The sequence below is a fragment of the Pontibacter toksunensis genome, from assembly GCF_042686245.1.
GTDB lineage: Bacteria > Bacteroidota > Bacteroidia > Cytophagales > Hymenobacteraceae > Pontibacter > Pontibacter toksunensis.
Genome location: NZ_JBHUOX010000033.1, coordinates 1 through 40,992, shown reverse-complemented (window position 1 = coordinate 40,992; position 40,992 = coordinate 1). Strand labels below are relative to the sequence as shown.

21 protein-coding genes are annotated in these 40,992 nt (G+C 49.0%); 14 read left to right on the top strand and 7 right to left on the bottom strand.

From position 1 onward, the window contains the following. Positions 1-52 precede the first annotated feature (52 nt). A complete protein-coding gene (locus tag ACFS7Z_RS24755; protein WP_377491239.1) occupies positions 53-481 on the bottom strand; it encodes a hypothetical protein in 429 nt (142 codons plus the stop codon). Between the two features lie 374 nt (positions 482-855). Here ACFS7Z_RS24755 and ACFS7Z_RS24750 point away from each other — a divergent pair, with 374 nt between their 5' ends. From ACFS7Z_RS24750 to ACFS7Z_RS24715, 8 genes are all read left to right on the top strand, one after another. After that, positions 856-2,469, top strand: coding sequence for an arylsulfatase (locus tag ACFS7Z_RS24750; protein ID WP_377491236.1), 1,614 nt, complete (start codon positions 856-858; stop codon positions 2,467-2,469). A gap of 11 nt (positions 2,470-2,480) precedes the next feature. After that, positions 2,481-3,305 (top strand): formylglycine-generating enzyme family protein, encoded by an 825-nt coding sequence (locus ACFS7Z_RS24745; RefSeq protein ID WP_377491233.1) that lies wholly within the window; start codon positions 2,481-2,483, stop codon positions 3,303-3,305. Positions 3,306-3,352: 47 nt separating this feature from the next. Beyond that, positions 3,353-3,664 (top strand): L-rhamnose mutarotase, encoded by a 312-nt coding sequence (gene rhaM / locus ACFS7Z_RS24740; RefSeq protein WP_377491230.1) that lies wholly within the window; start codon positions 3,353-3,355, stop codon positions 3,662-3,664. Positions 3,665-3,891: 227 nt separating this feature from the next. Beyond that, complete coding sequence (locus tag ACFS7Z_RS24735; RefSeq protein WP_377491227.1) at positions 3,892-6,756, top strand: glycosyl hydrolase; 2,865 nt, start codon at positions 3,892-3,894, stop codon at positions 6,754-6,756. An 894-nt stretch (positions 6,757-7,650) separates the two neighbouring features. Then, positions 7,651-10,818, top strand: coding sequence for a SusC/RagA family TonB-linked outer membrane protein (locus ACFS7Z_RS24730; protein WP_377491224.1), 3,168 nt, complete (start codon positions 7,651-7,653; stop codon positions 10,816-10,818). Between the two features lie 10 nt (positions 10,819-10,828). Further along, positions 10,829-12,496 (top strand): RagB/SusD family nutrient uptake outer membrane protein, encoded by a 1,668-nt coding sequence (locus tag ACFS7Z_RS24725; protein WP_377491221.1) that lies wholly within the window; start codon positions 10,829-10,831, stop codon positions 12,494-12,496. A gap of 131 nt (positions 12,497-12,627) precedes the next feature. Further along, positions 12,628-14,826, top strand: a complete 2,199-nt coding sequence (locus ACFS7Z_RS24720) for a hypothetical protein (protein ID WP_377491218.1) — start codon at positions 12,628-12,630, stop codon at positions 14,824-14,826. Between the two features lie 18 nt (positions 14,827-14,844). Continuing rightward, positions 14,845-16,059 (top strand): glycoside hydrolase family 88/105 protein, encoded by a 1,215-nt coding sequence (locus ACFS7Z_RS24715; RefSeq protein WP_377491215.1) that lies wholly within the window; start codon positions 14,845-14,847, stop codon positions 16,057-16,059. 563 nt (positions 16,060-16,622) lie between these two features. Here ACFS7Z_RS24715 and ACFS7Z_RS24710 read toward each other — a convergent pair. Further along, entirely contained in the window at positions 16,623-18,065 is a 1,443-nt protein-coding gene (locus ACFS7Z_RS24710; protein WP_377491212.1) for a glycoside hydrolase family 28 protein, read from the bottom strand. A 415-nt stretch (positions 18,066-18,480) separates the two neighbouring features. On the opposite strand from ACFS7Z_RS24710, the gene ACFS7Z_RS24705 reads away from it, so the two are divergent. Beyond that, positions 18,481-19,707: a TolB family protein gene (locus ACFS7Z_RS24705; protein ID WP_377491209.1), complete on the top strand. Its 1,227-nt coding sequence runs from the start codon at positions 18,481-18,483 to the stop codon at positions 19,705-19,707. 529 nt (positions 19,708-20,236) lie between these two features. On the opposite strand, the gene ACFS7Z_RS24700 is transcribed toward ACFS7Z_RS24705, so the two are convergent. From ACFS7Z_RS24700 to ACFS7Z_RS24685, 4 genes are all read right to left on the bottom strand, one after another. Next, a complete protein-coding gene (locus ACFS7Z_RS24700) occupies positions 20,237-22,117 on the bottom strand; it encodes a rhamnogalacturonan lyase (protein ID WP_377491207.1) in 1,881 nt (626 codons plus the stop codon). A gap of 8 nt (positions 22,118-22,125) precedes the next feature. Next, positions 22,126-23,601 carry a rhamnogalacturonan acetylesterase gene (locus tag ACFS7Z_RS24695; RefSeq protein WP_377491204.1) on the bottom strand — a complete coding sequence of 492 codons (1,476 nt, stop codon included), beginning with the start codon at positions 23,599-23,601 and terminating at the stop codon, positions 22,126-22,128. A 29-nt stretch (positions 23,602-23,630) separates the two neighbouring features. Then, entirely contained in the window at positions 23,631-25,058 is a 1,428-nt protein-coding gene (locus tag ACFS7Z_RS24690; RefSeq protein ID WP_377491201.1) for a glycoside hydrolase family 88/105 protein, read from the bottom strand. Positions 25,059-25,526: 468 nt separating this feature from the next. After that, on the bottom strand, positions 25,527-26,831 hold the full coding sequence (locus tag ACFS7Z_RS24685; RefSeq protein WP_377491198.1) for a DUF4861 domain-containing protein: 1,305 nt from the start codon (positions 26,829-26,831) through the stop codon (positions 25,527-25,529). Positions 26,832-27,265: 434 nt separating this feature from the next. On the opposite strand from ACFS7Z_RS24685, the gene ACFS7Z_RS24680 reads away from it, so the two are divergent. After that, positions 27,266-28,414 carry a glycoside hydrolase family 88/105 protein gene (locus ACFS7Z_RS24680; RefSeq protein ID WP_377491195.1) on the top strand — a complete coding sequence of 383 codons (1,149 nt, stop codon included), beginning with the start codon at positions 27,266-27,268 and terminating at the stop codon, positions 28,412-28,414. Positions 28,415-28,828: 414 nt separating this feature from the next. Here the strand turns inward: ACFS7Z_RS24680 and ACFS7Z_RS24675 are convergent, their stop codons facing one another. Continuing rightward, positions 28,829-29,764, bottom strand: a complete 936-nt coding sequence (locus ACFS7Z_RS24675; protein WP_377491192.1) for a glycoside hydrolase family 43 protein — start codon at positions 29,762-29,764, stop codon at positions 28,829-28,831. A gap of 435 nt (positions 29,765-30,199) precedes the next feature. On the opposite strand from ACFS7Z_RS24675, the gene ACFS7Z_RS24670 reads away from it, so the two are divergent. From ACFS7Z_RS24670 to ACFS7Z_RS24655, 4 genes are all read left to right on the top strand, one after another. Then, the gene (locus tag ACFS7Z_RS24670; protein ID WP_377491189.1) at positions 30,200-32,605 is read left to right on the top strand and encodes an alpha-L-rhamnosidase-related protein; all 2,406 of its coding nucleotides are present in this window, start codon (positions 30,200-30,202) and stop codon (positions 32,603-32,605) included. Positions 32,606-33,537: 932 nt separating this feature from the next. Beyond that, positions 33,538-36,717, top strand: coding sequence for a SusC/RagA family TonB-linked outer membrane protein (locus ACFS7Z_RS24665; RefSeq protein WP_377491186.1), 3,180 nt, complete (start codon positions 33,538-33,540; stop codon positions 36,715-36,717). A 12-nt stretch (positions 36,718-36,729) separates the two neighbouring features. Continuing rightward, on the top strand, positions 36,730-38,589 hold the full coding sequence (locus ACFS7Z_RS24660) for a RagB/SusD family nutrient uptake outer membrane protein (RefSeq protein ID WP_377491183.1): 1,860 nt from the start codon (positions 36,730-36,732) through the stop codon (positions 38,587-38,589). Between the two features lie 92 nt (positions 38,590-38,681). Continuing rightward, a partial coding sequence (locus tag ACFS7Z_RS24655; RefSeq protein WP_377491180.1) for a VCBS repeat-containing protein occupies positions 38,682-40,992 on the top strand: 2,311 nt, incomplete at its 3' end.

Here is a 40,992-nt window from a genome sequence, read left to right as displayed (position 1 = left end):
CTGGTGAGAAAGACATTATCCTTCTCCAGATCATGGGAAAATCACCGATTGGCTATACGTTACTTCCTGTATAACTATAATCTTGAAAGATTGGCAATAAAGCCAGCCTTACTTTAAACACAGTACCGTCTCGACCGATTTTGTCAAAAAGGCAATCTTTTAAATATCTTTCAAATGACTCAAAAGACTGAGCGTAAAGAAGGCAAAGCTGTCTTGAGAATATTTTTCTGGTTTCCGATTCGTAATTGCTTTTTGTCGTTTCTATAGAAACCCCTGAGTGGAAATTTATTTCCCAACCATTATCTGTTGGACCAGTCCAATCGCTGATTATCAGAGCTGAAGCGAAATGTATTTTAGCTTGCTCTGAAGTATAATCCTGTATGTCTTTTTGAAATACTTTATTTATTCGTCCGCTTATATGACGGTAATAAAGAAGTTTCTCAAAAAATTGGTCAAGATATTCCCTATATGTATTTGTCATTTTCTCAGATTACATACAACTAATGTATAGCAGGAATTACCTACTTATGCTATCTGCAATATGTATGGAAATGGTTTCACCTGCTCTATGGTTATTTTGAAGCACTTCCTCTCTAGTGGGAATCACCATTATAATAACCCTTCTACTTAGCCAAGTTAAGAAAGCGTCAGCTATAACTGCTAATTAAATCAACTATATATCCTTCTGCTATATACCCACTCATCAGGATTGTGAGCGCACAGACAAGCAGGACATAGCAGGACAATAATCAGCGTAGAAATTAGTAGCTTGAGCATCAACGTGTAAAATGATAGCATGCAGGCAGATGACACAAACTGCAGCGCATGCACCTCCTCATCAAAAAGCTACTGTTTATGATAAAGAAACGCATCCTGAGTCTGTCGCTGATTTTTGCAACCGGACTTTTGTTAAGCCTGTCTCCACAGGATAGCCGGCCTAATATCATCATCATCCTAGCTGATGACATGGGCTACTCTGATATCGGCTCCTTTGGCTCCGAGATTGAAACTCCGAATCTTAACGCAATGGCAGAGGGAGGCCTGAAGATGACGCAGTTCTACAACTCCTCCCGCTGCTGCCCCACACGCGCTTCACTGCTCACAGGGCTATACCCGCACCAGGCGGGGGTGGGGCATATGGTGAATGAAAGAGAGCAGCCCGGTTACCGGGGCATGCTGAACGAAGAATGCGTGACCATGGCCGAAGCCTTGAAAGAAGGAGGCTACAGCACGTACATGACCGGAAAATGGCACCTGAATGACCGCAAAGAGCACTGGCCGGTGAAGCAGGGCTTTGACCGTTACTTTGGCCTGTTGGACGGTGCCAACAGTTATTTTGGCAATCACCCGTACCGTCCCAATCAAAAGCTGACTTATGCGCTTAACGATGAACCTTACACACCCGGGGAGGGCTTTTATGCCACCGATGCTTATACCGACTATGCCCTCAAATTTATAGAAGAAGGGAAAGACAAGAACAAGCCATTCTTTTTGTACCTGGCCTATACCGCGCCGCACTGGCCCCTGCACGCCCTGGAGGAAGACATTGCCAGATACAGGGGGCGCTACATGAAAGGCTGGGATAAAATGCGGGAAGAGCGTTTCCGGCGCATGCAGGAAACGGGCATTATCTCCCGTGCCACTAAGCTGTCTCCCCGGGATGAGAACGTGCCGGCCTGGGAGTCGCTATCAGAAGATGAAAAGAGAAGGTGGGACGAGAAGATGGCAGTGTATGCCGCCATGGTTGATCGCATGGACCAGAACATTGGCCGGCTCCGGCAGAAACTCGAAGAAACAGGAGAAGACAAGAAAACTATCATCATGTTCCTGTCGGACAACGGCGGCAGCTACGAGGCCATTGAAGGATCGGGCTTTACACCTGAAATCCTGGAGGCAAGTATGAAGCCTGCCAGCGATCCGACTTCTTTTACCGCTTATCAACATGAAGGTGCCAACGTAAGCAACACACCGTTCCGCAAGTTTAAGCGTTGGGAGCACGAGGGGGGCATTTCTACACCGTTCATCGCCTATTACCCGGGAAAAATAAAATCGGGCAGCATCAGTCATCAGCCGGCACACATTATCGACCTGATGGCTACCAGCCTGGAGCTGGCCGGGGTAACTTACCCTAAAACTTACAAAGGAAATACCATCAAACCACTGGAAGGAGTCAGTATGGCTACTCTCTTTAACGGGCAGAAGTGGCAGGGGCATGATGCTATCTTCTTTGAGCACGAAGGCAACCGGGCGGTCAGGCAGGGCGACTGGAAGCTTCTTTCCATTTATCCGGAAAACAAGTGGGCGCTTTATAACATGAAAACAGACCGATCGGAGTTGAATGACCTGAGTGCCCGCCTCCCGAAGAAAGTAAAGGAAATGGAAAAGCTTTATGATGCCTGGGCTGCTCGCGCGAACGTACTGCCTTTTGCACAGCTGGAAGAATATGACAGGCAGCGGAAAAGAAAATGAGAAACTTGGTTATGTTATTTGGTTTAATGATCACGTGCTGGGCCTGTACAGGTCCAACTCAGGAGGAAAATCCACCGGAACATGTGCCGGAAGGGATGCAGTATATTCCGGGTGGTACTTACCTGAAGCCTGTGGAGAGTGGAAAGAAGGCTATCGCCATACAAGGCTTTCTGCTCGATAAACATCCTGTTACCGTAGCAGATTTCAGGGAGTTTACAGCGGCAACAGGGTATAAAACAGATGCAGAGAAGTTTGGTGATGCCGGGGTTTTTGATTCTGAAGTGCAGAACTGGCAACTTATAAAAGGAGCTTATTGGGAGTATCCTTTAGGAAAAGACAAACCTAAAGCAGAAGATAACCACCCGGTAACCCAGGTGAGTTGGAACGATGCCATGGCTTACAGCAAATGGGCGGGCAAACGCCTGCCTACTGAAAATGAATGGGAGTATGCAGCCCGCAGCAATGGCAGGACAAACACGCAGTATAGCTGGGGAAATAAGCTGGTAGAGAACAGCCAGTTCAAGACAAATGTATGGCAGGGGGAGTTTCCCGAAAGCAATACCGCAGAAGACGGCTACTCCTACACATCTCCTGTAGGCCTGTTCGGCAAAACTGGTCACGGCCTTACAGATATGGGCGGGAACGTATGGCAGTGGACCTCCGAAGTGTATGCAGAAGGTGGACAAGCCATAAGCCCGGACATGAAGCTGCTGAAAGGCGGCTCCTTTATGTGCGACTCTACTTTCTGCCATAACTACCGTATTGCCGGCCGGACGTCCTCCTCCCGCGAGACGGCACTTTTTCATACCGGTTTCCGCTGTGCCAAATCAATTTAACTCTAGCACAGGAAACAGGGCAACTTAACGTTTAAGATTAAAAACAGATGCAGCGTATAGCTTTTAAAATGAAGTTGAAGCCCGGATACGAGGCTGAATATAAAAAGCGCCATGATGAAATATGGCCGGAGCTGGCGCAGCTTATAAAAGAGGCCGGAGTGAGCGATTATTCTATTTTCCTGGACGAAGAAACGAACACGCTCTTTGCCGTGCAAAAGCAAAACGGCGCCTCATCGCAGGATTTAGGAAGTACAGCCATTGTGCAGAAGTGGTGGGCCTACATGGCCGACATCATGGAGATCAACCCGGACAATTCCCCGGTAAGCGTTCCTTTAAAAGAGGTGTTTTATCTGGAGTAAAAGGAAGATTGCGCATGAACAAGAAGTATTTCGCAAAAGCTCTACACTGGCCTTAGTCCCAGCGGGACGAACTGTTGAAAGAATAACAGTTCGTCCCGCTGGGACTATTGCTGGATGAGTAGCGGAAGCGCTGCTTTTAACAGTGAAAACCGTACAGGCTTCGGCTATGACCAGTGAACATAAAAATGGCAGAGAGAAGAGCCAAACAAAATGATTTAATGTGTTTTATGATGCATAAACTAAAATTGCTTCCTGCGCTTCTTTTGTGCAGCACCATCTTAACCAACTGCCGCCAGCCACAGGCATCGGATGCTGTAGCAAATACAGCAGCAAGTACCATGCAGGCACAGAATGCCGCGGTGTGGCCGGAAGTGAAAAAAGAGACCCGCCCCTGGACCCGCTGGTGGTGGATGGGCAGCGCTGTAGATGAAAAGAACATCGACAGGCTGCTGGATGAGTATGCGACGGCAGGTTTAGGTGGCGTAGAAATAGCCCCCATCTATGGAGCCATGGGCCACGAAAGCCGGTACATCGATTTTCTTTCTCCGCAGTGGATGAACATCCTCAATTACACAGTGGAGAACGCCGGCGAGGCGGGGATGGCAGTAGACATGACGCAGGGAACAGGCTGGCCATTTGGTGGCCCGCAGGTAAAACCGGAGCATGCTGCTTCCAGGCTCATTGTGCAAACCTATAATTTGAAAGGCGGACAAGCGCTGAAGGAGAAAATAATTGTAAAGGACCCGAAGCAGCAGGAGGTAGGAACCTCGCTACAGGCGGTGATGGCTTACAGCGGCAAAGGCGAAATTCAAAACATAACCGATAAAGTAGGCCCTGACGGGAAACTGAACTGGGCTCCGAAAACCGGTAACTGGACACTATACGCTGCCTTTAACGGGAGGACGCGGCAGATGGTAAAACGGGCGGCTCCCGGAGGTGTGGGCTATACCCTGAACCACCTGTCAGAGGAGGCAGTGGACAGTTACCTGGAGCACTTTACAAAGGCGTTTGGCGATAAGAACTATGGCGTAAGGGCCTTCTACAATGACAGCTATGAAGTATACGGCGCCGATTGGTCAGCGGAGTTTTTTGAGGAGTTCGAGAAGCGCAGAGGGTATGATTTGCGCAGGTACCTGCGGGAACTGGTAAGCGAGGAGCACACAGAGATAGTTGCCCGCCTGAAGTCCGATTACCGCGAAACCATGGGAGAGATGTTGCTTGACAACTTCTACGAGCCCTGGAACAAGTGGGCGCATGAGCGCAACAGCATCACAAAAAACCAGGCGCATGGCTCACCGGGTAACCTGCTCGACCTTTACGCCGCCGTAGACATTCCGGAATGCGAAACCTTCGGCTCCAGCTATTTTCCGATTCCCGGCTTGCGCCGCGACAGTGCCGATGTGCGCAATGTAGATCCGGACCCGATCATGCTCAAGTTTGCCTCTTCGGCTGCGCACCTTACTGGTAAGAACCTTGTTTCGAGCGAAACCTTTACCTGGCTCGGGGAGCATTTCAAAACCTCATATTCCCAGATGAAGCCGGAGGTAGAGCAGGTGTTTCTTTCCGGCGTGAATCATGTGTTCTACCATGGGGTTACCTACTCTCCGGAAGATGTGGCATGGCCGGGCTGGCTGTTTTATGCCTCACTCAACCTGACGCCAGCCAACAGCTTATGGCCGCAGTTCAGCGGGTTTAACAACTACATCACGCGGGTGCAGTCTGTGTTGCAGTCAGGTAAGGCAGACAATGAATTGCTGGTGTACTGGCCTATCTATGATGTCTGGAGCAAGCCGGAAGGCATGGAAATGATGATAAAAGTACATGATATTGACGAGTGGCTTCACCCTACGCAGTTTTATAAACAGTCAAAGCAACTGATGAAAGCAGGTTATTCCCTAGACTTTATATCTGACAAAATGCTGCAGGAAGCCAGCGTAGAGGAGGGAAATATCATGACAGCGGCAGCGGCTCCCGCACATAAAGTACTCATCATTCCGCAGAGCAAACACATGCCGGTGGAGACGTTAGAAAGAGTGATGGAACTGGCCAAAGAAGGCGCTACCGTTATTGTGGAAGAACTGCCTGACGATGTGCCGGGCCTGAACAACCTGGAGGAGAGAAGAGAAAAGCTGAAGCAGTTGAAGGCTTTGCTTACCTTTACGGATGCTGGCAACGGCATCAGGCAAATGAAAACGGGTGAAGGGGAGCTTCTGCTTGCCAGGGATGTCCAAAAGGCACTGGAGTACAAGGGAATTCAGCGGGAGGCTCTAAGCGATACCGGCCTAAAGTTTACCCGGCGCCAGATAAACGATGGCAAATACTACTACCTCGTCAACCATACTCCCAAAGCCATCGACACAACTGTCCCTTTAAATCTGGCAGCTCAATCTGTTGTGCTGATGGACCCGCAAAGCGGCAACACCGGACTGGCGATGGCCACTACGGCAAACAATAAGACGAACGTACGGGTACAGATGAAGCCGGGGGAATCGCTTATCCTGAAAGCGACATCAGGCCCGGCACCAGGGCTTGTAGCCTGGCAGTACCTGGAAAACGCCGGAGCACCAATAGAAGTAAAAGGCGAGTGGGCATTGCGCTTTGCAAAGGGTGGACCTGAGTTGCCTGCCGACCAGAAACTGAACCAGCTGAAGTCCTGGACCGAGCTAGGAGACAAAGAAGCGGAAGCCTTTTCAGGTACTGGTGAATACACCATCACCTTTAACATGCCTGCTAAAAACGCAGAAGCCTATGTGCTGGATTTAGGTAAGGTGAGTGAAAGCGCGCGTGTCTGGCTAAACGGGCAGGAAGTTGGCATCCTCAACAGCATCCCGTTCGAGGCAAGAGTTGGCCAGTATTTGAAGCCAGGAAAGAACACGCTGAAAATAGAGGTGGCAAATTTGATGGCCAACCGCATCCGGGACATGGACCAGAAGAAGATTGAATGGCGGAAATACCACGAGATAAATTTCGTGAACATAGATTACAAACCTTTTGATGCTTCGGTATGGAAGCCCATGCCATCGGGTTTGCTTGGCCCGGTCACGATTACCCCCTACAGCACCTCCGCTGGTAAAGTATCCAGTTCGTTATAACAGTGCTGTGAGAAAAGGGCGCCAGTAGCCGGCAGTTTGAAATCACTGCCGGCTACTGGCGTTATTGCCGCCCGTGATTTCCTGTAGGTAACAGCAACGAAATAAAAATTGATTTACAGAAGTACGAGTTCAGCATGCTTCGTTGGTCTCGAGAGAACAGCCTTGTCAGATGACAATAATGTGCAGCCTGCTAACTAAATCCTGAACTATGCTTATGATACACTGTAATAGGATAAAACTGACAGTAGTACAGTACTAACCAGAAACGCGTTGTCAGTCTGAAGCCTTGAGAAGGTAGCCTTCTGAGGCTCATCGTCTCATCCAAATACACCAGCGAAGGTGCCTTGAAGTTCCTCCTCCTAACCTCAATTGATTTGATGTTGCCAAATCTTGGACAGAAACAGGTAGGCATGCCGAATATTTTCGGAGTGTGAGATGCGTTTCGGAAAGACCAAAACTAAGGTAATCGGTTGCGCAAATAATACAGCTAAAACATTCTTAACACCCTGAATTTATACTTTCTGGAAAAATATTATAAATAACTTTTGGAAGTGATTAAACGCTTTCCTATATTTCTATACATAAAGAAAGTAAAAAACAGGTTCCTTTATATCTATAAAGCGTGTAACGGAGATGTGTGAGCATCTCTTCTCTTTTAAGGAGTTGCGCAATCGATTGCGCTTTTCAAAGGCAGTATCTGCTTAAAGTAGTGAAAAGTAGTTGTGGTAATGCAGAATTGAATTTATAATTATTTGTAGAAATAACTTGTGCAACCGGTGAAGCCGCCTGAATAAATTCCTTGCATGCTTTAGTTGAAAAGAATAAACAAGAGAACATCCTGAAATCCATCATCAACTTGATACGTCAGCTATTTAAAACGCAAAGTTTATGCTTATGAAAAAGAATCTCTATTGTGCGCGCTATTTCTTATGGGTGTGGCCGCTGTTTGGGCTTGGCATTCCTGCTGCCCATGCGGAGGCAAAACCGCCTGTGGCACCACGGCATACCAGCGCAAATCAGAAACAGGTAAGCCCTGTTTTATTCGCATCAGGCGCTGACTTCAAGGACAATGGCTTGAAAAAAAACAGGCAGGCAGATGTTACGGTGCGCGGTAAGGTGACGGGTGAGGACGGAGAAGGTTTACCGGGCGTAACGGTTCAGGTAAAAGGCACTTCCAGAGGAACCAGCACAGATATGGATGGCAGTTTCACCATTGCAGTTCCGGATAATAATGCCGTTTTGCTGTTCTCTTACATAGGATACTCGAACCAAGAAGTTGCCGTAAATAACCAATCCACGATCAATGTATCGCTGAAGCCGGATGCGAAGGCACTGGAAGAGGTAGTGGTAACAGGTTATGGTACGCAGCGGAAAGCCGATGTTGTAGTGGCAGTAGCCAGTGTAGAAGGTGAAGCCGTTGCTGAAAGAGGCACCGTTAGTCCGATACAGGCAGTTCAGGGACAAGTGGCAGGTGTCGATATCGCGGCCAGCTCGGGGCGTGCTGGTGCAGGTTATAACGTGCAGATACGGGGCCAGAACTCCTTAGCCGGCGGACAACCGTTGTATGTGGTAGACGGTGTGATTGTGCCGGATATCAACTTCCTGAACCCACAGGACATTGCAAAACTGGATGTGCTCAAAGATGCGGCTTCTACGGCTATTTATGGTTCAAGAGGCTCTAATGGAGTAGTTATAGTTACCACAAAACAAGGTACGGGTGTAAAAGGTGGTGCCACAATCTCTTATGATGGTTACTATGGTGTGCGCCAGGTAGCCAGAATGCCTGACTTCTTCAGCGGGGCTGAATGGTGGGAGTACAGGTTAAATTCCTACATAACCCCGGAACTGATAGCGGGGAGAGATAATTACGACCAGACCATAGACAGGCTGGTAGGCTTGGAAAATAACCCTACACTAACCCGGCGTGTAGAGAATGGGGAGTACACAGACTGGCGGGACCTCGTTCTACAAACAGGCACGCAGATGAATCACTGGCTTTCTGTGTCTGGCACCAGCAGTAACAATATGCAGTATGTGATAGGAGCCGGTTATCAGAATGAGGAAGGAAACCTTATCAACGAGTCTTTTGACAGGTATAACTTTAAAGCCAGCATAGATCATAAACTAACTGAAAAATGGGCTGCCGGAGCAAGTCTTAACTTCGCATTAAGTGAGACAGAACGTGGTAGTGACCTGGCTGTAACAAATGCTTTCCGGATGGCTCCATTGGTTTCTCCTTATGATGCCGAAGGAAACTTAGCATTTCGCCCTGGTCAGATACCTGGAGAAAACGGAACAGTAACAAGCTTTACAAGCTCAGTTAATCCACTACTGGATAACGCAAATTCAGAGAATAATACACGCCGTGTTTTTGGAGTTGGAAATCTGTACCTCCAGTATTCACCTGTAGACTGGATTGACCTCCGCTCTACATTTTCTCCAAGTGTTAACTTTCAAAGGCAGGGCCGTTACTGGGGCTCACAAACCGAGTCGAGAGGTGGAAGATTGCCTGCCGGCCAGATGGATAGGGATGAGAATTTTAGCTATATCCTGGATAACCTGATAACAGCTAGGAAGACTATCAAAGACCATAATTTTACATTTACAGGACTCCACAGCATCCAGCAGTCACGAAGTGAAGGGAATGGAATTCGTGTCAATGACCTGCCTTTCAATTCTTCCTATTACAACCTGGGATCGTCAACGAACAGGGAAGTTGCTGATAGCTATTTTGAACAGTGGTCATTAACATCGTTTATGGCAAGGGTAAACTACTCCTTCAAAGACAAGTATCTCGTTACCGTTGCAAATCGTTGGGATGGGGCTTCCAGGTTATCTGAAGGACATAAATGGTCATCTTTCCCATCTATAGCACTGGGTTGGAGAGTTTCTGAAGAAAACTTCATGCGAAACATACCTTTTATATACGACCTGAAAGCAAGGATAAGTGCCGGTGTTGCTGGTAACAACAGTAATATTGACCCCTATGGAACACAGGCTATCTTAAGTGACCCTTATTTCTATGACTTTGGCGGTGCACTTGCCTTAGGTTATGCTCCTAATAGGTTAGCAAACAGAACATTAACCTGGGAAAGGGCCAGGGAATATAACTTCGGGATAGATTATGCCTTATTCCAGGGCCGTGTTTCTGGTTCAATAGATGTTTATGACAAACTCTCTGAAGGTGTCATCATGGAAAGAGATCTTCCTTTAGAAACAGGCTGGGAAAACATTGTGGATAACGTAGGCTCAGTAAGTAACAAAGGAGTGGAGTTGTCTTTAAGAACTGTCAATGTTGCTACAGGAGACTTTACCTGGACGACAACTTTCAACTTTGCGAGAAATAAGAATGCCATTGAAGAGCTTCTGGATAAAAGAGAAGACCTGCCGGGGAATGCATGGTTTATAGGTGAACCAATCAATGTGAATTACACCTATATTTTTGATGGAATCTGGCAGGAAAATCAGCGAGACGAGGCACTTCTGTATAAACAATCTCCTGGTCAGGCCAGAGTAAGGGACCTGAACAATGATGGAGTGATCAGCGCAGGAGAAGACAGAGCAATCATTGGGCAGAGAGATCCGAAATGGACAGGTGGTTTCTCGACTCAGTTCACTTACAAGGCATTTGACTTTTCAACTTCGCTTTTCACCAGACAAGGCATGCAGGTAAACAGTCCTTTTCATCGTGAGTTTATCTTAAGTAGCAGAGGGCGATCGCAACTGGACTTTAATTACTACATGCCAGAAAACAAAGTGACACAGGCTCGTGCCTCAAATGAATTTCCTCAACCCTCCAACACTGGACCTTACTGGTCTGCAGTTGGTAATTACAGGGATGCTTCATTCGTAAAAGTGCAGAACATTGTCCTTGGGTATACGCTACCAGCCAGCCTGCTAGGAAGGGCTAATATGAAAAGCCTCAGAGTATATGCTAACGTTTTAAATCCTTTTGTCTGGACAGATTACGATGGTTTTGATCCGGAATATGCAAGCCAATCCTTAGCGAATACTGGTGTGAGTTCTATTACCTATCAGCTCGGTGTAAATCTTAAATTTTAATTAGAGCAAGATGAAGAAGTTAAATAAAATAAATATACTAAGCCTGCTGGTCGTCTTTCTGCTATCTACTGGTTGTGATGATTATCTGGAAGAAGTAAACAAATCGAATGTAGTTGCCGATGAATATTTCCAGACGGAAGAGGGGTACGAGACCCTTGTAAACGCATCCTACTCGACATTGCGTAATGTATACAGCGAGCCCTGGATTTTCTCTGCCGGTACGGACTTGTTTGTGGAAGGAAGAGGATTGCAACCACCGGGAATCAGTGAGTACAGGAACCTGACCCCGGAGGAGGAAGACGTAGAGGATTTCTACCGCAACACATACCAGGCTATCCAGGTGACTAATAATGCGCTGTACTTTAACGATAAAACGGAAGAGACTGACAACCTGCAGACCCGAAAAGGGGAGGTGCAGTTCCTGCGAGCCTATTACTACTTTCTTTTAGTGCAGAATTTTGGCGGAGTAAGTATAGTGACCGAACGGTTTAGCGAGCCTGTTGTGCAGTTTGAGCGGAATTCAGCAGAGGAGGTCTACAGCTTCATCATAAACGAAATGAATGAAGCCCTGGAACTGGTTCCGGAAGCGGCGAGCGAAACCGGCCGTGTATCGAAGCGGGTTATCCGCCATTTTCTGGCAAAGGTGCACCTGACGCGTGGCTATGAGGATTTTGGTTCTGCCGATGACTTTCAGAAAGCAGCAACACTGGCTGATGCAGCGATAAACGGTCAGTCGCTGAATCTTGCGTTCGAGCAGGTGTTTTTTCCTGGCAATGAAGATAACCCGGAAATACTCTTTGCTATACAATACGATGCGGGTTCAATTTCAAGCCCTACAAGCGGGCACACGCAGGCCTACTGGTATGGCCCTTATATGGGTGGCCAGGGTGCTACAGAAGGTTACCCTTACCGGGCTTACATGCTCATGCCAACTATGTATCTGTTCGACGTGTTTTCTGAAAATGATGCCCGCTTTGATGCCACTTTCATGATAACCCGGTACGACAGGTACTATGATTATTATGATAGAGCGGGTGAAAGGGATGAACTGGGTGTTAAGTTCTACTATGCTCCCAAGTGGGCATCCAGCCCGGAGGCCATAGCAGCCTGGAGAGCAGCTGACCCGGCAAACCGGATGAACGCAACGGTTATTCCCTATTCTCCCATCTGGGAAGCTTCTCCAAGTACCGCGGCTGATAATGCCACACCACCTGTTAAGAAGTTTGATGATCCACAGGCTCAGTTCTCACCAAATGGAAGCACCAGGGATATCTATTTAGCCCGACTGGCAGAAACTTACCTGATTGCAGCAGAAGCCTACTTTAAACTGGGAGATCTGGCCACTGCAGCTGAAAGAATCAATGAAGTGAGAAGAAGAGCAGCTGAACCGGGTGCAGAAGATGAAATGCTTATTTCGGCAGGAGATGTGGATATAGATTTCATCCTGGATGAAAGAGCCAGAGAACTTGCCGGTGAGTACCACCGATGGTTCGACCTGAAACGTACCGGTACTCTGATGGAGCGAACCAGGTTGTATAACCGGGATATCAGGGAATGGTATGATGCAGGAATCGATCCTTTCCTGGGTACAGGTGGAGAGTACAAACTCTTAAGACCAATACCTTCCCGTGCGCTGATCCTGAACGAAGGAGATGCAGCTCAGAATCCGGGCTATTAATACCGCAGTTTGTAAGTATGTAAGAAAGTGAATGAAGTGGAAGAGCAACCCGGGTATATTTGGGTTGCTCTTTTTTTCAGTTTGGCACATAACCAGCACCGTATTGCGGTTGCAATAGTTAGCATAAGTTTATGAACAATAACGCTCCAGAATTTTCTTTGTATAAAATTGGCAAGCATGCTGCTTTCGCAGCACTGGCACTCCTGTTCGGTTGCAGCACATCCGACAGCACAACAGGCACCGCGCCCGAAAGAATAGACCGGCACGCACTTGTAAGCCGGCACAATATTACCCTGGCTGCCCCAGACACGCTGGCCTCCTTGTCTGTCGGGAACGGGGATTTTGCCTATACCGTGGATGTGTCGGGGCTGCAGAGCTATCCGGAGCACTACGAAAACGGGGTGTCTTTGGGCACGCAGTCGCAATGGGGCTGGCATACAATTCCCACGGACCAGAACTATACTTTAGAGGATGTGGCGCAGTACGACACGGCCGCAAATGGCAGGGTTATTCCTTTCCCGGTGCAGCACAAAGGAAGCGGCCGGAAAGTAGATGCCATGAACTGGCTGCGCACTAATCCGCACAGGCTGCACCTGGGAATTATAGGGCTGGTGCTGCTGAAAGAAAACGGGGAGCAGGCCGAGGTTCAGGAACTGCAGCATATCAACCAGAAACTGGACCTGTGGACAGGAAAGATAGAGAGCAGGTATGAAGTAGAGGGCACGCCCGTAACAGTAGAACTCTACAGCCACCAAGGAAGAGATGGAATTGCAGCACGTATCACCTCTCCGCTCATCGCTCAAAAAAGACTTAAAGTTACATTGAAGTTCCCTTACGGTGCCACCTGCCATGTGTGCCCGGGCTACAACTGGGAAGATCAGGACAAACACACCACCACGCTCTCCCTGTCGGAGGCCGGCGCTAACCAGGTGCAGCTGAAACGACAGCTGGACAGTACGGTCTACTACACTAATGTACGTTGGGATGAAGCGGCACAGTTCTCTGAAAAGGAAAAGCATGTCTTTGAACTGACACCGTCAGCGGACCAGGAGCAAATAGAATTTAGTGTGCTGTTCAGCCAGAATCCGGCAAATGAGGTACCTGACTTTCAGGCAACTAAAACCAGCAGCGAGACCACCTGGGACAAGTACTGGACAGAGGGAGGAGCCGTGGATTTTTCCGGTTCCACTGACCCCAGAGCAAAGGAGTTGGAGCGGCGCGTGGTTTTATCGCAGTACCTTACCAAAATACAGTGTACAGGAGACTTGCCGCCACAGGAAACCGGACTTACCATGAATAGTTGGTACGGCAAGCCGCACCTGGAAATGCACTGGTGGCACGGAGTGCATTTTGCGTTATGGGACAGGCTGAACCTGCTGGAGAAAAGCCTGCCCTGGTATAAGAAAGTGATGCCGAAAGCCAGGGCTACTGCCAAATGGCAGGGCTATGAGGGGGTAAGGTGGCAGAAGATGACGGACCCTTACGGCAACGAAAGCCCGTCCAGCATCGGCCCCTATCTTATCTGGCAACAGCCACACATTATCTACTTCTCGGAGTTGGTGTACCGCCAGCACCCTACAAAGGAGACACTAGAAAAGTATAAAGAACTGGTTTTTGAGACGGCCAATTTTATGGCCTCTTTCCCTACTTATAATCAGAAAGACCAGAAGTACCATTTAAACGCACCCCTGATACCAGCACAGGAATTGTTTCCTGCTGAAGAGACCAATGATCCTCCTTTTGAGCTGTCCTACTGGCATTACGGGTTGTCTGTGGCGCAGGAGTGGCGAAAGCGATTGGGCTTGCCAACAGATGAAAAGTGGCAGGCTGTTATAGATAAACTGGCACCGCTGGCTGTAAAAGATGGCCTTTATTTACCCAGTGCCACCCATCCGCAAGCTTACCAGGAGGACTTTTACCGCCGCGACCACCCGGTAGTGGTAGGCGCTTACGGGTTCCTGCCACTCAGCGAGAAAATAGACACCGCCATCATGAGGAACACTTACAATGAGATTCTGAACAAGTGGCAATGGGACACTACCTGGGGTTGGGATTACCCAATGATGGCCATGAGTGCGGCGCGTTTAGGTGCTCCCGAAAAAGCAGTAGATGCGCTGTTTATGGATGCTCAGAAGAACACATACCTCCCGAACGGGCATAATTATCAGGATGAGCGGTTGCGTATCTACCTGCCAGGCAACGGGGGCCTGCTCACTGCAGTTGCTATGATGGCAGCAGGTTGGGATGGTGCTCCCGATAAGCCTACTCCTGGTTTTCCGGATAACGGAAAGTGGAAAGTGAAGTGGGAAGGACTACATAAGATGCCTTAATTTAAAAAATGATGTATCATGAGAAATAGATTTAAAAGCACTGGAGCATTTAATGTAACCTTGTTTTTCCTGGTTTTGCTGACCACACTCACAGCGGTTACTCCAAAGCCTCAGCCTGATATTCCAACGTCCTTGAAGTGGTCGGAACGGATGGCGCTGTCCATTATCAAGAACAATCCGGAGCCGTGGATGATAGAGTTCAACAAACAACCTGTGTGGAGTTATCCGCAGGGGCTGGTGCTGCATGCCTTTGAGGAGATGGGAAAGCAGAACCCAAAGCAGCAGTACCAGGACTACATCAAGGCCTATGCTGATGTGATGATCGATGAGAAAGGGAACATCAAAACGTATGATGCCGCCTCTTTTAATATCGATATGGTCAACTCAGGCAAAATACTCTTTAACCTATATGAGCAGACGAAGGACGAAAGATACAAAACTGCCATCGAGACGCTGCGGCACCAGATGAAGTGGCAGCCACGCACTACGGATGGAGGCTTTTGGCACAAGCTGCGCTACCCCTGGCAAATGTGGCTGGATGGCGCTTACATGGCAGCACCTTTTCTGGCACAGTACGGCAAAACCTACGGCGATAAAACGGCCTTTGATGACGTGGCAACGCAGTTGATCCTCCTGGAGAAACATACCAGAGACCCTAAGACAGGATTGCTCTACCATGGTTGGGACGAGAGCAGGTTTCAACAATGGGCAAATCCGCAGACAGGTACTTCTCCTCATTTCTGGGGCAGGGCAATGGGATGGTATGCCATGGCTATTGTAGATGCGCTCGATTACTTCCCGCAGGACCACCCGAAGCGGAAGGAGATAATAGGCATCCTGCAACGCCTGGCACCGGCACTGCAAAAGTATCAGGATCCGAAAACAGGGCTGTGGTACCAGGTGGTAGACCAGGGCGCGCGAGAAGGCAATTACCTGGAAGCATCTGCCTCCAGCATGTTTGTTTATGCGCTGGCGAAAGGAGCGAACAAGGGCTACATCGACAAGCAGTATAGGAAAGTAGCAGAGAAAGGCTTTAAGGGAATTATCGATAACATGATTGAGGTGAAGCCGGACGGTGAAGTGCTGCTCCATAAAGTATGTGCAGTTGCAGGCTTGGGAGGCGAACCGTATCGTAGCGGCTCTTATGAGTACTACGTAAACGAGCTCATCCGGACAAACGATCCGAAGGGAACAGGACCGTTCGTTTTAGCCAGCCTGGAGTTGAATAAATAGCGCCACCTCAACACTAGGAAAGCTGGAGAAGAGAGAGCATCTAAAGGAATGCTCTTTATGTTTATGCCTTTTATGAAATTACTTACACAAGAATAAGCACGATTAAAGTTATAGAATGCAGTGTTTGCGGGGGAAGGAATAGCTTCTGTTTGTGCTAGCAGGATACAGCAGGATAGGTGAAGGGAAATAGTTAAATAAATTGTATGCAAACGTTGTATATCAGGCTTTCTATAAGAAAGTGGTAACCTTCAGGATTATGGCCAGATAGACAGAGAACTGGAGCAGAGAGAAGCTGATAGCAGCTTCAGAACAGGTGGAAAGCTGAAGGTTAGTCGTAACTCATCAACATTTAAACACAAAGGAGATAGGCAGCAGTATAAGCTGTTCAAAAATAAATTTTCATACATAACCTGAAAAGAGCCTGGACCATCCTAGAGTCACAGGCTTTTTCTTTATCTGTGGGTTTATAGCAAATGTTACTGGCGCATGTCGACAGACGAGTACTTATTACAAAAGAGTCTTTTTACTGGAGAATGGACGTAATAGGACAGTCATACTAGGTTTTAGAGATTTACATTCGTGCTGTTCTGGATTTCAATCTCGCTGTCATCTTCCGTGTCGATGTCCACATCATCAAAGGTCCAGTCTTTTGCATAAGAGATTTCACCGGCTGTTTTGGCTTCTATTTCAATATCATTCAGGTGGAAGTTCTCTATGGAAGACTGCGGAATTCCAGCAGCAGAAAGTGCCTTTTTAGCATCATTAACTTTAATGTCGGAGATATAAACATCTTTGAATTTAGGAATGCCCCGCTCTTCCGGCTCTACTTTCTGCAGCATCGTTTTCCAGTGTTGCGGAATGGTTTCATAAGAATAGCCTTCCGGTAAAGTAGAGTAGCTGTAACTCGGGTTCCAGTTCATCGACACCTCAATCGGGGTACCCACACCATTCATCTCGATGTCCTGCATGTAAATGTTTTCTACTGTGCCGCCTCTCGTGGTAGCCGACTTAAAGCGTATCCCCACACCGGTTCCTTTGGCTTTCAGGTTATGCGCCAGTACATGCCGGATGCCGCCGGAGGTTTCGCTGCCAAAGGTGATAAGTCCACCTCCTGCGCGGGAAATGCAGTCGCGGATTAGCACATACTCTGTAGGGCGGTTCACCCGCAGGCCATCCCAGTCACGGCCCGCCTTCAGGCAGAAGTTGTCGTCGTTGCAGTCGATGTCGCTGTTCTGCACGAGTATGTAAGAAGAAGAATCAATGTCAATGCCGTCGGTGCTGGGGCCGTGCCCGTCAATGTTGTTTTGTATTACCACGCCGTCTACGGTAATATGGTTTGAATACAGGATATGGATGGTCCAGAAGCCGGCTTGCTTCATGGTGATGTCTTTGATGGTTACATCCGAAGACTCCGAAACCAGCAGTGTGCGCGGACGTTTGGCATCGTAGTCTACGATCCAACGCAGCCCTTTCGGTTCATACTCCTTGCGCATGTTCCAGTACAGGTCCCAGAACGGCTTCCCTTGGGCATGCACGATTCCTTTACCCGAAATAGCTACATTTTCCTGGTCCAGCACATTGATAAGCGCCGAGGGCCATCTCATTTCAATGCCCGCCACACGGGTGTCTATCTCCGGGTAATCCGCCAGGTTCTGGCTTCCTAAAATCTGAACGCCCTCATCTATGCGCAGGTGCACCCCTTTCTTCAGGTAAATAGAGCCTGTGAGGTAATCACCCGGCTTAAACGTGACAATGCCACCACCTTTGGCTGCACAGGCATCTATGGCTGCCTGAATGGCTTTGGTGTTAAGTGTCTTTCCGTCGTTCAGAGCGCCATACTTTGTCACCTCATATACTTTTTTCTTGGTAGGCATTCTCTTCGCGCCCACTTCCTTCAGCCACGCCAGTTTTGGCAGTTCGTCTTTTACAGGCTTCGCCTGAAAGGCTGCAAAAACTAACGCAATGAAGGGTAATAAAAGCAGGAAATAAATATTTCTGTTTTTCATGGAACAGGTAGTAAATCAGCAATCAGTTTAAAAACAGGCGAAGGTGTAGCAAGCTCTAAGTTTAAATATAGCTTGCTCTGTTCAATTCCCTGTCCTGCACTATCCTGCAATCAACCTGCAGATGAAAGTATGGACCATTTCTTTTACCAATAAAACTGCATTTTGCAGCGGTACCCTATACCACAGGATACTTCTCCTTTTTGGTAGGGCTATATTACACTTTGAACTGGCAGAGTAGAGGCTGGATAATAGTAGCGAAAAAGAAAGTTTTACATCTGAAAATATATAAATGAGCTGTTCCTGGTTAAAAATGTGGAAGCGAGATTTACCATGCGCTCCGGTGCAGAATAACGCTCGTTTTTTATTAATTGGTATTTGTGTCCTGTGTCTTATTCCGGCTTCCTACGCCCAAATTGTGGAGGGGGTCGACTACTCCGACAGGGCGCATGTAGACAAAACCTTTGACATGGCGGGGACCGATATCTTCGGGCAGCGCTTTCCTTCGGAGGCTCTAACCATTACGGATCCTGTAACAGGTGTTCAGGTTACTGCCTTGACCACGTCCAGGCACAGCAGTTCCAAGATTTACCAGGACCACCCCAACTGGACGGCAGATGGAAAGCACATTGTGTTCAGTTCGAACCGGAATACGGCAGCAGGTGGCAATGTTACCTTTGCCAGCGACAAAACGCCGCAAAGAGTCCGCCAGTATTACGCCATCTCCATGGATAACTACGAGATTGTGCAGGTGACGACAGGAAACAACCGGGGCGACCTTCTTTTAGGTCATAGAAGAAATGTAGCCTTCCGGATTCGTGATAATGAGGTAATCGAACTGAACCTGGAAAAATTACTCTCCGACAGCAAACAGGGAAAGGTAAAGGAGCCAGCCAGCTACGAAAAGGTAGTCGCCACCATTCCTGAAAACCTGCAACCAGGCGGGACGTGCCTGGATGTAAATGACAAAAGGATTTTCTTTTCGACAAGGGCAGAAGATGATCGTTCAGCTATCTATAGTGTAGACTTTGACAGTAACAAAACAACAAAGCTGGTAGAGGTGCCTTTCAGGACTGGCCATTTCCAGGCGAACCCTTTTGTATCAGGTGAAATGATGTACTGCTGGGAAACAGGTGGCGATGCGCCGCAGCGGATGTGGGTATTGAGTGTTGACAAAAAAGGTAAAGTGACCAACCGGCCAGTGTACAAAGAAAAGGCCGATGAGTGGGTGACACATGAAGTGTTTGCTGGTCCCGACCATGTACTTTTCAACCTGATGGGCCACATTGACCGGCTGAGAAAGAATCCTACAGGTATTGTCTTATTTAATATCCGCACCAATGAAGTCGCCAAACGATTGGGACAGGCAAAAGAGCTTGGCGGCTACTGGCATTCTGCAGGTACACAGGATTTAAAATGGGCCGTAGGCGATTCTTTTGACGGGAACATCTACCGGATAAATATAGAAACGGGAGATGCAACTTTACTTACGACCGGCCATCGCCCGAATACTAAAAGTCCGTTTTCAAGCCAGGCGCACGCCCATCAGTCCATCAGTCCGGATGGGAAATGGGTGCTGTTTAATTCCAGTATGCTAACCGATAGTGATATCATGATGGTGCCGTTGCATCCGAAGGGGCTATAGAAGGGGCTATAGTTGACTTCTCACTGGCGCAGGCTTGTAATTGGTAGCTTTTTTATTCTACTGCAATAGCCTTTCAAAAGCTGTAAGTAAAATAGTCTTTCATAGGCTTAGTTACATGCCAGAGCTTAATGTGAGGTGTGTCTAAGCTGCCGTTGTACCTGTTTATCCAGCGACTCACTTGTCACCTTCTCCGTGGCTTCGTCTGTGCTCTCTAGGCCGAGAGGCCTCGTCTTTGGGAATCGCGCTGTGTAACTGAAGCTGCCTCTGCTCTGCTCCGGCTGCCTCACTGCGTTCAGCACCGCAACATTTACAAGGCGCTCAACCCAAAGACTGGAAACAGCTTCACTTTGTGCTGGCAATTATCAGAAAGAAATGTAGCAATGGAAAAAGCCCTTGGCGAAATGAAAAAGCAGACTCCCCTTCTTGGACAAGGAGGGGTAGGGGTGGTTTGACCCGGTAAGCGCCAGCGAGTCTAGGGACTCGCACCCACTGTGCGTCACCAGTTGGATACCGGCGCCAGGACTGATGGCTAACGCTTAGAGGTTCCCGTTTTTGCACCACCATTATTCGGAACGACAATATTCGGACGAGGCGGCTTTTGCATACCATGGCCCAGGTAGAAACTGGTATGCGGCGGCTGGTTATAACCGACGTTCTGCCACGTAATGCTCATACGGTACTGCGGGTCGTGCATGAGGGTGTACAGGCGGTGGTTAGTGGGAATGGTGGTGGTATAGATGCGCAGGCTTTGGTTGTCTTCTGTTCTGAAGATTACTTCCTCGCGCCAGTCGCCAAACAAGTCTGCGCTTAAGGCGGGTGTTGCTTTGGTGCCGTTGTTTGAGGTGGCCCCATCCGCTGTAAGTAACCGCACCTGTTGCTCCTGCTCATAATCCCATTTATCAATATAGTTGCTGTTAAGGAGCTCCCGCAGCAGGTCACCGTCCCACCAGATGGCGAAGTTGGTTGAAGAGGGGTTTTGGCCTATTTTCTCACCTTTAACATTATACAAACCCTTATTGCCGTTCCACCACATTTCGGATCCCGGGTTGCGGGGGTCGATGTCGGCAGCCAGGCCGCGGCCTACGTCTTTCCCTTCTTCGCCTCCCCAGATAATTTCTCCTGTCCGGGCATTATAGAGCGCTACGCCGTAGCCGGTTGCGTTTGTCTCGTTTTCATGGATGCCCCATGCAAGTTGGTCCGGGTTAGCCGGGTCAAGCTGACTTACGTGCAAGGCGTCGCCGTGGCGGAGGCCGGTGGTGTAGAGGCCCTTGCCATTGTCATCTACCGCCATCGCACCGTAAACTATTTCGTCCTTGCCGTCCCTGTCTATATCATTTACGCTCAGGCTATGATTGCCCTGGCCGGAAAAGGGATTTTCACCGTCTTCTGAGTCAAACACCCAGCGGGAAGTTAGCTTGCCATCGCGCCAGTCCCAGGCAGCAATTACTGATCGGCCGTAGTAGCCGCGAGCCATCAGCACACTGGGCAGTTTGCCGTCGAGGTAAGCGGCTCCGGCCAGGAAACGATCTACCCGGTTGCCATCGCAGTCGTTGCCACTGTTGCCGCCTACGCCGCCCCATCCACACAAATCTCCCCTGCCGGGTATAAAGTCGGCGGTGGCAAGCGCGGCACCGGTTCTTCCATCAAACACAGTAAAGTATTCCGGGCCCTGCAGGATTTTCCCGTTTTTATCGCGCCAGTCTTTCGAGGCATCGCCAATTACTTTTCCTAAACCGTCTACAGTTCCGTCGGCAGTTTTGCAGGCAAACTCGGCAATGCCGTCTCCGTCCATGTCGACCACAATAAACTGTGTGTAGTGCGCGCCTTCCCTGATGTTCTTGCCCAGGTTTATCTTCCAGAGCAGTTTGCCATCCAGGGTATAAGCATGAAAAATGGGTTCGTCTGTGAAGCCTTTGGCAGGTGTGTCGCGGCTTCTGCCTGTCATGTGGACGATAACTTCATATTGCCCGTCACCGTTCAGATCGCCTACAGAAGCGTCGTTGGGGGAGTATCCTTCCGGTGTCTGTAGTGGAATTGTCAGGTAGTTCTGGCGCCATACTGTTGTGGTCTCAGAAGGGGCTTGTTCTTTACTATTCAGCACCGGTCTTACAAAATAAGAGGGACCCTGGTTGATATTTATACCTGTGTCGGTAAAGTTTGTGCTTTCTGTGATAGGCTTTTTGTTCAGCTTTACAGGCTTTGTATTGCCGGTCTTCCGGTACAGGTTGAAGGCTGTTTCTTCTGGTTCTGTTCCAAGCAGGCGCCAGCTCACAAACACAGAATCAGCACCTGTATAAACAGCCACCACGCCACGGTTAAGGTATTCCAGTTGCCGCTGGGCAGTAGCCTGCGTCAGAGCCAGCGAAAGGAAGAAGCTCAAGAAGAGTATATTTTTGATTCTGTTCATCATGGTGAATTTTAGCTACCGTCTGGCTTCACTGCCGTTACATCAGGACTTTGCGGGAGCTGCCAGTTGTCCACCGGATCCGGGTTAGCCGGATCAAATGGCTTCACGTCGTCCCGCAGATAATCTGCCAGCTTTAAGTTGTTCTTTTTGATGCCCTCCACAATGCCCCTGGCAAGTTGATAGGCCCCATACGCACTAAAGTGGGTGTCATCCTTCAACTCTTTTTCCTGACCCGGGAAAGTGCCGCTTGGAAAGTGTACAAAAGCTTTCTTGGACTTTTCAGGGCCCATGGCTTCATAAAACTCCTTGCTCATGGCGTTCAGGTCGATGACAGCAACATTTTCTTCTTTTGCTGTCTGGCGCACCGCCTCCGGGTAATCACCCAGGGTGTTGACTATCTTGCCCTGCTCGTCGAAGTTACGGCGATGCATCGACGTGACCAGCACCGGTATGGCCCCACGCTTACGCGCTTCGGAGATGTAGTGCTTCAGCATGTCTTTGTAGGTGGTGAAGGGCTCCACATGAGAACTTCCCGGCTTCTGGTCGTTGTGGGCGAACTCGATGAACAGGTAGTCGTTAGGCTTGATGACACTCAGTATCTTTTCCAGTCTTCTTTCACCCACAAAAGCCTTCAGTGACTCGCCGGATTCGGCATAGTTGGTGACCACCACGCCCGGTTTAAAGAAGCGCGGAATCATCTGTCCCCACGCAGCCCACGGCTCATACTCCTGGTCTACCACCGTGGAGTTCCCTGCCAGGTACATGCTGATTACATCAGGTGTCTCCCTTATTTCGATGGCGGCCACACAGGGGCGGGAGTTATTGAATTCCAGCGTGAGTTTGTTGTCCCAGTTCAGGTAACCAAGTTCGCGGGACTTCAGGCGGATGCTTTCAACTTCATTGATGCGGGGTGTGCGTACATTCACGGTGAAGGTATGGGATTCCACTTTGCCAGCGGGTGTTTCTACTTTCTCCAGCATCAGGCGGCGCGACTCGGCTTTTACGGTAGTTGTAGACGTGCCCTGTAGGTCGCCCAGCAGCAAAGTTACTTCATAGTTTCCTTCAGGCAGATCTACTGCAAAATAAAAAGGCGCGTTGCTGGTAATAAAATCGCTGCGCAAGGCATCTGCTCCTTCCCGGTTAATGGCCTGCACAGGAGATTTGCTGATGATGCCGTAGCCGCGCTCGCTGCTATACTTTGTAGAGGGAAGCACCTGCTGATACCCTGCCTGCACTGCTCCCGCTCCGAAGTCAAACTTTTTCAGAATAGTATGCGCTGCATTCGCATGAGTAGTTGTGGCTGCCTGTCCGGAAGGCGGTTTAGGCCTCGCCATCTCTGTGTTAGCCTGTGCAGAAGCCTGCTGTCCGGTACTTGTCTCGTCCGTAGCCGTTGCTTTACAGCCTGACAAGAAGCAGCAGACAGTGCCAGCCAGTACCACCTGTCTTATAAACTGTTGCCTTATGGGCTGATACAAGCTTTGCTTCATGCCGGGTTGTGGTGAATAAACAGTTCCGATTACTGGTTCCTGGATGAGAACTGCACAGAACTATCGTTTATCTCATACTTGCTGCCTTTTAACAGGTTGATAACTTCAGCGCCTGCCAGTAAAACCGGACCATAGCCATGCGCGGCATACACGTTAATAGGGCGATAAAAGTAGAAAGCAGGGTCAAAGGCCATGCCTGTTCCCACGCAGGTTCCTTCCACTTGCCCCTTGTCGTTTACCTGTGTAGCAACTGCATTCCAGGCCAGCAACACCATCGGGCCATACGCCTGCTTATCTACCCAGCCCTTGTTGATAGCACGGGCAATGGAGTAGGTATAAATAGCGGTGGCGGAGGTTTCCAGGTAAGAGTTGTTGCGGTCGATGAGCTGGTGCCAGAAACCTTCACCGGCCTGGTACGCTGCCAGGCCCTTTGCATGTGCCCGCAGTTGGTCCATTACTTTAGGGTAGCCCGGGTGGTCTTGCGGAAGCACTTCCAGCAGTTCCACGAGCGTCATAATAGCCCAGCCGTTGGCACGCGCCCAATGGAACTGCGGGTGCGGTTCCATGTCCTGCACCCAACCGTGCATGTACAAGCCTTTCTCTTTGTTGAACATGCGTTCTGAGAACTGCACCACCTGCTTCACGGCATCATCATAGTAGCGGCGTTCCCCGGTCAGTTTGCCCATCTGTGCCAGTGCCGGTACGCTCATAAACAGGTCATCGAGCCAGATGGTGTTTGGCAGCGGGCGGTTTCGGGCCAGCGTACCGTCAGGAAGCCGGAATTCTTTGTTGCTGATGTAGTAGATGTAGTTGTCGATGAGGGGGCGCAGGTCTGCTTTTGTTACGCCATAGCGGCTGGCCTTTATCATGGCGGCACACATAGCACCTGCATCATCCAGGGCATGCGGCGCCAGCACCTGCCGGAGCGGGGTTTCCACCTTGGGGTTCTTCTTCATCTCGTTCCTGTAGTACGGCGCCAGGTCAGCCAGAAAATCCAGCCGCTCTGCCGTGTAGTTCGTGAAGCGCTTATCACCGGTGGCCTCTCCCGCCAGCAGCATGCCTGCGTAGGTTACCCCCCACTCATAACTGGTGAGCCGGAAGTCGCCCTGCTCTAGCTTTGCATCGCTGTTCAGCTTTTTGAGGTTGGTAACAGGCTTGCCCGTTTTCTGGTCAATCATACGCGCTGGCGTAGTGGCATCGAGGTAGGCATGCACCCGCGTCAGCACCTTGGTGATGTCTTCCACGGTGGTGGTGCCATAGGGTGTTGGGTAGTCAGGCTGCATGGCGTGCAGTGGCGTGGTCACATCTGAGACTTTGGCCGGCTTTGTCTGCGCTTGTGCCGTCTGAAAAGCAGCGACGAAGGTGAGCGCAAAGATGGCTTTCTTTGCCTGCGAGCTGAACCACTGATAGTTGCTGTACTGTACAAAAGGGTTTGAATATTTTGCTGCTGCTTTCATTTGATTGATTTTAGTAATGCGGTGAGATGCTTTACCTCACAGGCTTTGCCATGAATGTTGTTCCTGTTATCCCTAATAAAAGGATGATGATTCTAAAATAGTGAGAAAAAGAAGATAGGCTATCCTGTACTGTCCGGCTTGTGTTCTGGTATGTATGCTGTATAACCTATTAAAGTAAGGAGATAAGCAGGTATAGCACTTTGCATTACTCCATAAGCCAAGCTATATGTAGCTTTCAAGTCAAAGCTTTGAATTAGCTTTTCGCCTCGCCGGCGGGGCCCTCTTAGAGAAAAGTAGGCAAAAGAATCAAGACCCTCCAAATCGAGGGCCCCTACCCCCACTCGCTGAACGCTCGGACAGTGGAGTGTCATAAAGTGCACCTGGCAATTTTGTTTGTTTCGTAGCTTGAAAAGGGCTTATGTGGTAATGAAAATTGGTTTGCTGAAGGCTTCTGCACCTGAATTGCCGTTACTTAACTTGTACATCAACCTCGGCAGCTAACTGGCGGGTGAGGTCCTGGACGTAGTTGCGGAAGGAGGCGGGGTCCTTAAAGGCTTCGTTGCTTCCTTCCCAGCCGCCTACTGCATAATAGGTGACAGGCTGGTTTTCCTGCGCCTTCATTTTGGCAAAATAAGCCTGTGCGAGTTTGCCCGAAGCAGGTGCTTCCATGTAGCCCAGATAAGCAGCCTTGGGTAAAATGAGCGCCAGGCCCAGTATCCATTCGTTGTTGTAGGTTTCGCGGTCGTGGGTTAGCAGCACGACCCATTCATCATCTACATTGATTTCTGCAATTGAATCCGTCTTATCGAGGTTGTTCATGCCGATGAGCAAGGTTTCATCGCCTTGCACACCAGCGGCTTCGACGGTGTTACGGTACGCGTACATGCCTGGCCAGATGGTGGGCTGCTCTTCTACCGTATAGGACCGATCGGTGCCGTCAGGCTTCCAGTTGTTGTAACGGAGCTGCAACATGGATCGCACAGGTCCTTCCGTCAGAATCTTAAAGCTGGTGTTTTCGACATTGTTCACCGTGTCATTTACTGTTACCCCAAGGCGGTAGGGCGTGTCGCCAATCATCAGGGCTATGCCGCCAATGCCTGTTGAGTTGCCTACTGCCATAATATCCCGGCCCCATTCCTTCATTTCATGGTAGTTGTCTTCCACGGCACCGGAAGCACTGATGCCCACTGTTTCCGGTGACATATAGGAAACTTTCTTGCCGAATATGTCTTTGGCATTCCGGCCATCAAAATAATGGCGGAAGCCCACCTTATCGTTTTCCCAGGCAGGGCCATCGGTTTGGTAAGGCTGATAGCCATAGTTGGCGCTCTTCGGTAACTGGTTAGCGTAGAGGGTGTCGCTTGTTCTGGGTTGCACAGGTGAGTCTGCAGCCAGACGTTTCCCGAACCGGACACTGGTGCGAGTGGTATAACCCGGTTGCGTATTTGCCCATGACAAAAGAAGCGTTCTCTTTCCGTTCGCTGGTAAGTCGGTCACAAAAAATAGTTCATCCCATTTGTTGTCGCCATCCAGGTCATCCAACTGCGCCGCTACGGTATCTCCAGCCTGCGTGAGAAGGACTGGATATAAGTCTCCTTCGGGAATACCGGAAAGCTTGTCGCGGTTAACAGCAACGGCCTTGTCTGTCAGATCAACAGAAGACTGGTTGGTGAGCACAATCTCCTGCTGCTGGTTCTCCTTCTCAGACTGGCAGGAGAGGAGCGCGGTACACAGGCAGAAAAAGGAGAGCGAAGCAATACCTTTTTTTATCATAGGGGATATACTTGATTAGATGATGAAAGTAACAGTTGCTAACATTCTGAAAGGTGCAGCATTAGAGCCTTTAGGTTCTGGGCACGAACTTCTATGTTCCTGATGCTCCTGAAATGTCGGCTTTCCCAAATATACTAAGTAAGATATATCCTGCTATCCTGCCCTAACCTGCTTATAGAAGTAACCTCCTTAAGGTGCCTGTGGCTTGAGTGCTGCGTACCAGGAATTGAGACCTCATTCAGAAAATTACAGGATAGTGCAGGATAGAAATATAAACATTGTCTCTTACTTTAGCTTTACAGAGGCATACTAATTGCTTCTTTTGTATTCAATGCTTATAAACTGGTGCTGATAAAACAGCGTTTTCCATTTTTTTCAGCTTAAACACCAGCGAAATACTTCTTCGAAAGAGTTCTATAATTTAAATAACCAGCATGACTATCAGTATCACATCCCTTCGGAATACCTTCTTTTTATGTTTGCTGGCGTTTACCTGTGCGGCTCAGAATGCCAGTGTGGAGAAACTGCCGAAGAAGAAAAAGATTCTAAAAACCCTTACGCTTGCCAACAACTATTTCATGAAGAAGTGGACGGACCCCGGCAAGGAGATAGTGACAAATAAAACCCGCCCCAGCAACATCTGGACGCGTGCTGTTTACTATGAGGGGCTGATGGAACTATACAAGGCGGACCCGCAGCAACGGTATTACGATTATGCGGTGGAGTGGGGTGAAAAGCACAACTGGGGCCTGCGCGACGGGGTTTCTACCCGAAATGCGGACAACCAGGCAGCCGGCCAGACCTACATCGACCTGTACATGATAGACCCGAAGCCAGAGCGAATCCGCGACATCAAAGCATCCATCGACAACATGGTGAACTCTGAGAAGAAAGATGACTGGGATTGGATTGATGCGCTGCAGATGGCCATGCCGGTTTATGCCAAGCTTGGCGTCATGTATAAAGATGATGCCTATTTTGAAAAGATGTATGACCTGTATGATGCTGCCAAAAATGAAATAGGTGGCGGTCTATACAATCCGGAAGACGGCCTGTGGTGGCGTGACGCTGATTTTGTGCCACCGTACAAGGCGCCAAACGGCGAAGACACCTATTGGTCGAGGGGCAATGGCTGGGTAGTGGCGGCTTTGGTGAGAACGATGGATATCATGCCGAAGGATGCACCCCATTACGAAGAGTATAAGAAAACATACCTGGAGATGATGAAGGCGCTGGTGCCCCTGCAAAGGCCGGATGGATTCTGGAATGTGAGCCTGCATGACCCGACACACTTTGGAGGCAAAGAAACTACCGGTACTGCCTTGTTTGTTTATGGTATGGCCTGGGGCGTGAACAACGGTTTACTAGACCCGAAAGTGTATACTCCGGTAATCGCAAAGGCATGGAATGCCATGCAAAAGGATGCGGTACATAAGAATGGGTTTTTAGGCTATGTGCAAGGCACCGGAAAAGAGCCAAAAGACGGACAGCCCGTGTCCTACACTAGCATGCCAGACTTTGAAGACTATGGCCTTGGCTGCTTCCTTCTTGCTGGCACCGAAATCCTGAAAATGAAGTATTAGTACCAGTTATGATCAAACTTATAGAAGGGAGGAGGCTGACTTAGGCCTCCTCCCTTTTTTATTAAGAAAGAGTATACCTAAACATGAACCAAGCTTTTCTGGTTTGTCATCCTGAAAGGATCTTGTGAGCAATCTGCAGGTAACTCACAAGATCCTTTCAGGATGACAAAGATTGGAGGTGGTTCTTTCTTTTGGTAAAACAGTAGTGATGTTTACTCACATCAGGTTAGTTCTATAAACTTTCCTTAGTGTAAGTGTGGCATATCAGGAGCTACCCCCAACAGCGCCGAACAGGAAAACGCGCCCCCGCGGGAGTGGAGCGCACGTAGCAAGCTATGAAAAAGGCCATCCATGAGTCGCTGGATAAGCAGCAGCTACTCAAGCCTAGGCAGAATCAGCTTCAAGCAGAAACAACTACTGTAGCTTCTCAAACTCATCTTTCGAGACTCTAAAAATACTGCCATGCCGCATACCCTCTGGGAAAGAAATCTTATCCGAAATGTCTTCCCAATTCTTCAGATCCTCTGACTGTACAGCCCCCATACTATGCTCTGTATACTTATCGAAGTACACGAGCCACTTGTCTCCGAGCTTCAACGTAGTTGGTCCTTCTGCCCAGTAGCCGCCCGTAATGGGTGGGCCGGCGGCGCTGTAAGGACCAGTTAAGTTTTCACTGTACGCTACTCTGATGTTCTTCTGGGCCGGCTCCCGGGTCTCATCTTTCAGGAACATCACATACTGGTCCTTGTCTTTTATAATGGTGGCATCTATCACATTGAAACCCGGCTCATACAGTAGCTTTGTGTCGCTGAAATTTTTAAAGTCTTTTGTTGTGACGTAATACATGCGGTGGTTGTAGGCATCATCTTTCTCAGACTGTGTTTCTGGGTAGAGCCCGGTAATTGTTGTAGCCCAGTAGATCATGTATTCTTTGTTCTTTGGGTCATATGTCAGCTCCGGAGCCCAGGTGTTGCGGGCATTGGGCTCATGCGCCATCACAGGAATAAACTTTTGCTCCGACCAGTTGATAAGGTCTTCTGAGCTGGCGTATCCAAGCCCTTTTTCATTCCAGCTCACTGTCCAGACCATATGGAACCTGCCATCCCCGCCCCGTATAATGTTGGGGTCACGCATGAGTTTGTCATTGCCTGCGGTTGGTTTCAGGAAGATGGAGTCGTTCTTCAGGGCTTTCCATTGGTAGCCGTCCAGGCTGTAGGCCAGGTGCAGGCCATCTCCGTTCCCTTCAAAGTAAGAGAACAGGTAAACATCCTCCTGCGCCGCTTGCTTTTGTGACACGGTACAGGAGACGAAGGCAAACAATACTAAAACAACGCACAATAGTTTTCTCATAGTAATTCCAGCTTCAGCTGCTTTGGTAGATGTAAGAATTTGTTCTGGAACTCAAGATAGTAAATGTGAGTAGAAACTGAATGCTTTGTGAGAAATGCAAAGTTTGCCATGTAGTTTCACTGGTGGCTAAAAGAGATGAAGGACACCTTACAGTAAAGCAGTTGATTGCTTCCCTCTATCTCAAACCAGGCAAAAGTCTGCTGCGCCAGAACCGTCCCAATTAGCGGGGATAGTTAAAAAATGTTTATCTGAAACTCAATCACAAAAATGAGAAGGCTTTAAAAATTTCCTAACGGTTTAATCTGTTTGCTTGTATCTCCTGTATGTTTTTAAACAGTACTGGATGATAATGGTATGGTAGTATGATAATTTTATGTAGATTAATAACTAAGATGCTACATGCTTAAAACTGAATTCATAACCCGAGCGGCCCTCATGAAAAAACTTGTTTTTCTATTTTCTGCTTTAGCAAGCATACTTCCCTTCTTCTCTTTTGCACAAATCCCCAACCCCGCTTTGCCAGAAGAACTGCTTGTTAAGCCCTGGCCTGCCCAGTGGATTGCAGTGGCAGGTGAACCAGTAAAGGCATTTGGTGTTTACCACTTCCGGAAAAACATAGAACTCGCCGCCAAACCCACCACTTTCCTGGTGCATGTTTCCGGCGACAACCGCTACAGGTTATATGTGAACGGGAAGCAGGTGTGCTTTGGTCCCGCCCGCAGCGATGTGTTTCACTGGAATTTTGAGACAGTAGATTTAGCTCCTTTTCTGAAGCCAGGCAGGAACACACTGGCGGCTGTGGTGTGGAACTATGGGGAAAACATGCCAGTCGCGCAGATGAGTAACCGCACCGGTTTTATTATGCAGGGCAACGGGCCGGCCGAGCGCTTGGTAGACACGGGCGCTTCCTGGAAAGCTATACGTAGCGGAGCCTATGCGCCCATCAACACCAACCTGTATACCTATTTCGTGGTTGGCCCCGGCGAAAGAATAGATGCGGCTGCCTATGACTGGGGCTGGGAAACAGAAGCATTCAATGACAGTAACTGGCCCGCAGCAAGCAGTATCTCACCTGGTCTGGTGGGTGGGTTGTTTGAACCCTGGCATGAAGGATGGCACCTGCAGCCCCGCAGCATTCCGGCAATGGAACTTACGCCGCAGCGGCTGACAAGTGTCAGGAAAGCGGTGGGTATTCCGGCGCCAAAGAACTTTCCGCAAAAAGCAGCAGCCTTCAGGGTGCCTGCCAACACAAAAGCTACGCTCATACTGGACCAGGGAGTTGAAACAACGGCTTTCCCGGTGCTGACGATGAGTGACGGGCAGGGAGCAACGGTCAGTTTACGGTATGCAGAGTCCCTATTTGTGGATGAAGGCAAAAGCATTGCAGAAACCAAGTACAAAGGCAACCGCGACAAAGTGGAAGGCAAAGTCTTTATTGGCTATAAAGATCAATTTATCTCTGATGGAGGAGAAGCACGCACTTTTGTGCCGCTGTGGTGGCGCACATACCGCTACATAGAGTTAGAAATAGAAACGAAAGAGCAGCCGCTCACCATCAACGACCTGTACGGACTGTACACCAGCTACCCCTTTGAAATGGCGGCTACTTTTGATGCGAAGCGTCCGGAACTGAATAAGATATTGGAGGTGGGTTGGCGTACAGCGCGCTTGTGTGCACACGAAACCTACATGGATTGCCCGTATTACGAGCAGCTGCAATACGTGGGCGACACCCGCATACAGGCGCTGGTCTCCCTGTACAACAGCGGAGATGACCGGCTGGTGCGAAATGCCATCAACCAGATTCGCTATTCCCATGGCCTGAGTGGCATCACCCAGAGCCGCTATCCCAGCCATTTGCCGCAATACATTCCCACCTTCTCGTTGTGGTGGATTGGGATGGTGAACGACTACTGGAAGTACCGCGGCGATGAGGCTTTTATAAAAGAGCAGCTGCCTGTAGCACGTGCCATCATCAGTTTCTTTGAATCGAAGCAAAAAGAAAACGGAGCCATGGGAGCGGTGCCTTACTGGACATTTACCGACTGGGCGGAGGCACCTGGATGGAAAGCTGGTATGGCTCCAAAAGCAGCAGAAGGAGGAAGTTCAGCAGCCTTGGACATGCAACTCCTGCTGGCCTACCAGGCGGCGATGCCTTTGGAGCGTGCAGTGGATATGCCTGCCTTTGCAGAGCAGTATGAGCAGAAAATTGAGGCGCTGAAAAGAACCTTGAAAAACCTATACTGGGATGCCGGCAAGGGATTGTTTGCCGATACGCCTGATAAAAAGAACTTCTCGCAGCACACCAATACGTTTGCTGTGTTAGGTGGTGTAGTGGAGGGGGAAGAGGCACGGGCGGTCATAGAAAAGGTGCTAAGTGAGCCCAGCCTCACGCCAGCCAGCATTTACTTTAAGTATTACCTGCACCAGGCTGTTGCGAAAGCCGGATTAGGGAACCGGTATATAAGTTTGCTGGAGGAATGGCGCACGCAGCTCTCCAAAGGTCTTACTACCTGGGCAGAGCAGCCGGAGCCGTCGCGGTCTGATTGCCATGCCTGGGGAGCCAGCCCAAATATCGAGCTATACCGCATCGTGCTGGGCATTGATAGCGATGCACCGGGCTTCAGTAAAGTGCGCATCACTCCCCACCTGGGCGACCTAAAAGAAGCCAGCGGAACTATACCACACCCAAAGGGCCAGATCAAGGTGAAGTACAGCGTCAACAGGAAGAATCAGCTAAAGGCAGAAGTGACCTTGCCTGAAGGCGTTACCGGTACTTTTGTGTGGAACGGCAAAGAAACACCACTGACCGGAGGAAAAAAGAACAGCTTATCGCTGTAGCGAAGCTGCTAATACAGGCAGGGGAAAGGGAATGACGTAAGAACTGTGTTTCATGCATTTTAAGACACCATCGTGGGAATAACTTGAAGACAACGACTTTTTTGATATGAGTGCTAGAGTGTTGAAAATAAAATCTTTGAGTTGAGCAGGAAGTGGGAGAGAGGTTTAGAAGGATTTTACCAGAAAGTCAGAAGCAGAACATTTTTTGCGGGGGCAGTATCATGCTTTACCTGAAAGCTCAAGGATCAGGCGAAGCGTGAAAGAGCTTTCTACCCCCTCTGAAGCCACCTCTTTTTCTGCTCCTGATAGCTTATGTTACGAAAATTACAATTTTAGTAATAAAAAGTAATTGCTTACTTAATTCTATAAAAGCTTTCTTTTCTATAATGTGATGTTTATATTTAATCTTCTGAACAGGAGCAGTGAAAGAAAAAGGCTTAGCTAAGACATGTGTTTAAGCTGCTCTTTAATTCTGGGAGGAAAAGGATTTTTGACATTGCCAGTATTACGTTTCGCATTGAACTATACTCTATCTCTTTATTGGGATAAACGAAATATATAGTATAATAGTAAGAATAATCTGCATCTGGACACTCATGTTTTTATAAAAATATGAGTGGGTTGAATAGGAGGTATCCTGATTGAAGTGCTTTTATATTATTAAAATATAATTGGTTCAAAAAAGGCAAGCAGATAAAGCAGCCTGCCTGAGTAAATTTCATATTTCATTTAACTAATAATAGGTGTTGCCAAACAGGAGGGATAATAGCCTCAAGTTTAGCAATATGCTGAGTTGTATTAATAGTTAAGTGTTGCGAGTACTATTAAAAGGTAAAGCCAGTCTTGCTGGTTTTTGGTGATCCTGTTTATTGGAGCACGTCATACATCTATACAAGCAATAAATAATTCTTTTCACTTTAAATCCAGAATCTATGCAACACCATTTACTCAAGAAGGTCAGGTACCTGCTGGTACTGCCTCTTTTCTTTCTCTCTGTTGTTGTAGCGTATGCTCAGGGCATTACGGTACAGGGAAAGGTTACCGACGACAAAGGTGTGGCCCTTCCTGGCGTGACAGTATTGCTGAAGGGCACCTCCACTGCAGCCCCAACCGGTGCTGACGGTACGTATACTATTAATGTACCGAATGGCAACGGAACACTTGTCTATTCCTTTATAGGCTTCTCAGCCCAGGAGGTACCCATCAATAACCGCACAAGCATAAATGTGCAACTGAGCACCGATGCGGAAGCATTGGAGGAAGTAGTGGTTGTAGGGTATGGTACTCAGAAAAAAGAAACCGTTACCGGTTCTGTTGCCGCGGTTAAAGGAGGGGAGCTTCAAAGATCCCCGGCCGTGAACGTGACAAACTCCATTGCAGGCCGCATGCCAGGCGTTGTGGCTGTAAACAGGAGTGGTGAACCAGGTTACGATGGATCCATAATCAGGATTAGGGGCTCCAACACATTAGGAGAGAACGGTGCACTGGTGGTTATTGATGGAGTACCAGCCCGTGCGGGTGGTATCGAGCGTCTGAACCCAGCCGATATCGAAAGTATTTCTGTATTGAAGGATGCCTCCGCAGCCATTTATGGTTCACGTGCAGCGAACGGTGTTATCTTGGTTACTACCAAGCGTGGTACAGCAGGAAAGCCGAAGCTGTCTTACTCCTTTAACCAAGGTTTTGCCCAGCCAACAGTTATTCCTGACCTGGCCAACAACGTTCAGTTTGCTGAAATGCGCAACGACCTGGAAATTTACAACCGCGTTCCAGTGTCTCTTTGGGGAGAAGCCACAAGGGCTTTCAATGAAACGGGAAGCTATACCCTGCCAGACGGTTCTACGGTAAATGCACACTATGATCCGGACGATTTTCAGAAGTTCAGAGATGGTTCTAACCCATGGACACACCCGAACACAGACTGGTACGACGCTACCCTGAAGGAGTGGTCTCCACAGTCGCAGCATACGCTGCAGTTGACAGGTGGTAGCGACAACATCCGGTTCTTAACTTCCCTGAACTATGTAAACCAGGATGCCTTCTATAAAAACTCTGCCACAGGTTACAAGCAGTATGATTTGCGGGTAAACCTGGATGCAAACGTGAACGAGTATATCAAAGCAAGTGTGGGTATGCTGGCGCGCCAGGAAAACCGCTTTTTCCCTACTGTGAGTGCTGGTGCTATCTTCAGGATGCAAATGCGCGGCCTCCCTACTTCACCTGCCCGCTGGCCGAACGGAAGACCGGGACCAGATATCGAAAACGGAGAAAACCCGGTTGTTATCACGACAAACGAAACCGGGTATGACCGCGATAACCGCACTTACCTGCAGTCAAACGGCTCTATAGAAATTACAAACCCTTGGATAGAAGGTTTGAAGCTGACTGGTACGGCTGCAGTTGATAAAATGACCCGCCGCCAGAAAAGATGGCAGATTCCGTGGTTCCTGTATTCCTGGAACGGAACAGATTTCGAGGCAGACGGTACTACGCCTATTCTTACATCCGGACGGAGAGGACCAGCTGATCCGAACCTGAACATGGGAAACGAGGAGCAGCTAAACATCCTGTTAGGTGCTATACTATCTTACGAACGTAAGTTCGGCGACCATGCGGTAACAGCAATGGCAGGTACAAACAGGGAAACAATTGATCATGATGGCTTCTCTGCCTATCGCAGATACTTTATCTCTCCTGTGGTTGACCAAATATCTGCAGGCGGTAATTTGGAGCGAAATAATGGTGGATTCGCATCCGAAAGAGCTCGCTTGAGTCACTTCGGACGTTTTGCCTATAACTACAAGGAGAAGTATATGGCAGAATTCTTATGGCGTTACGATGCTTCCGATATTTTTCCGGCTGAAACGCGTTACGGATTCTTCCCGGGTGTGCTGGCTGCCTGGCAAATCTCTGAAGAGGATTTCTTCAAGAATAACGTAGGCTTTGTCAATTACCTGAAGTTACGCGGTTCATGGGGCCAGATGGGTAACGATAATCTTGGCCCAGAAGGAAACCAATATAATTATCTGTTAACAAATACTTATAATACCTACATCATAGGCGGGCAGGAGGTACTGACCCTGCGTGAAAACAGAGTTCCAAATCGCGATATTACCTGGGAGGTGGCCACCAACGCCAACATCGGTGTAGATGGTCAGTTGCTGCAAGGCAAAATTAACTTCGAGTTCGACGTCTTCCACAATAAGCGGACTAACATCCTGTGGTTCCGAAATGCCTCTATACCGCAGACCACTGGTATTTCTTTGCCTCGTGAAAACATAGGGGAAGTAGCAAACCGTGGTTGGGATGCTTTAATTGGCTATAACAACCAGATTGGTGATGTGCTGTTCAACGTGAGCGTGAACGGTGGATATGCCAAAAACGAAATCCTTTTCTGGGATGAAGCACCGGGAGCTCCTGCTCACCAGCGCTCTACTGGTATGCCAATGGGAACAAGCCTTCGCTACGAGTTTGACGGTGTATTTGTGAACCAGGCTGAAATTGATGCTAACCCAATTGACTACAGCGCCATTGTTGGTACACTGCGTCCCGGCGACATGAGATACAAGGATGTGTCTGGCCCAAATGGTGTGCCTGATGGAAAAATTACTCCTGACGACAGAACAAGAGATCCAAGAAACGACATCCCTACCTTCCAGGGAGGTTTGAATGCCCGTGCAACCTACAAGGGCTTTGACTTCAGCATCCTGTTCCAGGGTTCAGCCGGAGCCGTGACAACCATAGGAACTGGTGAGATGGGAAGTATCGGTAACTTCCTGGAAGATATATATGTGAACCGCTGGACAGTAGAGAATCCTTCCTCAGAGCATCCACGCATCTCTGACCGCGGAAACCAGTATTTCTCTGGCGGTAACACCTACTGGATGAGAAGCACAGACTATATCCGACTGAAGAACATAGAGCTGGGCTATTCACTTCCGGCCGAGTTTGGAAGTAAAATAGGTCTAGATCAGTTACGTGTGTATGTGAATGCACTGAACCTGGCTACCTGGGATAAACTAAAGGTGTATGACCCTGAAAACGTGAATGCGAACGGCCAGTACTATCCGCAGTCGAGAATCATCAACACAGGCGTAACAGCAACATTTTAAGTGAATTCGAAGATGAAAAGATTTAATAAATTAAAAACCCTTTCCCTGAGTATTGTTATGGCCATGGTCCTGACGACCGGCTGTAATGATGACTTCTTAGATACCCAGCCCTTAACAACTGTACCTGGGGACCTCGTCTGGACAGACGCTGGCCTTGCCGAAGCTTACGTAACTGACATTTACAATGTGCTGGGCCAGGGCGGATTCGATGAGCAAATGCAGGCCTCTCTTACTGATGAGGCAATCTTTACGCACCCGGGCAGGGGCATTAACGTAATTACGGAAGCCCGTTCTAACCCTGCGGACCCAGGCTGGATCAACTACACCCTGAACTGGCCGAACATGTACAGCAGGATCAGATCAGCTAACATAGCCATCACAAACCTGCAGGACCCGCAGTTTAATGATCCTGCTATGGTGGAAAGGCTGTTGGGAGAGGCACTTTTCATGCGTGCCTATATGTACCATCAGCTAATGCGCTATTATGGTGGGGTGCCGCTTGTAGAGGAACCGTATGATCTTGGTGAGCCAGACTATACCCTCGACCGCAATACGTTTGCAGAGACGATTGACTTTATTGTGAAGGATGCAGAGCAGGCAGCCCAGTTGCTGGAAGGTAAATCCATGGCAAAGGGACGAGCCAACCAAGCGGCTGCACTGGCACTTAAGTCCCGTGTTCTGTTGTATGCTGCTAGCGACCTGCATGATATCCCTTTTGCCAGCTCACAGTCAAATCTCATTGCTTCTTATCCTCATCCGGAGCTGATAGGCTATGTAAGCGGTGACCGAATGGAACGCTGGCAAAAAGCGCAGGCCGCAGCCAAAGCTGTGTTGGATTTGCCTGGCTACGGATTTATGCTGAACCTGACAGGGCCGGTTAGCCCGGGAGAGGGAACGCAGAATTACATCGATATGTCTCTTTTCAGGAGCAACGCTGAAAACGAGATGATCTTTGGCCGCCATTTCATACAGTCAAAGAACGAAGCCGGCGGACGCGTAGGCTTGTTCAACGGCCCGAACGGGTACCGGAACTGGGCAGGTAATACGCCGCTGCAGGATTTGGTAGACGACTATGAAATGATGGACGGCACTGAGTTCGACTGGAATAACCCTGCGCATGCAGCGTCTCCTTATGAAAACCGCGACCCACGCCTGGACGCTACTATCCTGCATGATGCTTCTGACTGGAAACCTCGTTTCACGACCACAGCAGACCCTGCAAATGAAATCCAGACCGGGCAGTATGAGGTGATTGGCGCGAATGGGCAGAAAACAACTCACTTTGGCCTTGATACCAGGCAGAGCTCTATTGAAGACTGGAACGGTACCCGCACCGGTTACTACATGAGACGGTTTGTTGACCCGAACCCGAACCTGCGTGATATGAACATGTGGCAGCAGGTGCCGTGGGCTTTCTTCCGCTATACAGAAGCGGTGCTGAACTATGTAGAAGCCAGTATTCAGTTAGGAGAGGAAGACATAGCGCGGGAATGGCTGAACAAGATCCGCTTCCGGGCAGGTATGCCGGCTGTGACCGCATCTGGCCAGGAACTGATGGAACGCTACCGCAACGAGCGCAGGATAGAAATGGCCTACGAAGAGCAGCGCTACCACGATGTTCGACGCTGGATGATACCTGAAGAAACATTTGGGCAGCAACCAGGTATTATTGACATTAAAGGAACGCTCAAACCAGGTAAAACAGTAACAACCTACCAGTACAGCCCGGAGAACTACAACTATACCTATAACCCGATATTGCTGGGAGAAGGAGTTGAGAAACGGGCCTGGGACGACAAGATGTACTTCCTGCCAATCCACCGGGATGAAATTAACAGGAACGATAAACTGGCTCAGAACCCTGGGTACTAAGATTTATTTTATTATATTACAAGAGAAATCTATGCTGGTCCTGTACTGGCATAGATTTCTCTTTTTTACCTTTTATCCAATCGCTTACAGTAATGCGCACGCTCCGACCCACACTACCTGCCCTTCTGTTACTCACGCTAACCTTTTTCTCAGCCTGCCAGGAAAAGCCTGCAGTGGAGGAGAAGGAGCCAACAACTGCTGCCGATGTAACTAATCCTCTATTTACCCTGCTGCCTGCTGGTAAAACCGGTGTGTCCTTCTCCAACAACCTCTCTGAAGGGCTGAATACGAACGTGCTGATGTATGAGTACTTCTACAACGGCGGCGGCGTTGCGGTAGGCGATGTAAACGGAGACAGCCTGCAGGACCTGTACTTTACTGGAAACATGGTGCCGAACCGGCTGTACCTGAACAAAGGCAACATGCAGTTCGAGGACGTGACAACCGCAGCAGGTGTGGCCGGAAGAGAAGGCCCTTGGACGACCGGTGTCACCATGGCCGATATAAATGGAGATGGTTTACTGGATATCTATGTTAACTACTCCGGCAAGCTGCGCCCTGAGAAGCGGGAAAATCAGCTGTTCATCAATGAAGGACCGGATGCCAGTGGAGTACCGCGCTTCACAGAACAGGCAGCGAAATATGGTCTGAACAGCCCTTCTAACAGTACGCACTCTGTGTTCTTTGACATGGACCGAGACGGAGACCTGGACATGTTTCTACTGAACCATAGTCCGGAGTCATTGCCGGTACTCGATGAAGTCACTACGGCAGAGTGGCTAAAAAAGGAAGATGTGCAACGCGGAGTACGGCTGTTGAGGAACGATAACGGGCAGTTTCAGGACATCACCAAGAAGGCAGGTATCCAATCCTCCACCCTGACCTATGGCCTTGGAGCCGGAGTGGCCGACATCAACGGCGATGGCTGGCCCGATATCTATGTTTCTAACGATTATGATATTCCGGATTTCCTGTACATCAACAACAAAAACGGAACCTTCACAGATCGGCTGAAGACGAGCATGGGGCACACCTCTCACTTCTCAATGGGCAGTGATGTGGCTGATATCAACAACGATGGCTTTCCGGATATCTTCACCCTGGACATGCTGCCGGAAGATAACCGAAGGCAAAAGCTGCTGTTCGCCCCGGATAACTATGAGAAATTTAACCTCAGCCTGAAGTCTGGTTTCCACTACCAGTACATGCGCAACATGCTGCAAATTAACAACGGCAACGGCACATTCAGCGAGGTAGGGCAGCTGGCAGGGCTATCCAACACCGACTGGAGCTGGGCTCCCTTGGTGGCGGACTATGACAACGATGGCTGGAAAGACATGTTTGTTACCAATGGTTACCTGCGCGATTACACTAACATGGACTTCATTAAGTATATGGGCAGCTTTGTGCAGCAGAAGGGGGGCAGAATGCAGCGGGAACACGTGCTGGAACTGGTGAACACCATACCTTCTTCTAACGTCACCAATTACATCTTCAAAAATAACGGAGACCTCTCTTTCACGAACAAGGGCAGAGACTGGGGCATGAACGTTTCCTCCAACAGCAACGGGGCTGCTTATGCCGACTTAGATAACGATGGCGATTTGGATCTTATCGTCAATAACATCAACCAGCCAGCATTTATTTACCGAAACGAAGCGGGCAAGCAACTGGACCACCATTACCTGCAGCTCAGGTTGGAAGGAGTCGGCAAGAATACTTTTGGAGTAGGCGCCAAGATTATGCTTTATGCCAATGGGCAGCAGCAGTACCAGGAGCAGATGCCTTCGCGCGGTTACCAGTCCAGCGTTTCGCCTGTACTGCATTTTGGACTGGGGAAGGAGAATTCCATAGATTCACTTATGATAGTATGGCAGAGCGGGAAACAGCAGGTGCTGCGCGATGTGGAGGCGAACCAGTTGCTCACCCTCAAAGAAAGTGAGGCAGGCGCTCCTTTCCGTTCGCTAAGACCTAATGCTCCGGCTTTTGAAGAGACCAAAGCACCAGTGTCGTTCACGCACCAGAAAAATGCTGTAAATGATTTCAAGCGGCAGCCACTGCTGGTGAACCCGATGTCTTTTTCTGGGCCGGCTCTTGTGAAAGCCGATGTGAACGGGGACGGCCAGGAGGATGTGTTTGTGGGTGGTGGCAAGGGCCAGGCAGGGGCGCTATACCTGCAGCAAAGTGGCGGCCGGTTTTCCCAGAAACCTACGCCTGCTTTTGAGGCAGATAAGATGAGCGAAGATGTGAATGCAGTTTTCTTTGATGCAAACGGTGACGGGAAACAAGACCTGTACGTGGTGAGCGGGGGCTACCATGACTTTGCGCCGGAAGATGCCTTGCTGCAGGACCGGCTATACCTGAACGACGGTAAAGGCAACTTCACCAAAGCTGCTGACGCCT

Coding starts and splice junctions, on each gene's coding strand:
- ACFS7Z_RS24755 (WP_377491239.1), bottom strand. CDS start 481: ATGACAAATACATATAGGGAATATCTTGACCAATTTTTTGAGAAACTT.
- ACFS7Z_RS24750 (WP_377491236.1), top strand. CDS start 856: ATGATAAAGAAACGCATCCTGAGTCTGTCGCTGATTTTTGCAACCGGA.
- ACFS7Z_RS24745 (WP_377491233.1), top strand. CDS start 2,481: ATGTTATTTGGTTTAATGATCACGTGCTGGGCCTGTACAGGTCCAACT.
- rhaM (WP_377491230.1), top strand. CDS start 3,353: ATGCAGCGTATAGCTTTTAAAATGAAGTTGAAGCCCGGATACGAGGCT.
- ACFS7Z_RS24735 (WP_377491227.1), top strand. CDS start 3,892: ATGATGCATAAACTAAAATTGCTTCCTGCGCTTCTTTTGTGCAGCACC.
- ACFS7Z_RS24730 (WP_377491224.1), top strand. CDS start 7,651: ATGAAAAAGAATCTCTATTGTGCGCGCTATTTCTTATGGGTGTGGCCG.
- ACFS7Z_RS24725 (WP_377491221.1), top strand. CDS start 10,829: ATGAAGAAGTTAAATAAAATAAATATACTAAGCCTGCTGGTCGTCTTT.
- ACFS7Z_RS24720 (WP_377491218.1), top strand. CDS start 12,628: ATGAACAATAACGCTCCAGAATTTTCTTTGTATAAAATTGGCAAGCAT.
- ACFS7Z_RS24715 (WP_377491215.1), top strand. CDS start 14,845: ATGAGAAATAGATTTAAAAGCACTGGAGCATTTAATGTAACCTTGTTT.
- ACFS7Z_RS24710 (WP_377491212.1), bottom strand. CDS start 18,065: ATGAAAAACAGAAATATTTATTTCCTGCTTTTATTACCCTTCATTGCG.
- ACFS7Z_RS24700 (WP_377491207.1), bottom strand. CDS start 22,117: ATGATGAACAGAATCAAAAATATACTCTTCTTGAGCTTCTTCCTTTCG.
- ACFS7Z_RS24695 (WP_377491204.1), bottom strand. CDS start 23,601: ATGAAGCAAAGCTTGTATCAGCCCATAAGGCAACAGTTTATAAGACAG.
- ACFS7Z_RS24690 (WP_377491201.1), bottom strand. CDS start 25,058: ATGAAAGCAGCAGCAAAATATTCAAACCCTTTTGTACAGTACAGCAAC.
- ACFS7Z_RS24685 (WP_377491198.1), bottom strand. CDS start 26,831: ATGATAAAAAAAGGTATTGCTTCGCTCTCCTTTTTCTGCCTGTGTACC.
- ACFS7Z_RS24680 (WP_377491195.1), top strand. CDS start 27,266: ATGACTATCAGTATCACATCCCTTCGGAATACCTTCTTTTTATGTTTG.
- ACFS7Z_RS24675 (WP_377491192.1), bottom strand. CDS start 29,764: ATGAGAAAACTATTGTGCGTTGTTTTAGTATTGTTTGCCTTCGTCTCC.
- ACFS7Z_RS24670 (WP_377491189.1), top strand. CDS start 30,200: ATGAAAAAACTTGTTTTTCTATTTTCTGCTTTAGCAAGCATACTTCCC.
- ACFS7Z_RS24665 (WP_377491186.1), top strand. CDS start 33,538: ATGCAACACCATTTACTCAAGAAGGTCAGGTACCTGCTGGTACTGCCT.
- ACFS7Z_RS24660 (WP_377491183.1), top strand. CDS start 36,730: ATGAAAAGATTTAATAAATTAAAAACCCTTTCCCTGAGTATTGTTATG.